Source organism: Vibrio sp. 10N.247.311.12, from assembly GCF_041467515.1.
GTDB classification, from domain to species: Bacteria; Pseudomonadota; Gammaproteobacteria; order Enterobacterales; family Vibrionaceae; genus Vibrio; species Vibrio crassostreae_C.
Genome location: NZ_JBFSUV010000007.1, coordinates 1 through 57,671 on the forward strand (window position 1 = coordinate 1; position 57,671 = coordinate 57,671).

A 57,671-nucleotide genomic window follows, 5' to 3' on the forward strand; every position below is an offset into this window, starting at 1 on the left:
CCAGAGCCAGAGCCAGAGCCAGAGCCAGAGCCAGAGCCAGAGCCAGAGCCAGAGCGCCAATTTTCGAGTCACCACTCAAGCTACTCAGAAATACGCGCGGCTGAGTTTGAGGTTCCTAACCTTGAGGATGTTCAGAAACTACTGAGTCGTTTAGAGGCGACCAATGTTGTTGATGAACTGAACCTTGATGAGTTGATGGATCAGAACACCCAGAAAATTGCCGAGCAAGCTGACATGCAAATGTTTGATGCCGCGGTTGAGTCTGTTCAAGTGTTCGAAGAGCCAGAGATTCAGGATTGGAATCTTCCAGAACCCGATTTATCAATTGTTGTAGAGCCACCTGTTGAATCGCAGCAAATTGAAGAGTTACAAGCTGAACCGTTAGCGACGGAACAAGCAGAAGTTAAGGCTGTTGAGCCTGAACTTGACGTTCCTGAGCCCGAGACAGTTATTGAACCAGAAACTCAAGCCGGAGGTGCTGACCAGTTTACCTCTTGGGAAAGTACGGTTCGCAAAGAAGACTTTCAAGTCTTGTATTTTGATGTAAACGGCGTGACCTTTGCGGTGCCACTTGATGAGCTTGGCGGCATCCATCGCCTTGAAGAGTTAAGTCATATCATTGGTAAGCCAGCTTGGTATTTGGGTTTACAAACCAACCGTGATAGTCAGCTAGATGTGGTCGACACCGCAAAATGGGTGATGTCTGAGAAACTATCAGGTGACGAATACAAAGAAAACTATCAATATATAGTGATGCTTGGAGAGAGCTTGTGGGGCCTTGCGGGCACCGAGCTCAAAGGCACCGAGCTACTTAATACAGACAAAGTACGTTGGCGAGAAATGGCAGGGAAACGCCCATGGCTCGCTGGTATGGTAAAAGAAAAAATGTGTGCTTTGATTCATGTTGAAGCATTAATCGCCATGCTAAACGCAGGGCTAGATGTAAAAGCATTAAGCTAGTAATAAGCATTGGGCTAACAATAAGCATCAAGTTAATAATAGTGGTCGGTAACGACGGCAAGAGGATTATCTATGTCTCATATGAGTGAAGTTGAAGTAAGAAAAGAGCAAACGAATGATGAAGTACTTCAATGGGTGACTTTCCAGCTAGAAGAAGAAACTTACGGCATCAACGTAATGCAAGTACGTGAAGTACTACGTTACAGCGAAATTGCTCCAGTACCGGGTGCTCCAGATTACGTTCTAGGTATTATTAACCTACGTGGTAACGTTGTTACTGTTATCGACACTCGTTCTCGCTTTGGTTTGATGCAAGGTGAAATCACAGACAACACTCGTATCATCGTTATTGAATCTGAGCGTCAAGTAATTGGCATTCTAGTAGATAGCGTTGCTGAAGTGGTTTACCTGCGTTCTTCTGAAATCGACACAACGCCAAGTGTTGGTACTGATGAAAGTGCTAAGTTCATCCAAGGTGTAAGTAACCGAGATGGCAAGCTACTTATCTTAGTAGATCTAAACAAACTACTAAGCGAAGACGAATGGGATGAGATGGCTCACCTGTAATGTTTGAAGCGCTTCCTTTAAGCCCTGTCGCTCTGATATCAGGCGTTGGGGTTTTTACGTTATTTATCCTGATTTTGATTAGCAAAGTAAAACGTGCGATTCAAAAGCAGCTCGATCAGTCACGCCTGCAAGTTCGTAACTTGGACAAAGAGCTTCAAAAATCGAGTAAGCAATTACTTGAGGTTCGCTCTGTTGTGGTTGGCCTTGGCCAGAAAGTGACTGAACAACAAGATCTTATCAAACATTTGAATGAACGTATTGTTGAGCTGGAACATGCGGATACCGATGGACGTTTGTACACACGTGCAACGAAAATGGTTCAGCTTGGCGCTGGGATTAACGAGTTAATTGAAGAATGTGAATTACCCAAAGCAGAAGCTGAGCTGATGATGTCTCTGCAGAACAAGCTTGCTGGTAAAGAGAAAATTCCTTCATTACGAAGCGACCCTTCATCGTACGATCAGCAACCCGATGCCTCTCGCGATCGCAGAGACCCGCCTCGACGTCGTTAAATTGAGCGCTTAATTCGTATTGAGCAATTGATGTTTATTACGTATTCCTCTTAAAAGAAGCTTCGGCTTCTTTTTTTATGCCTGTCCGATCTATATAGAACGATGTTTATAAGTGATTGTATCTACGACAATATCTTGTTTGTTGATGAAAATGTGTAAATTGTGATGAGGTGGTAACAGTTTCTTACCGACTTTGTTCTATCGAAAACGCCTAGTCCTGTTTTGTCACCATGTTGGTGTGCTACTATAGCGCTCTCATTACTCGACTAAATTTACCTATGCTAGAAGTCTCAAATTTAACTGCTATTCGTGACGACAGGATTCTGTTTGAATCGTTGTCTTTTCAATTGAAACCAGGTGAGCTGGTTCAAGTTGAAGGTCGTAACGGTACCGGGAAAACGACACTCCTTAGGATTATTACTGGCTTAGGCGATCGCGATGACGGCACTATCTCTTGGGACGGTGAGTCTATTGAATCGAGTCGAGATGTTTATCATCAAAATTTACTTTTTCTTGGTCACCAAACAGGCGTAAAGCGCGAGCTTAGTGCTTATGAGAATCTGAGCTTTTATCAGTCGATTCACAGTGGCGGTACCAGCAAAGAAGAGCTTTACCACGCGCTGGCTCAAGTCGGGCTTGCGGGCAGAGAAGACGTACCTGCGGGGCAACTTTCAGCAGGCCAACAACGCCGAGTTGCGTTGGCTCGCCTTTGGTTGAGCAAGCAAATGTTGTGGATTCTTGATGAGCCGCTGACTGCCATTGATAAGCAGGGCGTGAAAGTTCTCGAATCTCTTTTTTCTCAGCATGCAGACAACGGTGGCATTGTGTTGTTAACCACACACCAAGATATGTTTGCTGATAGCCCGAAACTAAGAAAAATAAAGTTGGGTGAGTAATATGATCTCTTCAATGACCACGATTATCCGACGCGAACTGCTTATCGCGTTTCGACGTCAAGCGGATATTTTTAACCCTTTGTGGTTCTTCATCATTGTTATCACGCTTTTCCCTTTGAGTATTGGCCCAGAGCCAAACCTACTTGCGCGTATTGCTGCGGGTATTGTTTGGGTGGCCGCTTTGCTCTCTGCATTGCTCTCTTTAGAGCGTCTTTTCCGTGATGATTTTCAAGATGGCGCCCTTGAACAGATGATGCTGATGCCAATCCCGTTGCAGTTGGTAGTATTGTCCAAAGTCATAGCACACTGGTTGTTGACCGGGTTACCATTGATTTTAATCAGCCCATTATTGGCTGTTTTGTTGTCTTTAGATTTTGATACATGGCTCTCAGTTGTGTTGACCTTGCTGGTAGGAACACCCGCATTGAGTTTTATTGGTGCGATTGGTGTTGCGTTAACCGTTGGGTTACAGAAGGGCGGAGTCCTGTTAAGCCTGTTAATCTTGCCGCTTTACATCCCCATTTTAATCTTCGCGACGTCAGCAATTGACGCTGCGGCTTTGGGCGTTGCATACAACGGTCAATTGGCGGTGCTTGGGGCAATGTTAATGGGTGCGATGACTATGACGCCTTTTGCGATCAGTGCCGCACTTAGAGTAAGTGTGAACTGATTGGGGTTCCGTTATCGTATAGCCAATGTGAACCAAATGTGTCGATTGGACTCATAGAGTCAATAAAACTGAAAGCAAGACAAATAAAATTATTATAATTATAGCTTTAATAGCTGTAAGCAATATGAAGTAAGAGTGAGATTACAACATGTGGAAATGGCTCCATCCCTATGCCAAAGCAGAAACCTCTTATCAGCTTGCTGGTAAACTTTTGCCATGGTTTTCGATCCTAGCGCTATTGTGTCTATCCGTCGGTACCGTGTGGGGGCTTGCATTTGCGCCTTCTGATTACCAACAAGGCGATAGCTTCCGTATCATCTACATCCATGTTCCGTCTGCAATCTGGTCGATGGGCGTTTACATGTCGATGGCGATTGCTGCCTTTATCGGTTTGGTATGGCAGGTAAGGCTATCAGACATGGCCGCACTGGCGATGGCACCGATTGGCGCTGTGTTTACCTTCATTGCGTTACTAACTGGCGCAGTTTGGGGTAAACCAATGTGGGGTGCTTGGTGGGTTTGGGATGCGCGTTTAACCTCAGAGCTGATTCTTCTATTCCTATACTTGGGTGTGATCGCACTACACCACGCTTTTGACGACCAAAAAACAGCAGCGAAAGCGGCAGGCATTTTGGCTATCGTTGGTGTCATCAACCTCCCTATCATTCACTTCTCTGTAGAGTGGTGGAATACACTTCATCAAGGCGCGACCATTACTAAGTTCGCAAAACCTTCGATCTCAAGTGACATGCTATGGCCGCTTCTTCTTAACATCTTCGGCTTCGCTTTCTTCTTTGGCGCTTTAACCATGATTCGTTTCCGTAACGAAATCATCAGTAAAGAAAGTCACCGTCCATGGGTTCGCAAGCTTGCGGCTGAAAAAGCGTAGTAGGGTAGGTAATTATGTATTTTGAATCTTTGAGTGATTTCTTAGCCATGGGAGGTTATGCCTCGTATGTCTGGAGTGCATTTGGAATCACATTCCTCGCGATGATCATTTTACTGGTCGTAAGCGTTCGTCGTGGTAAGCAATTACTAAATGAAGTACAAGCTAAGATTGATCGTCAAGCTCGTATCGATGCAGCAAAAAATATGGAGAACACTCTATGAACCCAAGACGTAAAAAGAGGCTGGGCATTGTCTTAGCGATCTTTTTTGGTATCAGTGCGACTGTTGGATTGATGGTTTACGCACTTAACCAGAACATGGATCTGTTCTACACACCAACTGAGCTGGTCAACGGCAAAGATGGTAAAAAGCCTGAAGTTGGTCAACGCCTACGTATTGGTGGCATGGTCGTAGTCGGCTCTGTAAGCCGTGACAATGAATCACTACGTGTAAGCTTCGATTTGGCGGATGTAGGCCCTAAAGTAACAATTCTATACGATGGTATCCTTCCTGATCTTTTCCGTGAAGGCCAAGGTATTGTTGCTCAGGGTGTCCTTAAAAATGCAACGACAATCGAAGCGTTTGAGGTGTTGGCAAAGCACGATGAAGAGTACATGCCTTCTGAAGTTGCGGAAGCAATGAAGAAAACCCATGAGCCTTTGCAATACACGACTGAACAAAAAGAAGGAAATGCTCAATGATAGCCGAGATCGGCCATTTTGCGATGATCCTGTCCTTGGGACTTGCATTGCTGCTAAGCGTGCTCCCATTGTATGGAGCCGCTCGAAATAACACATTATTGATGAACAGCGCACGACCGTTGTCGTGGGGTATGTTCGGATTCTTAGCGATTTCGTTCTTTATCTTGTGTTACGCGTTTTACACAAATGATTTTACGATTCAATACGTAGCAAGTAACTCAAACAGCCAACTACCTTGGTACTACCGAATTACGGCGGTTTGGGGTGCGCACGAAGGTTCATTACTGCTTTGGGTTCTCATCCAAGCGGGTTGGACTGTAGCAGTAGCGACATTCAGTCGTGGTATGCCTCAAGAGTCTGTGGCTCGCGTTTTGGCTATCATGGGTCTGATTACTGTCGGCTTCTTGCTGTTCATTATCGTGACGTCTAACCCGTTCTTACGTACATTGCCTTTCTTCCCTGTTGATGGCCGTGACCTGAACCCACTACTGCAAGATCCGGGTTTGATTATTCACCCGCCAATGCTTTACATGGGTTATGTAGGTTTCTCTGTTGCGTTCTCTTTCGCAATCGCTTCTCTAATGAGTGGTCGTCTTGATACGGCATGGGCTCGTTGGTCGCGTCCTTGGACAATCGCAGCTTGGTTATTCCTAACGGTAGGTATCGCACTAGGTTCATGGTGGGCTTACTACGAACTTGGCTGGGGTGGCTGGTGGTTCTGGGATCCAGTAGAAAACGCTTCATTCATGCCTTGGTTGGCTGGTACTGCTCTAATGCACTCACTAGCGGTAACTGAGAAGCGTGGCACATTTAAAGCTTGGACAGTACTGCTGGCTATCTCTGCATTCTCGCTAAGCTTACTAGGGACATTCTTAGTTCGTTCGGGCATCTTGGTATCGGTTCACGCATTCGCGTCGGATCCTGCTCGTGGTATGTTTATTCTAGGTTTCCTAGTCTTTGTTATCGGTGGTTCACTGCTGTTGTTTGCTGTTAAAGGCGCATCGGTTCGTGTTCGTGGTAACTTCGATCTGGTTTCTCGTGAAAACGCACTGCTTGGTAACAACATCTTATTGATTGCAGCGCTTGTCGTTGTATTAGTCGGTACGCTACTGCCATTAGTTCACAAACAGTTAGGCTTGGGCTCGGTATCTATCGGTGCACCATTCTTTGACATGTTGTTCTTTTGGTTAATGATCCCGTTCTCGTTCCTGCTTGGTATCGGTCCTCTGATCCGCTGGAAACGTGACAACCTATCTAAGCTTGTTAAACCAATGCTGATTTCAGGTGCATTCTCACTTGGCTTGAGTGCGCTAATGGTTGCTCTATTGGCCGACCGCTTCAGTGGTACTGCGTTTGCTGGTTGGGTAATGGCGTTCTGGATTATCTTCATGCACGGCTTTGAGTTGCATGAACGTGCGACTCACCGTCACACATTCCTGAAAGGTCTAACCAAGCTACCTCGAAGCCACTGGGCAATGATGTGTGGTCACATTGGTTTAGCCGTGACAGTGATTGGTATCGCGATGGTGCAAAACTACAGCATCGAACGTGATGTGCGTCTGGCGCCAGGTGAAAGCTACCAGCTTGAAGAATACAGCTTCCTGTTTACAGGGGTTCGTGACAAAGATGGTCCTAACTACGATGGTTACATTGCTGACTTTGAAATTACTAAAGAAGGCAAATACATCAACACGCTCCACGCTGAAAAACGTTTCTACACCACAGCTAAGTCTATGATGACAGAAGCAGCGATTGACCGTGGCGTAACGCGCGACCTTTACATTGCAATGGGTGAACGTTTAGACGACAACAAATCTTGGGCTGTACGTATCTACTACAAACCATTTGTACGTTGGATCTGGGCTGGTTCTTTGATCATGTCGATTGGTGGCGCTATTGCTATCAGTGACCGTCGTTACCGTTTCCGTAAGCCAACAAAAAAGTCGGCTGAAGAGCAGGAGGCTTAATTCGAATGAACAAGAAGATTTTATTCATTCCATTGATTGCGTTCATGGTTCTAGCTGGAATCTTTGCAACGCAATTAATGCGCAACCAGTCGGGTGATGACCCTACTAAGCTTGAATCAGTATTGATTGGTAAGCCTGTTCCTGAGTTCGGTCTAGAAGACTTAGAACAACCAGGTAAGTTTCATGATCAAGCGATCTTTAAAGGTGAGCCACTGCTTCTTAACGTGTGGGCGACTTGGTGTCCTACTTGTTATGCAGAGCACTCTTACCTGAACAAGCTTGCGGATCAAGGTGTTAAGATCATTGGTCTTAACTACAAAGATGATCGCAACAAAGCGGTTGGTTGGTTAAAAGAACTGGGTAACCCTTACTTAATCAGCCTGTTTGATGGCAATGGCATGCTAGGTCTTGACCTTGGCGTGTATGGCGCGCCTGAAACTTTCCTAATTGATGCTAACGGCGTGGTTCGCTACCGCCATGTTGGTGACGTGAACCCAACCAACTGGGCATCGACGCTTGAGCCGATGTATCAAGAGTTGCTGGAGGAATCGAAATGATTAGAAAGGCACTGATTGCTCTATTCGCTACGTTCGCAATTTCAGCGACAGTTTCTGCTGCGCCTATCGAGTTCCATGAATTTGAAACCGTGGATCAAGAACAGCAGTTTAAAGAGTTGAGTAATACGCTGCGTTGTCCTAAATGTCAGAACAACACGATTGGTGATTCGAATGCTGAGCTAGCGGTCGACTTACGCCAAAAAGTGTACGAGATGACAAAAGACGGCAAGTCGAAGCAAGATATCATTGATTACATGATTGCTCGCTACGGTAACTTTGTGACTTACAACCCGCCACTGACCTTGGCGACATCGATCCTATGGGTTGGTCCGTTTTCGGTTGTTGTATTAGGTTTTGGTTTGATTGTTTTACGAAGCAGAAAGTCAAAATCAAAAGCAGTAGAGTCCAATAAAGACTGGGATGCAGACAAAGAAGCACGTTTAAAAGCGTTACTCGACGAAGAGAACGACGGAGATAAACAGTAATGACTCTATTTTGGATTTCTACAATTGTCCTTTCGCTAGCAGCGATTTTAATGATTGTTCTGCCTTTTTTGAACAAGAAGGAAAACAACGATGAAGTGCTTCGTGATGAGTTGAATAAAGCCTTCTATAAAGATCGCTTAGTTGAATTAGAAGTAGAAGCTGAAGAAGGCCTTGTTGATAACCAGCAAGAACTGATCGCTGACTTAAAACAGTCGCTACTTGATGACGTTCCAACGCAAGAAAAAATCAAGAGAACACAGATATCTACGCTGGGTGTCGTTGTACCGTCAGTGATTCTTGTTTTGGTTGTTACCTACGGTATGTACTTTAAGTTCGGTGCATTGGACAAAGTTCAACACTGGCAAGAAGTGAGCTCGAACCTTCCTGAATTGTCTAAAAAGCTGATGTCATCGGAAGGTGGTGCACTAACGGATGATGAACTGGAAGATTTGACTCTGGCGCTTCGTACTCGTCTGCATTACCAACCAAAAGATTCAACAGGTTGGTTGCTACTCGGTCGTATTGCACTGGCTAACCGCGACGCTGAAACAGCAAAAGATTCTATGGAACGAGCTTACAAGCTTGAACCTAAGAATGAAGATGTTCAGTTAGGTTTCGCACAAGCACTGATGCTTTCACCTGATGAAGCGGATCAAAACCAAGCTCGTTTGATTTTGAGCCGTTTGATTCAAAACGATTACGTAGACCTTCGTGTGTTCTCACTGCTAGCGTTCGATGCATTTGAGCGTCAAGATTACCCGGGTGCTGTGAAGTACTGGAGCATCATGCAACAGATGATTGGTCCACAAGACAGTCGCTATGAAATGCTTTCTCGCAGTATTGAAAGTACTCAGAAGAAAATGGGTGACACTATGGGTGTCGACCAAGGCAAGACTGTTGCTGTAACGCTCGATCTATCTGCTGACGTTAACGCTGACCCTAACTCTGTGTTAATTGTGTCAGTACATAGAGCAGATGGTTCTCCAATGCCTATCGCAGCCGCTCGTTACCCACTAGGGACTTTCCCTCGTACTGTTGTGCTAGATGATGGCAACAGCATGCTGGAAGGACAAAAGCTGTCTAGCCTTGAAACTCTGATGGTTAGAGCTAGGCTTGATACAGACGGCAACGTTTCAACTCGCGAAGGTGATTGGTACGGTGAAAGTGAAGTGGTTGAACTGGGTGCTCCAGTTACCATTGATATCAATAAGCAATATTAATCATCACTTTGCATAGGTGTTAGCTATTCCGATTTGCAGATAAACGGTATAGACTTAGCCAAACAATTGAGGCCAGCGATTGCTGGCCTTTTTTATTATTTGAATTCCTTATGGAAAAGGTGATATGTCTGTCAGTGTTTTAAGACTCTCGAGTTTACTTTTTATCGCAAGCTTAACGGTTGGGTGTTCAAGTGCACCGGACGAAAGTGTTAACGATGATAACCTCGAAACCTCTGAATACGTCGAAGAGCCCCACCCGAATGATCCTTTTGAAGGCTTCAACCGAGCGATGTGGGATATCAACTACGAATATCTAGATCCTTACTTAGTTCGCCCTGTTTCCCTCGCTTATGTTGACTACACCCCTGTGCCAGTGCGTTCTGGTATCTCCAATTTCCTAGCCAACTTAGACGAACCATCAAGCATGGTGAATAACCTTATTATGGGCAATGGTGAAAAAGCACTCGACCATTTCAATCGTTTTTGGATTAACTCAACGATTGGTTTGTTAGGCTTAATCGATATTGCCAGCGAAGCTGGGATCACAAAATACGATGATAAGTCGTTCTCTGATGCGATTGGTCATTACGGGGTAGGGAATGGTCCGTACTTCATGGTACCGGGTTATGGCCCAGTAACAACGCGCGAAGTGACTGAAACCGTTGATGGTATGTATGTGCCTCTGTCTTTCTTGAACTTCTGGGCTAGCTTAGGAAAGTGGGCATTCGAAGGCATGGAAACACGTGCTCAGTTAGTGTCACAAGAGGCTCTGTTGGATAACTCTCCTGATCCATATGCATTAACGCGAGATGTTTATATTCAACGTCGTGATTTCAAAGCCGAGATTGAACCTGAAGAAGTCGATCTGGAAGAAGAAGATTTCATTGACGGATACCTAGAAGATTACTAGATATAAGATTTTGAATAACTGATAAAAGAAAGGCTTGATGTTGAAAATAACATCGAGCCTTTTTTATATTTGCTACTTTAGATTAAGTAACCAGATTAGAAACGGTAGTTAGCTTGGATACCTACTAGCCAAATGCTACCCGTTACTTCACCTTCAAAAGTGCCGCCAAACGGTGCTGATGCTGCGTCATCTTCTAGCATTTTCGCATCTTTCGCTAAAATGTAAGTGAAGCCTGCATCTAGAGTTAATTGCTCAGACCATTGATAGCCTGCACCAATACTTAACCAAGTGCGGTCTGTTTCTGGGATCGTTGCTGTACGGTGCTCTTCACTTACAGCTGAAGTATCGTATGCAATACCAGAACGTAAAGCTAACTTAGGCGTCATTTGGTAAGTCGTACCAACTGCAAAACGGTAGTTGTCTTCCCAGTTCTCTTGTTTGATTTCTACGCTGTTTTCACCCGGAAAATCAGCAACAAGCTCTTTAAAACTGCTCCAGTTTGTCCAGTTAATGCTTGCGTGAACCGCGACTTTATTTGTCAATTGGTGGAAACTTGCAAGTTCTGCTGTAGCAGGAAGCGCAAGATCCATAGAGCCTGCATCTTTCTTATTTGGTTGACCGAAGTTAAAACCGTGACCGTTAGCATGACCTGATAGAGTTAAATCAACTTCTGATTTGTAGGTAAAACCAAGGCGGTTGTTTTCGTTGATTTGCCAAGCCGTACCGACTTGCCAACCCCATGCGGTGTCATCGCCTTCCATGTATTTCAGAGCGTCGCCTTTTGATACTCCAATCTGTTGAATAGAAGTTGCTGATACCGCACCAAAACTGCCTTCAGCCATGATGTAACGAACACCACCACCAATAGATACATTCTCAAGTACTTGGTATGCCGCGTTTAAGTTTAGCTCCATTGTGGTAACACTGGCTTCGTTACCGTGGTTAGCACCACCGAAGTCTGTACCTAGGTCTGTTTCCATACCGTAGTTAGTACCAGCAGCAAAACCTAATGCAAACTTGTCGTTGTACTTATGAGAAACATAAAAGTTTGGAATCACTGCACTATGAGCGAAATCGCTAGAATTTGAAGGTGTAGAGTTGCCACCTGATGTTGAAGTACCGTCGATATCAATATTTGGATCAACATAGATAGCGCCAACAGAAACCTGTGTGCCTTCTAGATAAGTAAGAAGGGCAGGGTTACGCCATTGTGAACCAGCGTTGTCTGCGATTGCTGCTTCACCAGCATACGCGCGGCCAAGGCCTGTTGCTGAGTATTCTGCTAGTTGGAAACCTGCCGCGTGAGTGACGGTAGAAGTCGAAAGTAGTCCAACTGCCACTGCAGCAGATAGAAGAGTCTTATTCATTTTCATTATTATGTTCGCTGAATCATAAGTATTTAGTGTCGTGATTCTACGTTTAGAGTTATTGCTTTAAAAATGAAATTCGAATAAAACAGTGTTTTAGGGATTAAATGAGTAAATGTGTTTAATAATTAGAGAAATCATCTAAATGTTTCGGCTGTGTTGCGAAGTTTGAGCGTACACTTGTAGTCATATATTGGTCTTGCAGGCTACAGCTGTAAGCTTAAATTGATTTGAGTCAGTGACTTAGGCAATGAAAAAGGGTCGCGTAATGCGACCCTTTGATATTTATAATCTAGCTTATATTAGAAGCTATGGCTGTATTGTAGGCCCATTAGGATTGCATCTGCGTGGGTAGTAGCAGTAAGTGTACCGATTCCAGAATCTTCTTTCACGCTAACATCATCACCCATTAAGTAAGTGAAGCCGAAATCAACATTTGAATCTTCATTTATGTGATATGTAAAGCCTGCAGAGAACCATTGGCGATCCGAATCCGGTACTGATACGGACGTTAGCTCATCTTGTGCACTAGTATCGTACATGTAACCAGCACGGAGTGTCCAAGTGCTGTTTAGGTAGTATGTACCACCAATAGAGTAGTGCCAACCATCTTGCCATTCATAAGCTTTGTCATAACTACCATTTAAACCACCGATAGGTGATGTCGCAAAGTCCAAATTACGGAATTCAATTTGATCAAAGTCACCCCAACCAATCCACTGTACTGAGTAATGCACAGCAAATTTAGTGTCTTCAATTCTGTGGTAACCCGAAAATTCAGCAATATCCGGTAGAGGCAGAGTGATTTCTTGGCCTTTATCATCTTCGGCCGTCATTTCAGGGCTGTAGCGGTAGGACAAACCAAAACGGTTATTTTCGTTAAGCTCGTAAACTGTACCTAAGTTAAAGCCAACAGCCCAGCCATCAGCTTTGTCAACGTTTAGTAAGTATGCAGCTCCTTGAGTATTTGGAACTGAACGCTTCATGGTACCTTGACCGTAAATTAAATCTAAACCGGCACCTACACTCCATTGTTCATTTAAGCGATAGGAACCTGCAAGACCAAAGTTGATACTCATAACATCAGTTAACCCACCATAGACTTCAGCAGCATAGTCGTCAGCAAACTCTGTTTTGGTACCAAAATTTGAGTAAGCATTAACACCCCAAGCAAATTTATCGTTTACAGGCACGATAAGGTGGATATTGGGTGCAATAGAGGTATCACCAACATCATCAGTACTTGGAATTGAACCTCCAGCTAGATCATAGTTTGCGTCGCTGACTTCAATCATAGAAGTAATGCTTTCAAAACCAAGAGAAAGCTCAGTCTTGTCAAATAGTGCCATTGCTGCAGGGTTACGTGCCATTACTGACGCGTTATCTGCGATTACTGCATCACCAGCGAAAGCACGGCCGATGCCGGTAGCTGATTGTGCGTTAAGTTGGAAACCTGCTGCCATCGCTTGCGAAGACGCCAGTGTAATTGTTACTGCTAAAAGAGACTTTTTAAACAGACGCGTGTTGTTGGTAGTCATTCATTTATTCCTTTATATATCCGCCTCTACAGGGCGATTAATTTGAGCAATTGCTCAATGGTGGCTGATCCTATTCGCAAGTATACGATATACAAATCCGACCATTGGGAATTTTGAGTGGAAAATTATGGAAATGACGCCTATCTGGCACGAAAATGGTGCGAAATGCTGATTTTTAGAGTTTTAACTCTAGAGGTATTGGTGGTGTGAATGGTTTTCTGGTTTATTTATAAATAAAGCCCAGCAATATCAGTAATATAATTGCTGGGCCTTTTGTGACGGGGCTTTAAGAGCGAATTAGCTCATTGGTTTGATCATTTTTGTCAGCTTTTCGGCGATTTTGGAAACATCCTCACCATTTTCACCCACAAGGATTAAGCTACTGCCATCTACGGGTGTTACCGAGCCAGACATGCCTTTTTCATCAAAGTCGATAGGTTTGTCTGTTGGAATACCGGTTAAAAACAGTGTTATTTTGCCTTTTGCGCCTTGGAAGACCATATGTACTGCGTTGGATTTACCAAAGCCACAGTGGTTTAGGTAATAAACATGGTAAGGGAAAGCGTCATCAAACTGAAAAGCAAATGGGTTCATTTTTGCGTTGATCTGCTGCGATGTAACCTGTTCATCGATGTTACTAACAAAGCTCTTCTCATCAACAACATGCTTCATCGCTGTATCAACTAAACTAGCTTGCGCAGGTGAAACGAATGCATTTCCCCAATTCACTTGGCCAACTAATAAACCTGCAACGAATGCTACTGAGGCGGCCATTGCCATTGCTCGTCTCGCAAACGTTGGCCTTACTACTTTGCTTTCTTCGCTTGAGGTCTGATTGAACAGAATACGATCAGCAAGATCGTCTGGCACATCCACATTCATCGCAGAGTGGATCTGTTTATCAAGCGCTAGTACATCGTCTAAGAAGTTACTATTGGCTTCGCTATTCGCGGTCGCATCAACAATATCTTGTGTACGTTGTTTAGGTTCCGACAATACACGACGACGAAATTCCAAATCATCCATTATGTTGCCCCCTCTCTGCCTCTTCTGTATCCAACAGCTCTTTCAACTGATTTCGAGCTCTGAATAAACGTGTCATCACCGTGTTTTTGTTGAGATCGAGAATATCGGCAATCTCATCACCACTAAAACCACCAATCACTTGCAAGAAAAGAGGTTCACGATAATCAATTTCAAGTTTCATGATCTGAGCTTGCAACCATAGATGTTGATGGTGTGGGTCATCACTGACACTAGCATCATTACCATGATCGTCGATATCAACTAGATCAAACTGCTTGCGTTCAAAACGTCGAGCGTTCTCGCGTCTCAAGATGGTAATCAGCCAAGACTTAGCGGCTTTTTCATCTTGTAGGCTATCGAGTGACTTCCATGCTCGAAGGCAAGTCTCTTGTACTAAATCCTCGGCAATGCTTTTGTCTTTACATAACCAATAGGCGTAGCGAAAGAGGTCACGATGATAGGCACGCACGAGTGCTTCGTATTTTCTTTGTTTGTCCATATCAGAGTTGACCGGACGCTTGGCTGTTTTCTTTCCAAACATTTTTATTATTGACACACGAGCCTCCATAATTGCTCTGCGTATAGCTGTCCTCTATACGTTGTGCTTCGTTTTTATATTTTTAGAGCTAACGATCATCGGCAGGAAATCGTAAAATCACATTAAAATTGATCTACTTCAAAATCTAAGGCCTCGAACCCGTTATAGTACACCTTGTCGTCTAGTTAGTCATTCGTGGCTAGCATGTTGAGCAAGACGACACTTCCTTTTGAAGGCTGACTTTACTTTCTCCTAATCAGGAAACTGATTATTTCAATTGGCGTTAAGTTAATTGCTTTATATACATTCCGACCACACAGCTTTGTGTGGTTTTTTTTTGCCTTCAGAAAATACTCTGATACAAAACCATCGACTCTTTACCTACGCATAACAGTCTCTACTAGCAATAGTTTAGTCTCTTAGGACAACCTTTCCCCCAAAAAGGTTCGCCTGAATGTGCAGTTATATTTTCAAGCAGTGAGATACTCGTATCACGTTTATTTAAACGCTCGTTTGATTTAATTAACAACTTCTTTACAATGCTTCAGGTCAGACCTCTTAACTTTAAGGAGAAACCATGGGCAAACAGGAAGTCAAAACGCGTTCTGGAGAACGTGTTGCCGTTGTCGCTGGACTACGAACCCCATTCGCTCGTCAGAGCACAGAATTTAGCCAAGTGCCTGCGGTTGACCTAGGCAAAATGGTAGTGAGCGAAATGCTTGCAAGAACGGATGTCGATCCTGCGCTTATCGAACAAGTTGTGTTCGGCCAAGTAGTGCAAATGCCAGAAGCGCCGAACATTGCGCGTGAAATCGTGTTGGGCACAGGCATGAACATCAATACCGATGCCTACAGTGTCACACGAGCATGTGCGACCAGCTTCCAAGCGGCAGTTAACGTGACCGAAAGCATTATGGCTGGCACGATTGATATCGGTATTGCGGGCGGTGCGGACTCTTCTTCTGTATTGCCTATCGGTGTTTCGAAAAAGTTAGCGGCAAATCTATTAGCGCTGAGTAAAACGAAAACTATGGGTCAAAAGCTGAAAATTCTTAAAACACTTTCCGTAAAAGATTTGATGCCAGTACCACCTGCAGTTGCTGAATACTCGACCGGTTTATCCATGGGACAAACGGCTGAGCAAATGGCTAAGACGCATGGTATTACTCGCGAAGCTCAAGATGCACTTGCTCACCGTTCTCACTCTTTGGCTTCTCAGGCATGGAAAGAAGGCAAGATTAAAGACGAAGTGATGACGGCATTCCCGGCACCTTACAAAAAGTATCTAGCGGAAGACAACAACATTCGCCATGATTCAACGGTTGAAGGCTACGCGAAATTGCGCCCTGCATTCGATAGAAAGTACGGCAGTGTTACGGCAGCCAATGCCACGCCTCTTACCGATGGCGGTGCTGCGGTGATGTTGATGCGCGAAGGAAAAGCGAAAGAGCTAGGCTTAGAAGTGCTTGGTTACATTCGTGGCTACGCGTTCTCAGCGATTGGTGTTGAAACGGATATGTTGATGGGTCCGACTTACGCGACCTCTCAGGTTTTGAAGAACACGGGTCTAGAATTATCAGATCTAACACTTATCGAGATGCACGAAGCGTTTGCAGCTCAAGTTCTAGCTAACGTCAAAATGTTCGCAAGCGATGAGTTTGCTCAGAAGAATCTTGGCCGTGACAAAGCGATCGGTGAGATTGATATGGAGAAGTTCAACGTGCTGGGTAGCTCAATTGCTTACGGTCACCCGTTTGCAGCGACTGGCGCGCGTATGATGACTCAGACACTGCGTGAACTTAAACGTCGTGGTGGTGGCCTAGCATTGAATACTGCTTGTGCGGCTGGTGGCTTAGGTGCAGCAATGATCTTGGAGGTAGAATAATGTCTACGACTCTTGATGTGAAAAAAGAAAAGAAAGCAGTCAAAAAAGCGGATTCAAAGCCAGTGACTGCATCTAAAAGTGACAAGACGGTTTCAAACGATGAAGCCGTAAAACCGGCGACCGCGTTTTCTTTAACTATCGATGACCAAGATATTGCATGGCTTGCGATCGATGTGCCAAACGAAAAAATGAACACGCTTCAAGCGGCGTTTGCCGAAGAAATGAAAGCAATCTTCGAGCAGTTGAAGGAAAAGCAAAGCCGAGTTAAAGGCTTAATCGTTCATTCATTAAAGCCAGATAATTTTATTGCTGGCGCTGATGTTCGAATGCTTGATGCCTGCAAGACGGCTGATGAAGCACAATCTCTGGCGCGTCAGGGACAAGAGATGTTCCAAGCGCTTTCTGATTTGCCTTATCCTGTTGTCGCAGCGATTCACGGCCCATGTTTAGGTGGTGGCTTAGAGCTAGCACTATCTTGTGATTACCGCGTATGTACAGACTCAGACAAAACTCGCCTTGGCCTACCTGAAGTCCAACTTGGTCTGTTACCTGGCTCTGGTGGTACGCAACGTCTTCCTCGTCTTATCGGTTTACTGCCATCTCTTGACCTTATTCTTACGGGCAAGCAGCTACGCGCTAAAAAAGCGAAATCGCTAGGCGTTGTGGATGCTTGCGTGCCAGAAACTATCTTACTTGAAGTCGCTAAAAGCTTTGTTGAAAAGAATACGGGCAGTAAAAAAGGTAAGCGCCTTGCGTCGAAAAGCCAAGCGTCGACCAAAGAAAAGCTGATTTCACGTAACGGCCTTGGTCGTAAAGTGATTTTTGAACAAGCTTCTAAGAAGACCAATCAGAAAACACGCGGCAATTACCCAGCAGCGGATGCGATTTTAGACGTGATTCGTTATGGCCTTGAGAACGGCTTTGATAAAGGTCTTCAGTATGAAGCGAAGCGTTTCTCAGAACTGGTTATGACTTCAGAGTCTAAAGCCCTTCGTTCGATTTTCTTTGCAACCACGGAAATGAAAAAAGAACACGGCGCAGACGTAGAACCAAAAGCGGTTAAGCGTGTTGGTGTGCTAGGCGGCGGTCTTATGGGTGCAGGCATCAGCCATGTCAGCGTTGCTAAGGCGAAAGTGCCAGTTCGTATCAAAGATGTATCAAATGAAGGTGTGCTGAACGCGCTTAACTACAACTTCAAGTTGTTCGATAAGCAGCGTAAGCGTCGCATTCTGAACCGAGCGGGCCTTGAAAGTAAGATGCTTCAGCTTTCTGGTGGTATCGACTTTACGAGCTTTAATCACACCGATGTGGTGATTGAAGCGGTATTTGAAGACCTCGACCTTAAGCAGTCAATGGTTGCGGATATCGAAGCCAATGCCAAGCCTGAGACTATTTTCGCGACGAATACGTCTTCACTGCCGATCCATAAGATTGCAGAGAAGGCGCAGCGACCAGAAAATGTGGTCGGTCTTCACTACTTCAGCCCTGCAGAGAAAATGCCGCTAGTAGAAGTCATCCCACATGAAACAACCTCTGAAGAGACGATCTCGACGGTTGTTGCATTAGCGAAGAAGCAAGGTAAAACCCCGATTGTTGTCAAAGACACCGCTGGTTTTTATGTGAACCGTATTCTTGCTCCATACATGAATGAAGCAGCGCATTTACTGCTAGCGAACGAGCCGATTGAAAAGCTCGACAGTACGTTATTGGATTTCGGTTTCCCAGTTGGCCCTATCACCTTATTAGATGAGGTGGGTGTTGATATCGGAGCGAAGATCATTCCGATTTTAGTGAATGAGCTTGGCGATCGTTTCCAAGGTCCTGATGTGTTCGATATTCTTTTGAATGACAATCGTAAAGGCCGTAAGAGTGGTAAAGGTTTCTACACTTACAAAGGCAAGAAGAAGGAAGTGGATAAGTCAGTTTACAAGCTGCTTAAGCTGCAACCAGATCCTAAGTTGAGCGACAACGATATCGCGATGCGCTGTGTGTTACCTATGCTAAACGAAGCGGTTCGTTGTCTAGACGACGGCATTATCCGCAGCCCTCGTGATGGTGATATCGGTGCGATTTTCGGTATCGGTTTCCCGCCATTCCTAGGTGGTCCGTTCCGTTATATGGATCAAATCGGCATTAAGTCACTGGTTGAGATGATGAACGATTTCGCTAAGAAGTACGGTGATCGTTTCGCGCCATGTGATGGCCTACTGACACGTGCTGGATTGGGTGAGTCTTTCTACAAGTAACTCTCTAACTCATTGATTAAGAAGCCCGTATCAAGCAATTGATGCGGGCTTTTCTGTTTTATGAACGAGTGTGAAAGGAATGAGATTCCCGACTCAGTCGTTCCTCCTTCTCGGGAATGATGATTGAGAGATAAAAAGTAAGTTATTGCGTTGATTAGAAAGGTGGTCAAACACACGTCAATCAAAACTACCGTCATCTCCTAAAGCGACGAAGGAGCGTAATAGGAGATCTGCTTTTGGGCTGCATCCAATAAAAAAGGTTGATGCTTTCACATCAACCTTATGATTTTCATTCCAGCTTTATCAGCCTAGCTCAGTATCTTTCGGGCGTAACTGAAACTCATCAATAGAGCCAATTTCAACACCTGCTGACAGCTTCTCTTCCTCATTATGAGCATTACCGTGAGCATGCATAATCAGGCGATTTGCCGTGCGTGGTTTTAGCTGGCTAACCACAAAACGCATCATGTCTGAGCGAGTTAACCCCTTAAGGTCTTCCAATACGCGCTCTCTCTGGTTGAACTCAACATCCTTATTGCCTATCGCAACCCATAAGCGCTGAGCTCGCCCTCGCAAAGTCGTATCTGGTGTCGAAATCTGATTCCAGAGACCGCGCTTACTGCTGTGCCATTGATAGTCGTTAAGCTCCAACAGCACCATGTAAAAGGCATTGAGGAACTCATCTATTGAAGCTAACAAGTCAGCAGGGGCGGCATTCGGTGATTGCACATACAACACAATACCAGGGTGTCGGTTGAGCGGCATATTGCCAGTACCGACCATGTAACCTAGCTGCTGCTTGGTTCGTATCTCATGGAAGAAAGTGGCCGACATCAAATGGTTTGCCAATGAATACAGCGCGATATTTTTAGGTGAAATATCAGGGCATTGGTAATAAACCACAATTGCTGAATCATCTTGGTTACACACCACTTCACGTTGGAAGCTGCCGTTTTCACCGAGCATGATGAGCGGACGCAGTGATTCTTCGTAAGCCTGATCTTGAACACGCAGTGCATCTTTTAGCGTTTCAGCCATCTTGTGTGCATCGGCTTTTTTCCAGTCGCCATACACAAACATCTCAACATGAAGTTCCGCCAAGATTGCTTGAACAAAAGAGGAGAGCTCATCGACCTCTATCGTTTCTAGGGCTTCAATTAACACGGAATAAGGCGGGTTATTTGGTTGAAGTATCCCAGTCATTGCATTAAACAACTGCGAAATAGGGCGATCTTGCGACGCGTTGTTCCAGTTTCTGAGCAATTGATGCTTGATGGTTTCGAAGCGTGTTGGACTAAAGTCGCGTGCTTGGAAACGTTCAAGAATCATATTGAGCAGTTGTGGCTGTTTCTCGCTAAACCCGGACAGAGTGAGCGTTACACCGCCCTGATGGGTGTACATGTTGTAGCCCATTCCGGCGATTTCAGCCTGATACGTATCTTTTTCGAGTGAGTCTAAGAACATCTCTACGCACAAGCGTGTTTTAACGATATTTCTTGGGCTAGCAACTGAGTGCGGGCTATCGATAGCGACATACACCACACCTTTAGGAACTCGAAATTGATGGTCTTGCAGGTGCCACAGCTTAAAGCCGTCGAGCTCTTCTAACAGTTGTGGGAACTTAGCGTCACCTTCCAGTTCAGTCGGGTCTAGATCGTAGCAAATAAACGGGTTTTTGCTTGGGAGTTCAAACTGCCAACCGGGGTTAATGCACGTAAAGCATTGAACTTGTTCAGCGCTAAAAGGTGTGACCGAGTAGGGCGTAAAGTACCACTTCGCTTCCCTGTCATACTCGAATCCCTGAGCAACAATGGTCGCTCGCATGTTGTCTACGGTTAAGTAAGGCAGCAAAGAACGCTGTAATTCGTCATCGAAATGCGACATTTTGTAATCGCCATACACCACATCTTGCTCTTGGTAGTGCTGCATGTTGATGACGAGGTGGCTGACGACATCAAGCGGTCTTGCTGGCTCTTGAAAGCGGAAAGCAGACTCTAAAACGGCGCGTTTTTCTAGGTAGCGCCACTCTTCTATGCCTTGTTGTTCGACTAACTTGATGTACTGAAATATCGCTTGGATGATGTTATCGGTTTTGGTTAAACCTTCTATGGTCAATGAGCAACTGACTGTGAAATCACGGTAGTTACTGCCACTCGCGCCACCACCTGCAGAGAGAGATGTTATCCAGCCTTTCTCTTTGAGTTGCATCATCAAACTGCCTTCACCTTCGTAACCTAAAAGGTGGGCAAAGAACGACAAAGGCTTAACGCCGTAGTGTTCGTCCATACTGGGCATAGGGAAGGTTAAGATCAGTTTGCGCACTTCTTTAATTGGCTCAACACGCACTTGTACGCCTGTGCTCAACTCGCCAACAATCGGTACTTCAACCTTTTTGCCTTGTAGGTTGTGATTGGTGATCGAGCTAAAGCGATCCTCAACCCAGCTTTGCATCTCATCTAATGACTGATTGCCAGACAGTGTCAGGGTCATTAAGTCAGCAGAGTATTGTTGCTGGTGGAAAGCTAAAATCTCTTGTCGAATCGTCTCGCCGTTTCTGTCGCCCAACGTATCGATATTACCGACAGAAAACTTCGAGAATGGGTGATTGTGATTCACCAGTTCTTTGGTAACTTGGTACAAGCGTCGTGAGTCGTCGTTGAGTTTCATCTTGTATTCGGAGTCAACGGCTTGGCGTTCTTTGTCTAACGCTTCTTCGTTGAAAAGGGGAGCGGTAAAAAATTGGCTGAAGCGATCGAGTGCGGTTTCAAAGGCATTCAATTCAACATCAAAAAAGAAGCAGGTGTGCTCTGTTCCTGTCCAAGCGTTGTTGCTACCGCCATGCTGGCTGATAAAACTTTGGAACTCTCCGACCTTTGGATACTTTTCAGTTCCCAAAAATAGCATATGCTCTAAGTAGTGAGCTAAACCCTCTCGGTCTGTAGGGTCATCAAAATGCCCCACATTGACGGCTAATGCGGCTGCTGCTTTTTGAGCATTTTGATCCTGAACTAACAGTACACGTAACCCGTTATTTAAGGTTATGTAGCGGTATTGATGTTCATCATTTGGGCTTAAGTGCACAGGAGCATCTCCAGAGAAGGTGGTTTTTAAATTATGTACCCGATGATTCGGCGTGCAAACCTTGTGATCATATTTTGGGATATGAAGTGCTTTTTGGCGATTTCTAAATCACTTTTATCGATTTTTATCAGTAATTTATTTTCTTTTAACAAGATTGTTAAGAAAGTCGAACTCTTTGGCAAGTGACTTGATATAATTATTTATATTGACTGCGGTTTCTCTGGATTGAGAGCCAAACCTAAGTAGCGTTTCGCTGATATATGGGATATATCGACTTTCGACATGTTACGAAGACAGGATTGAACATGAAAATATTCATTATGCGCCACGGTGAAGCAGAACATTTTGCCAACTCGGATGCAGAAAGAGCGTTGACCAAGCGCGGGAAAATGGCTTCTCTTGCCGTGGCACAAGCTGCAAATGAGCAGGGGATTAGTCAATTCGATAAAGTGCTGGTGAGCCCATATTTAAGGGCACAAGAAACGTGGTTAGAGATCTCTCAGGCGTTTTCTGGAAAGAAAGTAGAAACCTGTGATGATATTACGCCTTATGGAATGTCCGACGATGTGTTTGATTTGACCTTAGCAATGGCTGAAGTAGAAAAACTAGAGACCATTTTATTTGTTTCTCATTTACCTCTAGTTGGCTACCTAACTGCAGAGTTTGCAACAGGCATGGCGCCGCCTATGTTTCCCACTTCGGGCCTAGCGTGTATCGACTTCAACCTTGAGACACAAAAAGGTGAGTTGCTTTGGAACATCAATCCATAAGCTCGTTGAGCTCTGTTTGATGACAAAGTTGCAGACAATTAGAAAGGGCATCTCAATATGATTGGGATGCCCTTTGTTGTTTTTTGGTGAGAGAGAGTTTGTTAACCAGAATTACTTCTCAGGAACCGAAAGCAAGACTAACAGCGCGCCATTGCCGCCAAACTCTAACGGTGCTTGGTGGAAAGCCATCACGTCTGGGTGCTGTGCTAACCACAAAGGCACCTTCTGTTTAAGGATGTGTTTACCGATACCGTGTTGAACACAGGCACACGCCACGCTCTCTTTCACGCAGTGCGCAATCATCGCGCCAAGCTCACGTTTGGCTTCTTGTTGAGTCATACCATGCATATCGAGATACACGTCAGGCACGTAGACACCACGACGGAGGCGCTTGACCTCATATTTAGAGACATCATCACGCGCATAACGCGTCGGACCGTCTTCGCTAAGATGCGGAATGAACTCATCCGAGAAATAAAACTCGCTATCACTGGCTTGTCTTGCCGTTCGAGTAATTTCTTTTTGCTTGGCATTTCTTTTTGGCTGCTGGACTATGGTATCCTGTTGCAACTTTTTAACGCCCTTTACTGCATCGTTGAACAGGGCGAAATCGTCATCGAAGTCGGTGTCTTTTTTGCTCATCAGGTTATGAATTCTAATTAGAAACGTAATTAGCAGTATTGTAGCGCTTTTCGGAGACAATTTTGGATAAGATTTTTGTAGAAGAAGCGGTATCAGAACTACACACGCTTCAAGATGTGATTCGTTGGACTGTTAGCCGCTTTAACGCAGCGGGCCTATTTTATGGTCACGGCACTGATAACGCGTGGGATGAGGCAGTACAACTTATCTTACCTACTCTTTATCTGCCGATTGATGTTCCTTCGCATGTGATGAACTCTCGTCTAACGAGCAGCGAACGTCTACGTATTGTTGAGCGCGTAATCAAGCGTATTAATGATCGTACACCAACGGCTTACCTAACCAACAAAGCTTGGTTCTGTGGTCTTGAGTTCTTCGTTGATGAGCGCGTTCTTGTGCCTCGTTCTCCAATTGGTGAGCTGATCGAAGCTCAATTCCAACCTTGGTTAACTGAAGAGCCAACTCGCATCATGGATATGTGTACGGGTAGTGGTTGTATCGCTATTGCTTGTGCTCACGCATTCCCAGACGCTGAAGTAGATGCGATTGATATCTCTACTGACGCATTGCAAGTTGCAGAGCAGAACGTTCAAGATCACGGCATGGAGCAGCAAGTGTTCCCAATCCGTTCAGATCTTTTCCGTGATTTGCCAAAAGAGAAATACAACCTGATCGTATCTAACCCACCTTACGTGGACGAAGAAGATATGAACAGCCTGCCAGATGAGTTTACTCACGAGCCAGAACTTGGCCTAGCAGCGGGTACAGACGGTCTGAAATTGGTTCGTCGCATCTTAGCTAATGCACCAGACTACCTAACTGACGACGGTATTCTTATCTGTGAAGTTGGTAACTCAATGGTTCATATGATGGATCAGTACCCAGAGATTCCATTCACTTGGATTGAATTCTCTAACGGTGGTCATGGCGTATTCATGATCACTCGTGAGCAGCTTGTTGCTTGCGCTGATGAGTTCTCTATCTACAAAGACTAGGTTTCAATTATTAGGTTAGTGCCCCTATCTTAGGGCTGTAAGCTTAGAACCTGACATCTAGTAAGACGTTCGATTTGAAACGTTTTTATTTAAACGCCATGCAGCAATGCATGGCGTTTTTTATTGCCTAGATTAAAGATGTTTGCATTTATATCGAAGACGTTAAGCGCAATATTTAGTTGATTAATATGAGGGCTTATTACATATTGGTGTTTAATATTTAGTCGTTTTAGTGAGTTAAGGAGGATTCACGATGAGCTTTGATACATGGATTTATTATTTATTAGCGGTGCTAATTTTAACGGCATCACCAGGCCCAAGTTCTTTATTGTGCATGACCAAAGGTGTGCAATCTGGCTTTAAATTATCGATATTTACTGCCTTGGGGAGCTTAACTGCGATTACTGGTATTTTAACTTTATCGTTTACCGGGCTAGGGGTAATTATTGCTTCGTCTGAAGTGGTATTTAATGTCATAAAATGGACTGGTGCAGCTTATCTGATCTTCCTCGGTTGGAAGTCTCTGCGCTCTAGCCAACAAGATTATGACAAGTTATCGGATCAACAAGGCGGTGCTCAATCTGTCAAAGAAAGCGCTGCGCAGCATTACTTAAGTGGCTTTATTGTTGGCGCGAGTAACCCCAAAGCTATCTTGTTTTTTACTGCACTTTTCCCACAGTTTATTGATCCCTCAATTGCGCTATTACCACAGTTTACCGTGTTTGCTTTTACCTTCGCAGTGATGGAATTGTCTTGGTTATTGGTGTATGCCTACTTGGGGGCGAAGTCGTCAAATTGGTTGTTTGCGAAAGGTCGAGCCAAGGTCTTTAATCGTGTCACTGGAGGTGTCTTTATTGGGGCTGGCGCACTGCTTTCGACGACCAGTCGAGCATAACTTTCTGTTTTATCAGAGAGGTGAATGGTTACAGAATATTCTTGATGCTGTCATAAAAGGTTAATATTAATGTGCTTGCTGCTTTTGGCGAAAAGCCGATATATTGTAGTTACACCATCACGTTCTCAAGGAGAGACATATGCAGCATCAAGAAATGATTCAACACAGTAACTTTGGCGTAATCAGTCGTACTTGGATTTTCTCTACCCTTTCTCTAGTGGGTATTCTTGCTCTAATGTAGTCAGCTTCATGGCTCTATAGTTTTAGTTTTTATTATGAAATCACTTGTTAAAAAGTCTTCAAAGTCAGAACTCTTTCTCTTATAAATGTGGCTTTTCTCATCAGGCTAGCCACTTAACTTTTTCTTAGTCATCTTCTTCTAGCAAGCATCCCCTAGTCATTTACTCCTAGTTGCCACTTTCTCGTTGTCACTCCTTGCCTTAAGTCACCACCTTCTTTCAGTGGACTGATTTGTCACCTTATCTCTATAAACAAGCGTCATCGCACTTCTGAAGTTGTTACGAAACTGTGATAATCTTAAGTTATCTTTTATCTACAGTGTATCTCTCATGTCTGTCTGGGATTCTATTTCATTTAACAATCGATTTACTGCATTACCTCGACTGTTCTATACCCCAATTCAACCTACACCGCTCAGCAATGTCCAATGGCTCGCATGGAATCATAAGCTTGCGGATGAACTCGGTTTTTTGTCATTTGATGATGCTTCCGAGGAATTGCTTGAAACGTTATCTGGCAATGTTGAACCTGAGCAGTTTTCGCCTGTAGCAATGAAATACGCAGGCCACCAGTTTGGTTCTTATAACCCGGATTTAGGTGATGGAAGAGGGCTGTTATTAGCTCAAATTGTCGCGAAAAGTGGCGAAACGTTCGATTTACACCTTAAAGGTGCCGGTAAAACGCCCTATTCACGTATGGGCGATGGACGCGCTGTTATTCGATCAACCGTTCGTGAGTACTTATGTAGCGAAGCGATGGCAGGGCTCAATATCCCAACCACTCGCGCGTTGGCTATGATGACCAGCGACACACCGGTATATCGAGAGAAGCAAGAGTGGGGCGCATTGTTGGTGCGTGCTGCCGAATCACACATCCGTTTCGGTCACTTTGAACATCTGTTTTATACCAATCAGTTGGCTGAGCATAAGTTGCTGGCCGATAAAGTCATTGAATGGCACTTCCCTGAGTGTCTCGATGAAGAGAAACCCTACGCTGCTATGTTTAATCAGATTGTTGACCGTACCGCGGAGATGATTGCGTTGTGGCAAGCGAATGGTTTTGCTCATGGCGTGATGAACACCGATAACATGTCGATCATCGGGCAAACTTTCGATTATGGTCCGTTCGCGTTTCTTGATGAATATGACCCAAGATTGATCTGTAATCACTCGGATTACCAAGGTCGTTATGCTTTTAACCAGCAGCCAAGAATAGGGCTTTGGAACCTGTCGGCACTGGCTCACTCACTTTCTCCGCTGGTGGATAAGGCCGACTTAGAGGCGGCTTTAGAGCAGTACGAACCGCAAATGAACGGTTACTTTAGTCAGATGATGCGTCGTAAGTTGGGGCTACTTTCGAAACAAGAAGGCGACAGTCGTTTGTTTGAATCTATGTTCGAGCTGATGTCGCAAAACAAAGTCGACTACCCAAGGTTCTTTAGAACGCTATCGAACCTAGACACCTTGTCGCCACAAGAAGTGATTGATCTGATAATTGATCGAGAGGCAGCAAAACTGTGGGTAGATAACTACTTACAACGCTGCGAATTGGAAGATAGCTCAGTGGTCGAGCGCTGCGAAAATATGAGACAGGTAAACCCGAAATACATCCTCAGAAACTACCTAGCTCAGCTAGCGATAGACAAAGCAGAGCGCGGTGATAGCAGCGATATTGACGCTTTGATGGTGGTACTGGCAGACCCTTATGCGGAACACCCGGATTATGAATACCTTGCGGCTCTACCTCCTGAGTGGGGTAAAGCCATGGAGATCAGCTGCTCTTCATAACCAACCAATAGCGGATTAAGCCCTAAAGATTCAGATAGAGGTCACTAAGTTGTGATCTTTATCTGTTTGTTCTTCTAACTTTACAAACATGTCAATAATCAAACAATCGGCCAGCCTATACACTATGTGAATAAGTTGTAAATTTAATAGGTTTGGGCGATGCCAACAAATACTCGAATTCTCGTGGTGGATGATGATCAAGAAATCCGCGAGCTGCTGGAAGAGTACCTCACAAAATCTGGTTTCGATGTTTCTTCTGTGGGAGATGGTGTTGAACTAGAAGCTCATCTGCAAAACCAAGGTTATCCAGATCTGATTCTGCTTGATGTGATGCTACCCGGTGACGATGGTTTTACCTTGTGTCAACGCGTCCGTAAGCAATCGAATGTGCCTATCATCATGCTGACTGCCGTATCGGATGAAACCGACCAAATTATCGGCTTAGAAATTGGTGCTGATGATTACATTGCCAAGCCGTTTAGCCCTCGTCAGTTAATGGCGCGTATCAAAGCGTTGTTGCGCCGCGTTCAAGTGGTGGATGACAAGACAAGTGATGCATTGCCAAAACAGATTGTTTTTGGTGATTGGACGCTTGATACGTTAGCGCATCGAATTTCCCACAATGAAAACTCGGAAGAGATGGATTTGTCGGGCAGTGATTTTTCTCTGTTGATGTTGTTCTTAACTCGCCCTAACGAAGTTCTCGACCGTGACACTATCTCATTCGCGACCAGAGGCCGTGAAGCGTTGCCTTTTGAGCGAGGCATTGATGTGCAGCTTAGTCGTCTGAGAAGCCGATTGGGCGACAGTGGCAAGTATCCTCACTACATCAAAACCATGCGCGGTAATGGCTATATCCTCGCTGTGCCTGTTCAGTATGAACACTAAGCATGACTTACTGTTAATGAACTAATGCTAATAGAGTCATTTCCAATGAAGTATTCCGGATAAAGTATCTCGCATGAAGTGGTTGAGTAGATTAAAACCAAACTCCTTGGTCGCAAGAACATTGTTGCTGACCTTGTTAGCTGTGGTGATAGCTCAAGGTATCGCAACGTCTATTTGGTATAGCGAATCCAAACACAAAGAACTGGAGGGGATTCGTTCTGCCTCTTCAAGCATGGCCAATATGTTTGCCTCGACGGTGACTTTCTTCCAGTCTCTGCCCGTTAAATATCGCCATATCGTGTTGGATCAAATCCGCAATATGGGCGGTACGCGCTTCTTCGTTTCTTTCAATAAAGAGGCGTTGATTGTCGAACCGATCCCTGATACCCGTTTAAAAACCGCCTCGATTGAAGCGATAGAAAGTGTTTTGAGTAGCAAGCTCAATAAAGTCGAATCAGTGCGGGTTGATTTCTCTCGCCCTGAACATCTTCGTTTGCTTAAAAATGACATCTACTTGAGCGATCTCCCACGATCGTGGGCACATCATACTTTAACCTTAGAACCTCTTAACCCTCCTATTCTGGTTGTTCAGATAGAATTAGCCAGTCATGAATGGGTGTATATCGCCGCGTTGTTGCCTGCGCCTTACGTCAAACTCGACGATACGATTCTCGGCAGAGAACAGGTGATCTTCTTAGTTTCCTCGACCCTCATTCTTTTGGTTTTGACTTACTTGATGATTCGTCGGCAAGTACGCCCTCTTAAAAAATTAGCAAGAGCGGCCAATGAGATGAGTATGGATATTCAGCAGCCGCCACTTAACGAAGAGGGGGCTACTGAGCTGGTGACGGCGACCCGAGCGTTTAATCGAATGCAGCAACGGATTCGTCGCTATGTTGCCGACCGTGAGCACCTTTTCTCTGCAATCTCACATGATTTAAAGACACCAATAACACGGCTTAGACTACGAGCCGAGCTATTGGAAAGCGAAGTAAAGAAAGACAAGTTCAATAAGGATTTGGATGAGCTTGAGATGATGGTTAAGGGCGCTTTACAAGCGGTAAGAGACACCGATCTACACGAGAATAATGCCATTATTGACCTCAACGAAATGGTACTTGCAGTGATTGAATCTCATAACCAGTATCAGACAAAGGTTGAGTTCGAGCCGGTCGTCATTGAGCCATTGGTCGCTAAACCACTGGCGATAAAGCGTGTACTCACCAACTTAATCGACAACGCGGTTAAGTATGGTTCCTCAGCAGTTGTTGAAATCAGCGGTGATGATCTTTGGGTGGTCGTGACCATTCAAGACCGTGGTCTCGGTATTCCAGAAGACAAGCTAGAGTTAGTTTTTGAACCTTACTTTAGGTTAGCAACGGACGACCAAGGACACGGACTTGGCCTCGGGATCTGCCGAAATATCCTGCACGGACACGGCGGAGATCTCATTATTCGCAACTCCTCTCAAGGCGGCTTAGAAGCCAAAGTCTATATCCCCACAGGCTTAGAAGTGTAATGTAACAATTGTGTTACATAGGGCTTACCTTTTGTTTCAATCTTATCAATCAGAATAAGTAGACTCTTTATTGAACCGGACGTCGAGTCCGCTAAAACATGGAAGATAATAATGAAAATCAATAAAACCCTACTTACTCTATCTCTTCTTGCTGCCTCAACATTTTCTCAAGCTGGTGAAGTGGAAGTGCTTCACTGGTGGACTGCCGGTGGCGAAGCAAAATCTGCCGCGGTACTGAAAGAGATGATTGAAGAACAAGGCCATACATGGAAAGACTTTGCAGTGGCTGGTGGCGGCGGTGAAAGTGCGATGACCGTTTTGAAAACGCGAGCAGTGTCAGGCAACCCACCGTCTGCAGCGCAGATCAAAGGTCATGATATTCAAGAGTGGGGTGGTTTAGGTTTTCTAACGTCTCTCGATGCAACGGCGAAACAAGAACAGTGGGATGAACTACTGCCAGAAGTTGTCACTAATGTGATGAAGTGGGACGGCGAATATGTAGCGGTTCCTGTTAACGTTCACCGTGTTAACTGGCTTTGGGCTAACCCTGTTGTATTAGAAAAATCAGGTGTGACGGTTCCAACCACATTAGACGAATTCTTCGTGGCGGCAGACAAGATCAAAGCGGCTGGCTTCATTCCTCTGGCTCACGGTGGTCAACCTTGGCAAGACGCGACAGTCTTCGAAGCGGTAGCACTTGATGTACTAGGCAGTGCAGACTACAACAAAGCGTTCGTTGATCTTGATATGGACGTTTTATCTGGCGACAAAATGGTGGAAGTGTTCACCAAGTTCAAAAAGATGCGTGATTACATCGACAGCAACTCGCCAGGTCGTGATTGGAACGTCGCAACCTCAATGGTTATCAATGGCGAAGCTGCAATGCAAATCATGGGTGACTGGGCGAAAGGTGAGTTTACCGCAGCAGGCAAAGTGCCGGGTAAAGACTACATCTGTGCACCAGCTCCGGGTACTGACGGCCAATTTACTTTCAACATCGATAGCTTTGCGTTCTTTGAGTTAAGTGACAAAGAGAACCAAAAAGCGCAGCAAGATCTCGCGAAAACCATTCTTACCAAAGATTTCCAAGAAGTCTTCAACTTGAACAAAGGCTCAATCCCAGTACGTCTCGATATGGACATGTCTAAGTTCGACCAATGTGCGTTGGATTCAATGGCAACCTTTAAAGCAAGTGCGGAATCTGGCGATCTAGTTCCGAGTATGGCTCACGGCCTAGCGACCACAAGCTACGCTCAAGGCGCGATTTACGACGTGGTAACCAACTTCTTCAACGAAAAAGATGCCGATCCAAAAGAAGCGGCAGCTAAGTTAGCGAAAGCAGTGAAAGCGGCTATCTAATCTCACTTGGTTTAACACCAAACCCCCAGGGTGGATAGGCTCGTAGGGAGCCTATCTGCTCTTCATTCCCAATTCTAATATGCGTGATGCTGATGTGGTGCCGAGAGGTAAGCCATCGGCTCGATTGTGCAACAAGGATAAGTTATGGAGCATGTTTTGACTGAGTCGACTCCAAAACCCACAAGGAGCCAGCCTGCGCCCAAGCCTAGCTTTGCTGACAGGTTGCAACATTGGTTACCCAAGATTGTACTGGCGCCTACCGCGTTAGTGACCGTGGTGTGTATCTACGGCTATATATTCTGGACGGCGGCGCTGTCGTTTACGAATTCTCGATTTTTACCGAGCTTCAACTTTGTTGGTTTAGCTCAATATGAAAAGCTGATGGACAACGATCGCTGGATAACCTCAATCACCAATCTCGGTGTGTTTGGTTTTCTATTCATGGCGATTGCTATCTTGTTAGGTGTGGGTTTGGCGGTATTGCTTGACCAGAACATCCGTCAAGAAGGTGCGATTCGTACCATCTATTTATACCCAATGGCCTTGTCATTCATCGTGACGGGTACCGCTTGGAAGTGGATCCTCAATCCGGGTCTTGGTATTGAAAAACTGATGCAAGATTGGGGCTTCACCGACTTCAAATTCGATTGGTTAGTCGACTCTGAAATGTCGGTATATACCTTGGTTATCGCAGCGCTTTGGCAGTCTTCAGGCTTTGTCATGGCAATGTTCTTGGCCGGCCTTCGTGGTATTGATTCTTCAATCATCAAAGCCGCTCAAATTGATGGGGCAAGCTTACCCACGATTTATCTCAAAATCATTCTGCCTTGCTTGCGCCCTGTGGTTTTCAGCGCTGTGATTATCACCTCACACATTGCGATTAAGAGTTTCGACCTTGTGACGGCAATGACAGCGGGCGGCCCAGGTTATTCATCGGATCTTCCTGCGCTATTCATGTACGCACATTCATTTACACGTGGACAAATCGGCCTTGGTGCTGCCAGTGCCATGATGATGCTTGCGGGTATTTTAGCGATTCTCGTGCCTTATCTTTACTCTGAACTTAGGGAGAAAAAGTCATGATGAATAACATCAACTTTGCTCGAATGTTTATCTATTCAGCACTGCTTTTCTTCTGCTTAGTTTATTTAATGCCACTGTTCGTCATGGTACTGACCTCATTCAAAACTTTGCCAGACATTAAGGCGGGTAACTTGATGAGCTTACCGAAAGAGTGGGTGTTTGATGCTTGGTATAAAGCGTGGGACACCGCGTGTACTGGCGTTAAATGTGAAGGCATCAAAGGCTACTTTTGGAACTCATTCCAAATGGTGATACCTGCGGTTGCGATCTCAACATTGCTCGGAGCATTCAACGGCTATGTGGTCACTAAGTGGCAGTTCCGAGGCTCAAACCTGTTCTTTAGTTTGTTGTTGTTTGGCTGCTTTATTCCGTTCCAAGTCGTACTTCTGCCAATGGCGACCATGCTTGGCAAGATGGGCTTGGCTAACACAACCATTGGTTTGGTGATTGTGCATGTTATCTACGGCATGGCGTTTACGACTCTGTTTTTCCGTAACTTCTATATCTCGATTCCGGATGAATTGATCAAAGCGGCAAAACTGGATGGTGCAGGCTTCTTTACTATTTTCTTCAAGATCTTATTACCGATCTCTACACCCATCATCATGGTGACGGTGATCTGGCAGTTCACAGCAATCTGGAACGATTTCTTGTTCGGGGTGGTGTACTCAGGCTCAGAGACTCAACCAATCACCGTGGCATTAAACAACTTAGTTAACACCAGCACGGGCGTTAAAGAATACAACGTCGATATGGCTGCCGCGATCATCGCTGCACTGCCAACGTTGTTGGTGTATGTCTTCGCAGGAAAATATTTTGTTCGTGGCCTAACGGCAGGATCAGTAAAAGGATAATTACCCATGGCAACATTAGATTTAAAACAGATCCGTAAAACCTATCGCAACGCGGACAACGAAACGTTAAAGGGCATCGACATCAGTATCGATTCGGGGGAATTTTTGATACTTGTCGGCCCTTCGGGGTGTGGAAAATCCACCTTAATGAACACCATTGCTGGGCTAGAGAATATTAGCTCGGGTGAAATCGTGATTGATGGTGTTGACGTGGCTCAGGTTGAACCCAAAGATCGCGACATCGCGATGGTATTCCAATCATATGCGCTATACCCAAATATGACGGTACGCGGCAATATCGCCTTCGGTTTGAAGATTCGTAAGATGCCACAAGAGGAAATCGATGCAGAAGTGAATCGAGTCGCTGAAATGCTGCAAATCGAACAGTTGCTGGATCGTAAACCGTCACAACTTTCTGGTGGCCAGCGTCAACGTGTCGCTATGGGGCGTGCTTTGGCGCGTCGTCCTAAGCTGTACCTATTCGATGAGCCGCTTTCTAACTTGGATGCCAAGCTGCGTGTGGAAATGCGTCATCAGATTAAACGTCTGCACCAAAAGCTGAACACCACCATTGTCTACGTGACTCATGATCAGATCGAGGCAATGACATTGGCTGACCGTATTGCGGTGATGAAAGATGGTGAATTGCAGCAACTCGGTACGCCGCAAGAGATCTACACCAAACCAAACAATATGTTCGTGGCGGGCTTTATGGGGTCACCATCCATGAACTTCATTAAGACCATGGTGGATTTGGATGAGGAACAGAATCCGATCATCAAAGTAACGGGTACGGCTGAGCAAGAGCACCACATTCGATTACCACAAAGCATGCGTGAACAAGATGGCAAAGAAGTGGTGATTGGCCTGCGCCCTGAACACATCACTGAGCAGGAAAGTGAAGATGTGTCGGCAACGACCAAGCTAGATTTACAGCTGGAAGTCTTGGAACCTACAGGGCCAGATACGATTGCGATGGTGAAAGTGAACAACCAAGAAGTAGCGTGTCGCTTGTCGCCAGAATTTGAAGTGTCAGTTGGGCAAATGGCGCCGCTGCATTTTGACTTATCAAAGGCGGTATTCTTTGATGCTCAGACTGAAGCGAGAATTGATTTTTAGTTTTTGAGACAGTAGCTCAATGAGAGTCTAAGCTTAAACAAAGGCAGTATCACTAACTTATAATAAGTAACGTGATGCTGTCTTTTTTGTGTTTTAGCCTGTTTTATTTCCTCACGAAAACAGAGGGATAAACGAGATAAATGGATTAACTGCAATAATATCGTTAATTAGCCTCCGTTAGCTCTATAAAGCTGACCGAGAACAGCGTAGGATCGCGCTACTTTAGACCAAATACTAGGTTGCACATTAGTGCATAAACAGAAGAATACATGAAACTAACAGCAAAACCCTCAGCTAGTAACGCTTTACTTATTTCTATTACGACACCGGACTTCAAAGGTGACGAAGCAAAAGAGTCTCTTGCCGAACTTGCTCGCTTAGTAACAACCCTAGGGTTTAAAGTGGTCGGTACACAATCACAGCACCACAGTTCAACACAACGACAAAACGTGTTGGGCGCAGGTAAGCTTGCAGAAATTGCACACTTAACCGGTTACCAAGGTTCGATTGAAGAAGCCGAAGATGAAGATTTTATCGATGAGTCTTTTGATTTTCGTGCTGGTATCGATGAGTTAGATTTTGATGATCTTCCATCTGAAGACGTGGAGTTTGGTACTGCTGACGTAGTGGTATTCGACTGTGATTTGAGCCCATCTCAACTGCGTAATGTAGAAGCTCACTTGGGTGTAGAGGTGTTTGACCGTACTGGTATCATCATTGAGATCTTCAGCCGTCATGCTCGTACTCGTACCGCACGTCTGCAAGTTGAAATCGCTCGACTAAACTACCTAGTGCCTCGACTGCGTGAGACGGCCGACGGTGATAAAGAGCGTCAAATGGGTCAGGGTGCTGGTGAAACCTCACTAGAGCTTGACCGTCGTAAAGTACGTGACCAAATTGCTGCGCTTAAGCGTGAGCTGGTTAGCGTACAAGATGAAATGAAGAACCGACGCACACAGCGTTCGGAACTTTTCACTGTTGCTCTGGTTGGTTACACCAACGCGGGTAAATCTTCGATGATGCGTGCAATGACCGCAACCGAAGTGAGTGGTGAAGACAAGCTGTTCGCAACCCTAGATACCACGGTTCGTGCACTTCAGCCGATCACTCAGCCGCGTATCTTAGTGTCAGATACGGTTGGTTTTATCAAGAAGCTGCCACATGATCTGGTTGCTTCATTCCACTCAACACTAGCAGAAGCGCATGATGCTTCATTACTGCTTTATGTGGTTGATGCTTCTGACGTTTCATTCCGCGCACAACTTGATGTAGTGCACGACGTATTAGCTCAAGTGGGCGTTGAAGGCAGCGAAAAACTATTAGTGCTGAATAAGTGCGATAGATTGACTGAAGAGCAGCAATTAGAGCTGATCGAAGAATTCCCAGATGCGATGCTAACGTCAACTCGTGATCCTCTGGATATCACCAAACTGCACAAGTACATCGTTGGTGTTGCTGAAGAAGGCATGATCGAAGAAGAGATCACGATTCCTTATTCTGGCCAAGGCATCATTGGTGAGATTCGCTCAAACATGAGTGTGGTAAAAGAAGAGTACGACTACGAGTGTATTAAGTTGACCGTTCGCTCTAGTGAAATTGACTTAGCTCGACTGAAAAAGCGTATGCAGAAATCTTGATCGTCTATCTAGTTTAGATAAGAACGCCTAAAGAAAAAGCGACCTTAGTGGTCGCTTTTTTTATTCGTTGAGCTTAATTAACGCTACATTGAAATGCCTATGCCATTCTTTGCGTTGGCTTCCAACGTGCTAGCTCTGGATCAAGTTTGATACCTTGTGAAGTCAACAAGTTAACACGAGCCAAGTACGCCGCACCGTGCATCAAATGCTTAGCAAGGTCGACCGCATTACGCTGTTGGTAATCGTCTAGGTAGCTGTCTTTCGCCCATGCGTTGAATGCGCCAAGTGCCGGGCCTGCCCATACTTGGTAATCCATCTCACGACCTTGTTCGCCCGTGTTTGACCAACGGCTCGAAAGCCCCAAGTACCAACGGAAGATCAACGCCATTTTGCGTTTTGGATTGCCTTCAGCACGTTCGATCTGTTTAGGGTCGCGCTCGTTAAAGTGCGCCACAGTACCAGCCCAAATATCATCCAGAGTTGAACGGAATACCTGCTTCTCTAGCTTTTGACGCTCTTCAACTGGAATCGCTTCAATCGAGTCGTAACGTGTGTAGATCTCGTACAGCTTGTTTGCACGCATTGGGAACAAGGTGCCACGTTTAACCACTTGCAGCTTCACGCCCATTTCGAACATGTCTGCTGCCGGAGCCATAGTCACGTCAGCCATTTCGGTTGTCGAAAGTAGCTTACGTGTGTGCTCGCTCGCGCCAGCCTCAACACACGCTTGGTTGATAGAACCGGTAACAATGTATGCCGCACCCATGTTAAACGTTGCTAGAGCAGCGTCAGGCGTACCTACGCCACCACCACAACCGACACGTAGCGGTGTTTTGAATTGGTACTGAGCTTGGATTTGCTCTTTCAGGGCAAGAATCGTTGGTAGTAGAGTTACTAGCGGACGATTATCGGTGTGACCACCAGAATCGGCTTCTGCAGTAATGTCATCCGCCATAGGAACCAGCTGTGCTAGCTCCATCTGTTCTGCTGTGATTCGGCCTTCATCAACCAAAGCTTGCAGCATTTTCACAGGAGCAGGCTGCATGAACTTACTAGCGACTTCAGTACGGCTTACCTTAGCAATAACCTTGTTGCCAATCTGAATCTCACCTTGTGCATCGCGGCTAAGGCCAGCGGCACGGTAGTGAACGATTTGCGGTGTTAAACCTAAGAATGCTGAAGCCTCAACCGTTTTCACTTTGTGCTTCAAAAACAGCTCAACACTACCGCGCTCTAGCGCGGGTTCACTTGGGCTGTGAATCAAGTTAAACGCGTAAGGACCGTTTGGCAGTGCAGCTTGAATGCGGTTGATAGCTTGCTCAACGCGAGACGGGATTAAGCCCGCCGCGCCAAATGAACAAAGAATGCCTGCCTGGCCAAGCGCAATCACCAACTCTTCAGATGAAATGCCGTTAGCCATTGCGCCCGCGTAGTAAGCGTATTTCACGCCGTGGCAGCGACGAAAATCTTCGTCGCCTAGGCTTTGTGTACCAAGAGCGGGAGCAAAGGCGCTAACAGGTTGGCTGTTCGAAGAGCTTGCTGAATCGCTTGATGCAATCTCAGCTTGTTGGCTTACGCCTAAGCCTTTTTCTGGGTGGTTCACCACGTAACAAGCAAGGCTTAAATCTTTCAAGATTGTCGACATTGCTGCGTTATCGAAACGCGTTGTGTTCTCTTCGATCTGCCAAGGCCACGGAGATAGCTTTTCGTTATTGATTGTAGTTTGAGTTGTCATACTAAATTCTTTCCTAATTCTCTGTCTCTAAATGGCGGCTTAAGCTTTATTGATACCAGAAGCTTTATCGGTAGCAGGGGCTTCTTCGATACAAATTGCGATGTCTTTCACTTCGTAAATACGCAGACCATCTTTGCTCAGGTTTGCGTCACCAACGATGATGCGTTTGCCGTCTTCGTCTTTAACCGCTGTGATATGTACATCGAGAGACATCTGTTTGTTCAGAGGGTTAATCTGACCACGGTATTTCCATTTCACTTCAGATTGGATTTGACCGAACTTTGGATTGCGGAAGTCAGCGCCAAGATCTTTGTTTAGCGCATAGGTTTGCATCAGCTCGATGATCGCTTCGACACCTAGAGAACCTGGCATTACAGGATCTTGATGGAAGTGGAATTGGAAGAACCAATCACTTGGGTCAATCGTACGCTCAGCGTATAGGTAACCAAGACCGTCTTTACCACCATCGCTAGTGATCTGCACGGTATCGATAAAGTTCAAACGACCGCCGGCCAATTTGTAGTGCTCTTGTACTTCACCAGTAGACGAGACAGGTGCATTGAAGTAACGCGTCGTTTTGTCTAGCAGGTTGATGTTTACATCCGGCGTGCGGTTGTTATCAACGTGCCAAGGATGAGTCACCTTACCGTTGTCCAAACCCAGTTGGTCTTTCAGTGCTGCGCCTTTGAAGTAACCAAATACCGCTGTACCTTCGTAGAATGGCACGCCGTCAGTGCTCAGTTCGAAGCTAAAGCTCTGTACGATGTTTGTACCCATCATTACGGTTGAAAGCAGGCGAGAATCGTTGGTGATCGTTTTGCCACGCAAGTCGACGTTACGCAGCATTTTGCCGCTGCCGTCTAGGTTACGGAAAAACAGTTCTTCACCTGGGAAGCCTAGTGTGGTGCCCATGTAGCCAGAGATAAAGCCGTTTGGCTGCAGTGAAATCTCCATCAATACCGAATAAGGCATCAAGGTGTGGTGGCTGTTTTCATCAAAGTACCATGCATTTTCTGGCACTTCGTATTCTGCGATACACGATGAAGGCTTCTTGAAGTCGCCACGCTTGCCATCAATCTCTACGACACGAGTAGTTAGCTGCAGATCGCCACACGGAGTACGTGGTGGAATCATCCCACGGTAGATTGAGAAGTCAGGGCCGAAACATTTTTCGATGTCGCCAGTCGCGAATTCGAACATGTGGTATGGCGTGAATGGAACCGTATCGGGTGTGCGGTTCGGGTAATCAGGCGTTACCGGAGCTTCAACATGTTGAAGAGGAATCACGCCTTTATTTGGCGCTGTTTCTAGGTCTTCAATTTGCGCCATCAACGGCGCATTTGCTGAAGCCTGCTGATTAATGGCGGGTGTATGGCCCAAGTTTTCGATAACAGGGGGCGCGACAGCTGTTTCTAAAGAAGGCAGGTAACGAGTACATTCGTCATCTTCTTTGATCATCACACCCAAGTTTTGGAAATCAACAATCACTTTGCCATTCAGCAAAATATCGATGTTAGCTTTCGCGTATGGGCGAGGGCTTAGACCAATCTCGGTCACTTCCATGCGGTAAGTCAGTTCTGCTGATTGTGGTAGAACTTGACCACGACAACGCACTTGTTGAGGGGCATTTTCAAGCGGTTGGAAACGACCATTTTGAACAAGCGTATGCATGCCAAGGTGCATCATGAAGAATTGAAGCAGCTGACCACAACCTTCTGCCATCAAAGATCCAGCCATTACTGAGTCATCTTTGAAGTGACAAGGGAAGTACCAGTGCTCAGGCTCTAGCTGCTTGTGACCTTCAATCAGACCAAGTCCCCATGTGCCGCCTTGCGGTTCAACACGGCTAACCTTTTCGATCATCATGAACTTCTCTGAGCTGAAGCACAAAGAAGGCTGGTGGCGATCAGATTGGTGAGTTGGGCCAAAACACTCTGCAATGTTTGCAGTCAGCAGGTGGCGCAGTTCTTGGTGGTTAAACTGCGTTTTAGGGCAGTGCAACATAGGGTCGAAGCGTTGCTTAGTGGCAAGTTTACGAGCCTTGATTTCATCTTCAGTGTGAATCACACCTTTGCCGTCTGCTAGCTCTTCGTCAGTGAAGAAGCCTGCACAACCGTTATCCATTTTCAGGATCATCTTGTCGCCAACGAAACATTCGTACGAGAAGAAGAACAGCAGCGTGTCGCCATTGCGAGCAAAGCTGTTGATTGAGATGTCGTAACGCAGCGTATCGCCACCACGAGGCAAGTCGCCAAGGAAGGTCAGCGTACAATCAAGCAGGCGATAAACACGCTCGCCTTTGTTTTCGAAGTCAATGCCTAAGTAGCTGATCAGCATTAGGTCACACTGACCTGATTCAACTGCAACAGCCCAAGGGATTTGACCATCAACAAGATACGGCGCATCAACTGGGATGTCGTATTCGGTGGTCATGGTGCTTGGCTTGTACTCGTTCACTGTCGCGTTGAGCTTGGTTACACGAGATACCAATAGGTAGTCTGTGGTTGGTAGTCGAACGCGGCGCGAGTAGCTATCGATGATCGCGTAGTCAGGGCCAAATACATTGGCGATGTCGCCTTCCGCGTATTCAACCAGATCATCGTAATCCCAGATACATGGCTTACGAACAGGTTTTACTGGTGCCGGTGTCGCAAGTACGTTTACCGGTGCTGACTGAACCTGAGCTGGTTGAGCTTGAACAGGCTGAGTTGATGTTTCGGCTGAGCTATCTAAACCAGACGTCACTGCGTTTAGCTGCGCCTTTAATAGTGCATCAGCCATCTGCATGCCTTGGGCTCGTGTGTGCAGGAATGCTTTGTGTACCTGTTGAGCCGCTTGCTGGTTTTGAGCAAACGCTTGGTTTTGGCTTAGATTTTGCGGCTGCTGTGAAGCTGCGTCGATTTGAGACACGCCATTTTTAGCGGATAGGACATGAGTCATATTGCTGTGGTTACCTGTTAGCTGACTGTGGCGAGTTGGCGCCAGAGTAGGGGATACTGATGTAGGAGTTTCGATGGCTGGTTCTACCGCGTTCTGCGCTAATACCTTCTTCTCTAACTCTTTTTGCACAAGGGCTGCTTGAATGCTTGCTGTCGTTGGAGCCGACGCCACTCTTGCTGCTTGTTTACCAGAAGCTTTCTGTTGAATGTGCGCTAGGTTAGCGATTGGTGTCTCTGCGATGTGTTGATAAATATCGCGACCACCAAGAGTCACTTGCTTAACCAACTGACGCTTAGCATCACTTACCAGTTCACTACTTAAACGAACAGAAAGTGATTGAGATTCAACACTCGATTGGCTTAGTAGCAGCTGTGAACATTGTCCTTCGCTGATGCTGGCAACAATCGCGTTTTTAGAACTGATGCTTGGATTCAGAGGGGCAAGGTTCAGGTTGAGGAGGCCGTGTAGTAGGCTTGCCATGCCAGAAGCTGCCGAGCAATGACCAACACGCTGACTCGCTTGAGTCGTTTTTGTGTTCGCGAAACTTAGAGACGTAGACTGATGTAATGAAGATTCGGGTGCATGGTTAAGCTCAAGCAGAGAAACATCGTTTGAGCTCATACCGACTTGAGTCAGTAACTCATCAGCAACGGCATTGTTACGCTCGCTTGAACCAAAGGCCAATGCGTTGATGCTGCCGTAAGCCATATCTTGGTTAGTCGTTACTCGACTCTCGTCAACAAGAACAATTGCACCTGCGCCTTCGCCGACATTCCAACTGCCGTCTTGCGGTTGTCCGAATTTAGGAGCAAGTGATACTGGGCTCACGCTGTTCTTCAGAATGACATGTTCTGCACTGCTACTAAGGTCAACGGCTGCAATTACAACGGCATCCATTGATTCTTGCGACATCAGGTTTTGCGCGACATCGATACAACGAGCAACCGACTGTTCAGCGGCAGAAATCGTAAAGGCAGGGCCGTTAAAGTCCCACAATGAAGAGATGCGCGAAGCCATGATATTGCCGATGAAACTGGTGTATTGGTTCAGCTTGGCTGCGTCCATCACACTGTCCATCGCGATGGTTTCTAGCGATTGGTATTCGTCTTGTGTTAGCTCAATACCCATGTTGGCAAAGCTGTCAGCCAATTGGCTATGCAGGTTTACGCGTCCACGGAATTGGTGCATCTCAAGCTCAGTTTCCATCGCTACCAGTACTGCAACCTTTTGGCCTGCCACAAGCTTGGCATCTTTGATCGCTTCGTCTGCAACTTTCATCAGTAGCAACTGCTGAGAGATCAAACGGTCATCTTCATTCGGCGGTACTTTGAAGCGTAGGAAATCGAGGTCGAATTGATCGATGTAAGCCCCGTTTGGAATGCCGTGTAAACCAAACTGATTCAGCAGTTCTGGATGTTGGTCTAAACCTTTCCAGCGCTTCTTAGGCAAAGCAATGAAAGCATCGTTGTTGGTTTCAATCGCAGTGCTTAGCGCATTGATGCTTTGCAGAGAGCCGAAGTGAGACGCGAGACCAGTAATGCTTAAATTAGACGGTTGTAGGCTTGGAGATACTGATTCTGGAATCTGGTTTACATGACTCGTGTCTGAATACGCTTCAAGCAGTAAGTGAGCGTTACAACCACCGAAACCAAATACAGAAACACCCGCGCAGCGCTCTGAGTTACCCGCTTTACTTGGCCAAGGTTGAACCTGCGTTGGCAGAGTCTGTGGGCCAAATAAACCTTCAGGCGACGATAGTGGCTTGTCCAAATTAATACTTGGCGGAAGAACACCTTCTTTCATCGCAAAAATCATCTTCATGATCCCCGGCATACCCGCCGCAGTCAGTAAGTGACCGAGGTTGGACTTCGCAGAGCCAATCAATGGCGGGTTAGAACCATTCAGTTTGTCAGCAAAGAAACGTTCCATTGAGGTTAGCTCAACCTTGTCACCTAACGGTGTGCCGGTTGCGTGACACTCAATTACTTCGATGCTGTCTGGTGTTAGGTTAGAAGCTTCGTAAGCGCGTTCAAAGGCTTGTACTTGTCCTTTGCTATTTGGGCTTAATACGAACTGGCCACGGCCATCGTTCGACAAGCCAATACCGCTGACGACTGCGTAAATGTTATCGCCATCACGCTCTGCATCGGCTAAGCGTTTTAGGACTAAAACCCCCGCACCTTCGCCAGCAAATAGACCTTTACTGTTGCTATCAAACGGAACCGACACACCGTGGTCTGGGTAAGCGTGGAAGATGGAGAAACCCATGTTGATAAAGAATGGGTCAGCACCGGATACCGCACCTGCCAACATCATGTCGGCTTTGCCCGTGTTCAAGTAATCACACGCTAACTTCAATGAATACACTGAGCTTGCGCATGCCGCATCTAGGCTAAGTTGCACGTTGCCTAAACCTAGCGCATCAGCCACTAACTTAGAGGCGTTATGTGCTGCAGCACCATTGATAGGGTTGAGGTCTTGCGCGGTTTCATTGGTTGGCAGCAGTGAAAACTGGTCATTAGCCAATTTATCTTTAAGTGCTTTCTCGACCACTGAGTGATACATCGGCAGAAACAAGTCGTTTGAGCGTGTTGTTGGGAACGAAAGGGCACCCATAATCACGCCTGTGCGCTCTAAAATATTGGCATTCAGATCAATACCAGCGTCGACTAACGCCTTGCGGCTGGTATCCAAAGCCCATAGGAAACTCTGGTCAACACCGTTGAATGATTCTGCTGTTAAGCGGTAGCCATTGCTATCGAAATTGAAGTTTTCGATGTAGCCGCCTTTATCGCAGTAAAAGCGGTCTGACTCACCTTGCACGCCCTGATAGCTTTCAGGTTTAGCACCTAACTTTTCAGCGCTTAATGTGGTTCGAGAATCTTTTTTATCTAGCAAGTTTTGCCAAAAGTCTTTTGGCGTATCCGCTTCTGGGTATTGGTTAGCAATACCGACAATCGCGATCTTATTGCACTTTACTTGCTGTTTGTTCTGAGCTTGAGCTTGATATTGAGATGGCTTCGATTGAGAACTCATACTAGCTCTCCTTGATGATTCACTGCGCTGCATTGAGACACACCACTTAATTGCTTAGCGGTGGTGATCTGTTGTTCTAGCCCTTGAATAAGTGGCTCGACAGACAGTGGAATTTGATGAGTAATGAGCTGACCAATGCATTTGATGAGCGTGACAACATCATCACCGCCTTTGGCATTGGAAGCGATTGAGCAGTACTGGTCTGCTACGTTGTCGCTACGATTGATCTTGTCGATCAATGTGCTGGTTTGACGATCGGCACCCACTTCAACAAACAGGCGAGCACCTTGTTGACGCGCACTCTGGATCAACGCGGTGAAATCCAGCGTCGAACAGAAAGTGTCGGCAATCGAAAGGGCGATGCTGTCGCTGTCTATATTGATTGGTTCGCCAGTCGGTAGACCTGCTGCGCTGATAAAGCGGATATGCTTTGGCAATTCGTCGAACAGTGGTTGTGTGTAAAACTCACGCACTTGGCTATGTTGGCTCAATGCCGGTGTGGTGTGCATTGCGGTAACACGATTCGCGGCAATGCCACGTTTACCCAGTTTCTTGAGCAGAGCACGACAGGTGCTTTCACAGCCTGCCAGTACGCAAGTGTCACCTTGGATAATGGCAAGGTAAGCACGTGGAAACTCTGGTAACAGAGCCTCAATCGCTTGCGCATCACTGCGAACCACAAAGCTATTCCATTGGATGCTTTCGTCGCCGTTCAGCTGCCAATCTTGACGTACTGCGGTGAGTTCGCCAGAAATAGCCGTGGTGAAGATAGGACTGGTTTGAGTCATCTCAATCAGCGCATGCGGATTTTTCCAAACATTTAAGCTGGCCCACATGGAGGCTTCACCCTTGGAGTAACCCAAAGCGAAATCTGGCTGCACTTTGAATTCATCACACAAGAGCTGCGTTAGTAAATAACTACTGCCGACACCTGCAATTGCCAATTCACTGAGCGACATTTCTTGCGAGTTTTCTGCGTAGGTTTTGTCAGCCTGCAGCATCTCTTTCAAGTTACCTTCGCGTTCTAAGCGAGCAAATAACTGTGGGAAATGGTGGTGAAATTCGCGCAACATGCCGGGATAAACCGTGCCAACACCAGGGTAAACAAATGCAACGCCACCTTTGCTTTGAGACATCGGTGAGAAACAACTGCCTGCTGGCGTTTTGTAGTGGCTATTGTCACCCACTACTTTTGGCAACGCATTTTCTATCGCGGTGATCTCTTGTAGTGCAGCCTCAATTGAAGCGGCTTGAATCACGATGTTCGCACCACGGCCAGCATGGTGTTGAACGCTTTGAAAGTGGCTTAGGTTTGAATGCATCACGCTGGCGATAGCAAGTTCATGGTCTGCCGATTCGTTAACGCATTTAAGCTCTTCTCTTAACGAGGTTAACTGAGAAACCAGTTCGGCTTGGTCATTGCCAGAAACTACAAACATCAAACGCTCGCTGGATAGCAAGGGCTTTGGCTCGTGCAAACCGGTCGCTTGAGTCAATATCAGGCTGGTGGCTTTTGGGCTATCGTCACTGAAAGTTAACGCAGCAACACGTGCTTTGTTTGGCTCAGTGAACCAGTAATGGTTAGGTAATGAATGGCTCGGTAATGAACGGCTCGATATCGCATTAACTATATTCAACAATTCATCAAACTGCTGCGAAGCCGATAAGTCAGAGTGTTGCTGTTGATGACTTAAATCTGAAGCGGGGCGGCGTGCAATATCCAGAGCTAGCTGAATGCTATTTCCGGTAGCTGTATCTACAAAGCTCGCCAAATTCGCGTGTGGGTGAATCTTATTCTGAGCAGCATTCAGCGCACTTAACATCAACAATGATGGTGAGTGATGATCCAAACAGAGCTTAACGACATTACCTTGATTGACTGTCTCGATGGCGTGAGCAAGTGCTTGATTAAAATTGCCATCAACCACAACAGTTATCATCTCTGGGAACGAGGGAAATAAGTCGGCAGAAAGCTCAGCCGCGTTTGCTGGCTGAGCTAAAAGAGCGATGCGCAATGGCATCGCTTTATTAGTAGGAACAGTCACTATGACAATTGCTCCTTTTCTGGGTTCTTAGTCGCTTCTTTCTTCGGCACTGCTGAGCTAGATTTTGGCAAAAATGCGTCATTTAAGCTCTTGCTGATGGTGACTTTGGCACCTTTCATTACTGCGCTTAAACGACCATCTTGGTGGTAAAGCGAGATATCAGCTTGCAGTGAACGAGTCGTGCTTTTTATCACGCTCAGTTCTAGCCAACCTTGGTCACCATTGTGCATCGGTGCGTAACACACAAACTCACCGATTGCAGACGGTAGGCTTGCCGCGCCGTATTTCAATCGAGCCCATACCAACATGGCTTGCAACAGATAATCTTCAGCAAATGGTTGGCTATCGCCAAAGCCTTGCTTAGGAATAAATGATCCGCAGTCGCTGTTTTCAATCTGAGGCAACTGGCACTGAGCCAATAAGCCTAAGTCGTCAAAGCGCTCAACTGAGGTAATACCTTGCAATCTTGGTCCATGAAACAGAGTGCCGTCACTGTATAGAGCTTGTGCCGTTGTTACAGGTGCTGAAGTGCTGGCTTCAAAGCGTTTTGTCGACGCTTGTTGAACATCTTCAGACATTTGCACAGAGGCAACTTGCAACTGAGCTTGATACTGTGGTCGTCCTTGGCAGCTGATTACTGCTTTTAGCTGATCTTTTGATTTAGCATCAGAGGAAAGAACCAGTTTCAGCTCTTTCACTTCATCAGTATCAAAAATCACACCTTTCAGCAGTTTGTAGTTGTGAACGCTAACGTTCACCCCTAACAGTTGCTCTGCGACTTCACGCATCCATTGGATGGCACACACTGTCGGTAACACTGGGTTACCGGCAATGCAGTGATCTTGAATGAAAGGCAATGCCTTTGGATCAAGATGACGTGTCACAGTAATGCTTGTATTCAGCGGACTCTCTGCAAGGTGCACAGACTCCGCATTAAGCTTTTTTACAGCAGCTTCCTTGTTGTCAGAACCTTGCATGCTCGTACCAACCAGCAGTTGAATGCCAGTTTCGTTCAGTAGTTGAGAACTAAATAGCTCTGCACCCGCCTGAAGAGGAATTACGTACACACCGCGCTCTGTAAACATACGTTTCAGTGCTGCGTTGACCATGCCACCGTCCCACGGTCCCCAGTTGAAGCTCATCACTTTCGCTTGAGGGTTACGAGCAGACAGCTGTAGAGCCGCTTTGTTCAGGATCTCGTTGGACATTGAGTAATCGCTTTGGCCTGTGTTTCCGTAGAAACCCGCCGCCGAAGAGAACATCGCAATCAGTTTTAGCTTGCTGCTATCAAGACCGCCAAGAACTGCTTCTAGTCCGCCCACTTTTGTGCCGTAAACCATGTTCAGTTCATCAAGCGTTTTATCTTGAATGTGTTTGTCAGCCAGTACACCTGCACCGTGGATAAGACCCGTGATGCCTTCGAAATTCGCCAGCGTTTTCGCTACTGACTCATGGTTCGATACATCTAGGCTTAGGTATTCAGCGCTCGCGCCAATCTCGTTGAAAGCGGCAAGTGCTGCGTTGATTTCAAGGCTACTCAATACAGGTTTTAGCAAGGCATCAACTTTCTTCGGCGTTGGTTTGTCACCTGTTGCTTGTAGGTGAGCGATAGCCGCTGGTTTTAACTCTTTCTCTTGCTTGCCTTGTGCCCACTGAGGTAGCTCAGCTGAAGTAATATGCTTACTACGACCTGCAAGAATGAAGTGAGACTTACATTGCTTAGCAAGAGTCAGTGCACATTCAAACGTCACGCCTTTAGCGCCACCCGTCACCAGAACTTTGTCGCTCTTGGTGAGTTGAGCGCCTGTGTTTTTGGTTTGCGCAGCACCTGGTGTTGTCGCAATCAATGTTGCACGACCAGATTCCCCGTTTTCCGCATGGCTAAGGCCGATTTCAACCGTGTTGGTATCGATATCGAACAGTTCGCCTGTGATAGCTTCAGCTAGGTGACGAGCATCAATCGAAGCGTCAGCATCCAATGCGCGGCAGAACACGTTTGACCATTCATGGCTCAGTGTCTTAGTTAGACCAGATAGAGCCGCTTGGTTAAGTTCTGCATTCGCTAATTGCTTAGTATCTAGGTAACCAAAGCCACCATCGATACGGCTTAGCGTGAAGAACACGCTACGACCAGAAACGGCATTCAGCTGACCATTTAGGTACTTGGCGAATAAGAACGCTGTTGTCAGTGAAGTTCTTGAGTCTGCATTCAAGTTAACCGCTTGCTCGTTGCTTTGTTTCGTATCAACGATAGCTTGTAAATGAATGAAGCCAGCAATCACTTTGTTCGACGTTTTAAGGTCTGCTTCGATGTCGTTAATAACCGCAGTCACACCAGCATCATCGATACTGTTGAGGGTGTAGCTTGCGATTTCACTGTTTAAAGGTGACGCGGCAGAAAGAGCACTACGCACTACAGCAACTTGAATGCCGTTAGCGGTCAACTTTTCTGCTAGAACACCGGCGTTGTGACCATCATCTGTGATCACGACACAAGCGTCTTTTGAGAAACAATCGACGAGTTTATCTGCCGCTGGTAGCTTTTTTAGCGCCACCTCATTGTGTGGAGGAAGTTCCGCTGTCGCTGTTTCTGCGATAGGCGTTACTGATTCAGCTTTTGAAGTTGCTACGGGTGCAGCAGCGGATAGCTTACTTTGCATGTAGGTAACGATTTCACCAAGCGTACGACACTCAGCTAAGTCTTCAGGGTTCAGTTCTGGCAGCGTTGGTAGCTGGTCTTGAACTGTACCTAGGATCTCAACGCGTTTGATTGAGTCGATACCAAGGTCTGCTTCCATGTCCATCGCTAGGTCGAGCATTTCTGCGGGGTAGCCTGTTTTGTCGGCAACCACTTCCATCATTGTTGATTGAACGTGAGCAGGATTTAGGTCATTGCTCGTGCTTTCTACAGTTGCTGCAGCGACTTCTGTACTCGTAGTAGCAGTAGCGCCTAGCTTACTATTCATGTAGTCAACGATTTCACCCAGAGTACGACACTCAGCTAGATCTTCAGGGTTCAGCTCTGGCAATGTTGGTAGTTGATCTTGAACCGTACCAAGGATCTCAACACGTTTGATTGAGTCAATGCCAAGGTCTGCTTCCATGTCCATTGCTAGGTCGAGCATTTCTGTTGGGTAGCCAGTTTTATCAGCTACTACGCTCAGCATTGTGCTTTGAACTTGCTCAGCGTTTAAACCGTTTGAGACTGCTTGCGCTGGTACAGATGCTTGAGCTGCTACTGGAGCAGAAGCTGGAAGCTTGCTGTTCATATAGTCTACGATTTCGCCAAGAGTACGACACTCAGCGAGATCTTCAGGGTTTAGCTCTGGAAGAGTCGGTAATTCGTCTTGAACCGTACCTAGGATTTCAACACGTTTGATTGAATCGATACCAAGGTCAGCTTCCATGTCCATTGCTAGGTCTAGCATTTCAGTCGGGTAGCCCGTCTTCTCTGCCACTACTTCTAACATGGTTTTTTGAACGACAGCCGCATCTAGACCATTGCTAGCTGCTGCCGGAGCAACTACTGCTGCTTGTGAAGCCACGGGAGCAGAAGCTGGAAGCTTGCTGTTCATGTAAGCAACGATTTCGCCAAGTGTACGACACTCAGCTAAGTCTTCAGGGGTTAGCTCTGGAAGAGTAGGCAGTTCATCTTGAACCGTACCAAGAATCTCAACACGCTTGATTGAATCGATACCAAGGTCTGCTTCCATATCCATTTCTAGATCAAGCATTTCCGTTGGGTAACCTGTCTTCTCAGCAACCACTTCTAGCATGGTTTGTTGAACGATTTTTGCATCAAGACCATTAACTACAGCAGCTGCTTGAACTGGTGCAGCTTCATTAGTTGAAACTCCAGAAGGCATCTTGCTGTTCATGTAGGTAACGATTTCACCAAGAGTACGACACTCAGCTAAATCTTCAGGGTTCAGCTCAGGTAGGTTTGGCATTTCGTCTTGAACGGTACCAAGGATCTCTACGCGCTTGATTGAGTCGATACCAAGATCTGCTTCCATGTCCATTTCTAGATCAAGCATTTCCGTTGGGTAACCCGTTTTCTCGGCAACGACTTCTAGCATCACTTTTTCAGCGTCGGCTGTTTGTACTGCTACTGGTGCAGCTACAGGAGCTGGTTGTGCTTTAACTGGTACAGGTTGGGCTGCAACAGGCGCTGCTGCTTGAGCTGCAGGAACGGCTTTCTGTACTGGAGCTTTCTGAACTGTTGTATTTTGAACCGGCGCAGCTTGTACAGGAGTCGCTTGTACTTGAGCTACAGGCTGTTGGACGATAGCTGCTGGAGTAGTTTGAGTAGTTGGAGCTTGAATCGCTGGCTGAGCATTTACAGAAGCAACGAAGGTTGGTTGTACCGTTTGTACTGAACCTTGTGTCAGCATGTTAAGTGCTGAGTTGTTGCTGTGCGCTTGCATCTCTAGGTAATGAGCGTGAGCTTTTAGCGTTTCAGCTTGGTGCTGGTGGAACATTTCCATAGAACGCTGTAGGTTCTCAGGAATTGCTACGCCTGCCGTTGCCATTTTCGCTTGCTCAGACATTAGGGTGTTGAACGTGTCACCGTATTGCTGAGGAATCGCAAGGAACTGCTGATGTACTTCTGCTGCTTGTTGTTGAGCATTGAAGAATGATTGCAGTGAAGACTCATCAACCGTTACTGAAGCTGTTGGTTGAATAGTCGCTGGTGCAGGTTGTGCTACTTGAGGCTGCTGAGTTGCTGTTGCTACTTGTACTCTTGGTGCTGCAACTGATTGTTGTACATTTGAAGCTTGAGGAGCAGCGACAGGTACTTCAACGATTTCTGTTTTAATCACTTCTTTTTCCACGATTTTCTCGACTTCAACTTTCACTTCAACAATCTCAGTCTTTTCGGTGACGTTGCCCGAAGCCAATGATTGATCCATTTTCTTACGAGTAGCAGGGCTGATGTAGTTGGTTGCATTCAGCTTGATGTTCATTGGTGATGCCTTTGCAGGTTCAGCAATGTCAGCTTGGTAAGGGTCAATGTTGTCTAATGAAACACCAGCCACGCACAGTTGAACGGCAGCTAAACGAAGCTGTTGGTCACTGTCGCCTTTAGGGTTTGGGTTGATGCTGATTGCATAAAGTTCTTCGTTCTTATCAGCCAGTGTTTTTTCAACCAGCTTTTGAAGAATGTTCTTGGGACCGAACTCAACGAATACACGCGCACCGGCTTCGTACATCGCTTCAATTTGCTCGCTAAAACGAACCGATTGCAGCATGTGTTGCTTGAACGCTTTCTTGATCGCTTTAGCGTCTTTGCTGTGCAGCTTGCCCGTTGCATTTGAGTAAAGCGGCAGTGTTGGAGCGCTGAATGAAGCTTTATCAATTGCAGAAGCAAATGGTTTTTGAGCGTGAGCAACAAGCGGTGTGTGGAAAGCGCCAGACACTGGCAGAGCAATCGCTTTGAAGCCTTGTTCAGTTAGCGCTTGTGCTGCTTGTTGAACCGTCGCAGTTGGACCTGCAATAACCAGTTGAGTCGGAGCGTTGTAGTTGGCAATGCTCACGCCTTCAAATTGGCTGATGCAGCTTTCAACGGCTGGAAGTTTGTCTGCGTCTAGAATGACCGCAAACATAGTACCGCTGTCGCCTTGTTCAGGTGTCGCCGCCATCGCATCGCCACGAGCGAAAGCTAGTTGGTAGTAATCGTCTTGCGAGATAACACCCGAAGCACATAGTGCGCTTAGTTCACCAAAGCTGTGGCCTGCAACCATGTCTGCTTTGAAGCCAGCTTGAGTCATGATGTCGAACTGACCCATAGACACAGTACCAATTGCACTTTGCGCATTGGCCGTGTTGGTTAACACCGCTTCTTGAGCTTTGGTTGCTTCTGGTGTGAAGGTTGGAATGGGGAATAGAATTTGGGACAGAGCCGTCTTCTTGTGCTGACCAAATACTTGGTCCGCTTGAGCAAGCTGTTGGCGCATCTCTGGGTAATGACAAGCAAGCTCGCGACCCATGTTGAGATATTGCGAACCTTGACCTGCAAATAGCGCTGCTACTTTACTAGTGCCGTTTTCAGCAATCAGTGCTGACTCACGGTAGCTAGTACCGTTTGGTATCTGCCAATGTGCTTTGGTTTGGCTCTCAAGCATAGGAATCGCTTGAGTCAGTTGCGCTTGAAGGTCTGCTTGGTCAGTTACAACTAAACCAAGACGAGCATGCTTAGCGTCAACTTCGCGTAGAGCGTGTTGCTCAGCAAGCGCTTCCAGTTTGAACGCTGCATCTGCAGTTTGAGTTGAAACCTTTTTAAGTTCATTGATCAGTGCTTGACGAGATTCTGCGCTGAATAACAGAGTTTGCGGCACTTGGCGTTGACGGTATTTGTCACCGCGAGTGTGCTCTGGTGTGTACTCTTCCAATACCACGTGGAAGTTAGTGCCACCAAAACCGAATGAGCTGATACCTGCACGGCGTGGTGTGCCGTCGACACGTTTCATCCAAGGGCGCGTTTGTGTGTTTAGGTAGAACGGCGAGTTTTCGATATCCAGTTTAGGATTCGGAGCCGATACGTTAATCGTTGGCGGCAGTACTTTGTGGTGCAGTGCTAAGGCAGCTTTGATTAAACCTGCAGTACCCGCGGTTGATTTAGTGTGACCAATTTGAGATTTCACAGAGCCTAACGCAATGTGTTGCTTCTCTTCATTGTTCTCACTGAATACCGAGTTTAAGCCACCAAATTCAGCAACATCGCCTGCTGCAGTACCTGTGCCGTGCGCTTCTAGTAGGCCAAGCGTGTGCGGTGCGAAACCTGCATCATCATAAGCACGTTTGAGTGCTTTTGCTTGTCCTTCAGGGCGAGGCGCGTAAATACTCTTGAACTTACCATCCGAAGAAGAACCGACACCTTTAATCACTGAGTAGATTCTGTCGCCGTCACGTTCAGCATCTTCAAGGCGCTTAAGAGCAACCATGCCGATGCCTTCACCAATCATCATGCCTTTTGAATCGATGTCGAAAGGTTGAATGGTTTCGTTTGTAGTGAATGCTGGGGTTTTAGAGAAGCTCATGTACATGGTTGGTGAGTTATCAGTACACACACCACCAGTGATCATCATTTCACTGCGGCCTTCAACCAGCTCGCTCAGTGCCATGCGCATTGCGGCTAGAGAACCTGCACACGCAGCATCTACTACACAGTTGATGCCACCAAGGTCAAAGCGGTTAGCAATACGACCTGAAATTACGTTACCTAATGAACCAGGGAATGAGTTCTCTTCCCAGTGGATGTATTGGTCTTGGAATTTTTTGATCAGCATTTCGCTGTCTTCGTCGTTGATGCCACTGCTCTTGAAGACTTTTTTCAAAACAGGGTATTGCAGACGAGCATTCAGGCTTTGAGCGATCTTCTGACCACCACCAACACCGAGCGTGATACCGATCTTATCGCGATCGTAGCCTTCAGGCAGCTTGGCATCTTCAAGTACTTCTTTTGCCACGATCAGAGAAAGCAGCTGCGACGTATCAGTCAGTTCTAGGATATTTGGCGGAAGGCCGAATTCCATAGGGTTGAAGTCAACTTCTGGGATGAAGCCACCGCGCTTACAGTAAGATTTGTCTGGCGTAGTACGATCTGAATCGTAGTAATCTTCTGGGCGCCAGTGTGTATCAGGCACTTCGGTAATTGCATCGATCTTTTCGCTGATCAAATCCCAGAATTTGTTTAGGTAGCGAGAGTTCGCAAACATGCTTGCCATACCAACGATAGCAATAGGCATGTCTTTAAGACGTTTATTAAGTCGAGTGTCGTCGACTGATTCCGGTGTATTTTTTTCGGGTTGGCTCATTATGAGTCTCCACTTGAAATCACTGAGGGCGATGTCGTGTTTTGAGGCTGCGCTTTTAATTGAATCGAAAATAAATCTGAAACAGATTTGGGCAAACGCAGCTGAAGAGTAAGGCTGCCGAAAGTTGGCCACCTGACTGAAATAGGGGGTGCGAAGTTCATTGACTTGCAGACGTTGAGAACGTGTTTCATGCGTGAAGGGGGTATTCGAATGTGAGGTTAATGTCCATTTAAATCCTGTCCAAAGTACTGCTTTATGCAAAGCAGGTATCCGCAATAAAAACGTGTGAATTTGTTTAATGGTTGAGCAGGCTACCCGAGGTGAGTGGCCGATACAATGCTCCCAGAGGCCACTATGATCTGTTCAGACCAGATGATTTTACTGAACTTTTATTTTTTGTATTTTTAATGCAATTAACTTATTGATAATTAATGGATATGAGTGGTTTTTTAGTGTTTATGCTCTATTTTTTGACTTGGTGAGATCTATGTCAGATTTTTGTAAGTAACATTTAATAGATGTCTGTTCTGTAAGGCTAAGTGTGATCTGTGTTTTAATTTGTTATTATTTGAAAAATTAGTTTTAAGTCCGCATATGAAGGGTGTTTCCTGCGCAGATTCTCTATGTTTATCTCAAATCATAGGTGACTTAAATTTGTTCGTTTTGATGGTTTTTTGATAAGTGGTTTGAAGAAGTGAGCGTGAGTAAATTGGAAAATCCAATCGTTGATTTGTGGCTATGTTCTTTGAGTAATTTGCGTGATGATGTAGGCAGTAAGTCACACCTCAAACAGACACTCACAGCTGATGAAATAGCGAAGGTCGAGCGGTATCGAATGCCCTCATCTCAAGTTCAAGCCCTATATGTTCGCAACTACCTAAGAAAGGTGTTGTCTAGCTATTCTGATTTAATGCCCGAAGCGTGGTGCTTTGAATATGGCGAGAAAGGAAAGCCCAGTTTAGTCGCCGAACAGCAACTCATGACGGGGTTAAACTTCAATATCAGTCATAGCAAAGAACATTTGTTGATTGCAGTTTGCCAACGAGAAGGGAAGCCAGTCCAACTGGGTGTCGATATCGAACATGCAAGAAGCTCGACCAATATCGACTCGATCATGAAGCACTATTTTTCAGATAAAGAATTGGCGGATTTACTTGAACTTAGTAAAGAGCTGCAGAGAGAGCGTTTTTTCGATCTTTGGGCGCTGAAGGAGTCGTATATCAAAGCGACAGGTAAGGGGTTGGCCACATCATTGAAAAGTTTTTCGTTCGATTTTTCCAATCTAACTCAACAAACGCTGCCAGTTCATTCGTCGGGTTTACGACCAGAGTTACATGGAGGAATCATTGTCCATAACGGTGTAGGGTTGGATGCTGCTGAAAATGACAATACTTCAACAGATTGGCAATGCAGTTTAGGAAGGCTGGATAACCAGTTTCGATTTGCCGTGACGCTTGGTGGTGCAACGCTTCCTATGCAATTAGAGATTAAGTGCTTCCCCAAATCGAAGCTACTTGGCTGAGTTTACGTTCGTTACACTAGAACCTTTAGCTTCTAATCTTGAACACGGCTCGCTCTCAGCCATTCGTAATATTGGCTAACTCGTTTCGCCAAGCATCGCTTTTAATACTTCTGCGGGTACAGGCTGAAGTTGTTTGTCTTTATCTAGGCAAACCATCTCGATATCACCAATCACGGCAGGTTTGGTTGCATCTTTACGCCATACCTCTTGTCGCCATAAGGTTTTGTATTTGCCATCGAGCTCAAAAGAGGTTCGGATATCGCAGATCTCTGCGAACTCAACGCCGTCTTGAAAGGTCATATTGGCTTTATACACCGCAAACCCCAGTCCATGTTCATTCCACAACTCTGCCAGTTTATCGCTGCCCAACACATGCTCGCGCGCACGCTCAAAGTATTTAAGAAAGTTAGGGTGATAAACCACACCTGAGTGATCGGTATCTTCGTAGTAAATCTGTACTGGGTGATGGTAGATCTGACTCATGGGTAGCAACTCTTGGTAAGTAGTGGATCAGTAAATCTGACTAAGTTGTGCAGCACTCTACAGGATAGGTTGAAATTACTTCAAGGTATCATCGGCAATGTGGCTCTTGGTCAGACCTCATTCGGCCGTATCCATTAGTGATGCGTTGGTCAACTCCCACCCATTTACAAATATTCTATGTGTCATTTTCCACCCATTAATTTTTGTAGCGAGTTAGCGACAACTGCAGGCAGATCTGATGAAGCCTTGCGGTTAAAGGCTTGTTAATGAATTGTGTCAATATGGCGCGCTAATTGCCTTAGTGAAAGCACGCAGTTCCCATTGAAGGGCTGCTTTGTTTACTAAGGAGAATAATAATGTTTAAGCCTCTTACCCTGCTGTCTGTATCTGTTCTGGCGCTCACAAGTTTTAATGCTGCTGCAAACTGTGACCCTGGTGAAATCGTGATTAAATTCAGTCATGTAACCAATACCGATAAGCACCCGAAAGGCATCGCCGCTTCTTTACTGGAAGAGCGAGTAAACACAGAAATGAATGGAAAAGCTTGTATGCAAGTTTTCCCTAACTCAACACTTTACGATGATAATAAGGTACTGGAAGCCCTGTTAAATGGTGATGTTCAAATGGCGGCGCCATCGCTGTCAAAATTTGAGAAGTTCACTAAGAAATACCGCATTTTTGACCTTCCTTTCCTATTTGAAGACGTAGAAGCCGTTGACCGTTTCCAAAACTCAGAATCTGGTGAAAAGCTGAAGAACGCGATGAAGCGTCGTGGCCTGCAAGGTCTTGCGTTTTGGCACAATGGCATGAAACAGATGTCGGCGAACAAACCTCTTATCAGCCCTGAAGATGCAAAAGGTTTGAAATTCCGTGTTCAAGCATCGGATGTATTGGTGGCTCAGTTTGAACAACTAGGCGCTAACCCACAGAAGATGTCTTTCAAAGAAGTGTACGGTGGCTTGCAAACTAAAGTTATCGATGGTCAAGAGAACACATGGTCAAACATCTACGGTAAGAAGTTCTTTGAAGTACAAGACGGCGTGACCGAAACTAATCACGGTATCTTGGATTACCTAGTTGTAACGTCAAACGACTTCTGGAAAGACCTACCTGAAGATGTACGCACACAGCTTGGCACTATCGTTCAAGAAGTGTCTGAGACGCGTAACGCAGAATCTTCAAAAGTTAACCTAGCGAACAAAAACAACATCATCGAAGCGGGTGGTGAGGTTCGTACACTTACGCCTGAACAGCGTGAAGCATGGGTAGCTGCACTTCAACCAGTATGGAAGAAGTTTGAAAAAGACATCGGTTCAGACCTTATCGATGCAGCGTTAGCTTCAAACCAATAACACCGCTAAGGGAGTGGCGAGTATTCGTCACTCCTTATTAAAACAATTATAAGCGGAGTCAATTATGGAAAAGCCTCAAATGGAACAACCAAATTCTAGCGAATCAGCACTGGAAACCTCTCTTTTTTCCAAAGTCGGAAGAGTTACGGATGTGATTGAAGAGTCACTAATCGCATTTTTCCTTGGCGCAATGACGCTACTTACTTTTGCCAACGTGGTATTTCGATACGCATTCAATGACAACATCTTATGGGCACTGGAACTGACCGTGTTCATGTTTGCTTGGATGGTGTTAGTGGGCGCATCTTATGGCGTTAAAAAACACTTCCACATTGGTGTTGATGTGATCATCAACCTTGCCCCAGAAAAGCTACGCAAAGTGTATGCGTTCATCGCCGTGACAAGCTGCCTAGCATTTTCAATCTTACTTCTTATCGGTTCTTGGAATTATTGGTACCCATTCGCGACCGATCGCGCATGGTACGAGACCGACGATATTCCAATGCCAGAGATGCTTCAGTTTCTTGCTGACTGGCTGAATGAAGGCGAGCGATACGAGAAACTGCCACGTTTTATTCCTTATATGGCGCTGCCGATTGGTATGGCAATGCTAACGTTCCGTTTTGCTCAAGTTGCTTACCAAGTCGTCACAGGCAAGCTTGACCGCATGATTGCAGGACACGAAGCCGAAGAAGAGCTGGATGCGTTGAAAGCAGACGTGCTAGCGGGCCCTGACGAAGATGCAACAGCGGTATTGAATTCGACTCCGCAGAACAAAGCGAATGAGTCGAGTACAAAATCTAACGGTAAGGAAGACTAATCATGGCAATGTTATTTCTATTTTTAATGGTAATTGCTTTCATGTTGGTCGGTGTACCAATTGCAATTTCCCTCGGTTTATCGAGCGTAATATTCTTATTGATGCACTCAGATGCGTCA

41 protein-coding genes (1 of these 41 running past the window's edge) are annotated in these 57,671 nt (G+C 45.8%); 30 read left to right on the forward strand and 11 right to left on the reverse strand.

What is annotated here, in order from left to right; genetic code table 11:
- From AB6E30_RS04895 to AB6E30_RS04955, 13 genes are all read left to right on the forward strand, one after another.
- Positions 1-960 (forward strand): chemotaxis protein CheW (locus tag AB6E30_RS04895; RefSeq protein ID WP_372102793.1); only part of this gene is annotated, 960 nt, incomplete at its 5' end.
- Between the two features lie 72 nt (positions 961-1,032).
- Positions 1,033-1,527, forward strand: coding sequence for a chemotaxis protein CheW (locus tag AB6E30_RS04900; protein WP_017064109.1), 495 nt, complete (start codon positions 1,033-1,035; stop codon positions 1,525-1,527).
- A complete protein-coding gene (locus AB6E30_RS04905) occupies positions 1,527-2,039 on the forward strand; it encodes a DUF2802 domain-containing protein (protein ID WP_017060660.1) in 513 nt (170 codons plus the stop codon). The genes AB6E30_RS04900 and AB6E30_RS04905 overlap by 1 nt, the downstream gene beginning before the upstream one ends.
- A 278-nt stretch (positions 2,040-2,317) precedes the next feature.
- Positions 2,318-2,935: a cytochrome c biogenesis heme-transporting ATPase CcmA gene (ccmA, locus tag AB6E30_RS04910; protein ID WP_017060659.1), complete on the forward strand. Its 618-nt coding sequence runs from the start codon at positions 2,318-2,320 to the stop codon at positions 2,933-2,935.
- A 1-nt stretch (position 2,936) separates the two neighbouring features.
- Positions 2,937-3,605 carry a heme exporter protein CcmB gene (gene ccmB, locus AB6E30_RS04915; protein WP_017060658.1) on the forward strand — a complete coding sequence of 223 codons (669 nt, stop codon included), beginning with the start codon at positions 2,937-2,939 and terminating at the stop codon, positions 3,603-3,605.
- Positions 3,606-3,753: 148 nt separating this feature from the next.
- Positions 3,754-4,494 (forward strand): heme ABC transporter permease, encoded by a 741-nt coding sequence (locus tag AB6E30_RS04920; RefSeq protein ID WP_017068974.1) that lies wholly within the window; start codon positions 3,754-3,756, stop codon positions 4,492-4,494.
- A 14-nt stretch (positions 4,495-4,508) separates the two neighbouring features.
- Positions 4,509-4,715 (forward strand): heme exporter protein CcmD, encoded by a 207-nt coding sequence (gene ccmD / locus AB6E30_RS04925; protein ID WP_017060656.1) that lies wholly within the window; start codon positions 4,509-4,511, stop codon positions 4,713-4,715.
- A complete protein-coding gene (ccmE, locus tag AB6E30_RS04930; protein WP_017060655.1) occupies positions 4,712-5,194 on the forward strand; it encodes a cytochrome c maturation protein CcmE in 483 nt (160 codons plus the stop codon). Before ccmD ends, ccmE begins: the two co-directional genes overlap by 4 nt.
- Positions 5,191-7,161, forward strand: a complete 1,971-nt coding sequence (locus AB6E30_RS04935) for a heme lyase CcmF/NrfE family subunit (RefSeq protein WP_017060654.1) — start codon at positions 5,191-5,193, stop codon at positions 7,159-7,161. The genes ccmE and AB6E30_RS04935 overlap by 4 nt, the downstream gene beginning before the upstream one ends.
- 5 nt (positions 7,162-7,166) lie before the next feature.
- Positions 7,167-7,718, forward strand: coding sequence for a DsbE family thiol:disulfide interchange protein (locus tag AB6E30_RS04940; protein WP_017060653.1), 552 nt, complete (start codon positions 7,167-7,169; stop codon positions 7,716-7,718).
- The gene (locus tag AB6E30_RS04945; RefSeq protein ID WP_372102795.1) at positions 7,715-8,203 is read left to right on the forward strand and encodes a cytochrome c-type biogenesis protein; all 489 of its coding nucleotides are present in this window, start codon (positions 7,715-7,717) and stop codon (positions 8,201-8,203) included. Before AB6E30_RS04940 ends, AB6E30_RS04945 begins: the two co-directional genes overlap by 4 nt.
- Positions 8,203-9,423, forward strand: coding sequence for a c-type cytochrome biogenesis protein CcmI (gene ccmI / locus AB6E30_RS04950; protein WP_372102797.1), 1,221 nt, complete (start codon positions 8,203-8,205; stop codon positions 9,421-9,423). Before AB6E30_RS04945 ends, ccmI begins: the two co-directional genes overlap by 1 nt.
- Before the next feature lie 124 nt (positions 9,424-9,547).
- The gene (locus tag AB6E30_RS04955; protein ID WP_372102799.1) at positions 9,548-10,333 is read left to right on the forward strand and encodes a VacJ family lipoprotein; all 786 of its coding nucleotides are present in this window, start codon (positions 9,548-9,550) and stop codon (positions 10,331-10,333) included.
- Between the two features lie 95 nt (positions 10,334-10,428).
- On the opposite strand, the gene AB6E30_RS04960 is transcribed toward AB6E30_RS04955, so the two are convergent.
- From AB6E30_RS04960 to AB6E30_RS04975, 4 genes are all read right to left on the reverse strand, one after another.
- Positions 10,429-11,706, reverse strand: coding sequence for an outer membrane protein transport protein (locus AB6E30_RS04960; protein ID WP_372102801.1), 1,278 nt, complete (start codon positions 11,704-11,706; stop codon positions 10,429-10,431).
- 296 nt (positions 11,707-12,002) lie between these two features.
- Entirely contained in the window at positions 12,003-13,238 is a 1,236-nt protein-coding gene (locus tag AB6E30_RS04965; protein WP_372102803.1) for an outer membrane protein transport protein, read from the reverse strand.
- 297 nt (positions 13,239-13,535) lie between these two features.
- Positions 13,536-14,264: a DUF3379 domain-containing protein gene (locus AB6E30_RS04970; protein WP_372102805.1), complete on the reverse strand. Its 729-nt coding sequence runs from the start codon at positions 14,262-14,264 to the stop codon at positions 13,536-13,538.
- Positions 14,257-14,805, reverse strand: a complete 549-nt coding sequence (locus AB6E30_RS04975; RefSeq protein ID WP_372102856.1) for a sigma-70 family RNA polymerase sigma factor — start codon at positions 14,803-14,805, stop codon at positions 14,257-14,259. The genes AB6E30_RS04970 and AB6E30_RS04975 overlap by 8 nt, the downstream gene beginning before the upstream one ends.
- Before the next feature lie 574 nt (positions 14,806-15,379).
- Here AB6E30_RS04975 and fadI point away from each other — a divergent pair.
- Complete coding sequence (fadI, locus tag AB6E30_RS04980; RefSeq protein WP_017060645.1) at positions 15,380-16,687, forward strand: acetyl-CoA C-acyltransferase FadI; 1,308 nt, start codon at positions 15,380-15,382, stop codon at positions 16,685-16,687.
- Positions 16,687-18,933: a fatty acid oxidation complex subunit alpha FadJ gene (fadJ, locus tag AB6E30_RS04985; RefSeq protein ID WP_372102807.1), complete on the forward strand. Its 2,247-nt coding sequence runs from the start codon at positions 16,687-16,689 to the stop codon at positions 18,931-18,933. The genes fadI and fadJ overlap by 1 nt, the downstream gene beginning before the upstream one ends.
- Before the next feature lie 303 nt (positions 18,934-19,236).
- Here fadJ and AB6E30_RS04990 read toward each other — a convergent pair whose 3' ends face one another.
- Positions 19,237-22,014, reverse strand: a complete 2,778-nt coding sequence (locus tag AB6E30_RS04990) for an insulinase family protein (RefSeq protein WP_017064099.1) — start codon at positions 22,012-22,014, stop codon at positions 19,237-19,239.
- 305 nt (positions 22,015-22,319) lie between these two features.
- On the opposite strand from AB6E30_RS04990, the gene sixA reads away from it, so the two are divergent.
- Entirely contained in the window at positions 22,320-22,784 is a 465-nt protein-coding gene (sixA, locus tag AB6E30_RS04995; protein ID WP_017064097.1) for a phosphohistidine phosphatase SixA, read from the forward strand.
- Between the two features lie 111 nt (positions 22,785-22,895).
- On the opposite strand, the gene smrB is transcribed toward sixA, so the two are convergent.
- Positions 22,896-23,426, reverse strand: coding sequence for an endonuclease SmrB (gene smrB / locus AB6E30_RS05000; RefSeq protein ID WP_017064096.1), 531 nt, complete (start codon positions 23,424-23,426; stop codon positions 22,896-22,898).
- Positions 23,427-23,488: 62 nt separating this feature from the next.
- On the opposite strand from smrB, the gene prmB reads away from it, so the two are divergent.
- The 10 genes from prmB (at position 23,489) to hflX (ending at position 35,802) form a co-directional block, all read left to right on the forward strand.
- Entirely contained in the window at positions 23,489-24,421 is a 933-nt protein-coding gene (gene prmB, locus AB6E30_RS05005; protein WP_017060640.1) for a 50S ribosomal protein L3 N(5)-glutamine methyltransferase, read from the forward strand.
- Between the two features lie 253 nt (positions 24,422-24,674).
- Positions 24,675-25,316 (forward strand): LysE family translocator, encoded by a 642-nt coding sequence (locus AB6E30_RS05010; protein WP_017060639.1) that lies wholly within the window; start codon positions 24,675-24,677, stop codon positions 25,314-25,316.
- Between the two features lie 569 nt (positions 25,317-25,885).
- A complete protein-coding gene (locus AB6E30_RS05015) occupies positions 25,886-27,343 on the forward strand; it encodes a protein adenylyltransferase SelO (RefSeq protein ID WP_065583674.1) in 1,458 nt (485 codons plus the stop codon).
- A 159-nt stretch (positions 27,344-27,502) separates the two neighbouring features.
- Complete coding sequence (locus AB6E30_RS05020) at positions 27,503-28,231, forward strand: response regulator (protein WP_017060637.1); 729 nt, start codon at positions 27,503-27,505, stop codon at positions 28,229-28,231.
- Between the two features lie 73 nt (positions 28,232-28,304).
- Positions 28,305-29,750 carry an ATP-binding protein gene (locus tag AB6E30_RS05025; RefSeq protein WP_372102809.1) on the forward strand — a complete coding sequence of 482 codons (1,446 nt, stop codon included), beginning with the start codon at positions 28,305-28,307 and terminating at the stop codon, positions 29,748-29,750.
- A 111-nt stretch (positions 29,751-29,861) separates the two neighbouring features.
- Positions 29,862-31,109, forward strand: coding sequence for an ABC transporter substrate-binding protein (locus AB6E30_RS05030; protein WP_372102811.1), 1,248 nt, complete (start codon positions 29,862-29,864; stop codon positions 31,107-31,109).
- Between the two features lie 144 nt (positions 31,110-31,253).
- A complete protein-coding gene (locus AB6E30_RS05035) occupies positions 31,254-32,192 on the forward strand; it encodes a carbohydrate ABC transporter permease (RefSeq protein ID WP_017060634.1) in 939 nt (312 codons plus the stop codon).
- Entirely contained in the window at positions 32,189-33,046 is an 858-nt protein-coding gene (locus AB6E30_RS05040; RefSeq protein ID WP_048661487.1) for a carbohydrate ABC transporter permease, read from the forward strand. The genes AB6E30_RS05035 and AB6E30_RS05040 overlap by 4 nt, the downstream gene beginning before the upstream one ends.
- Positions 33,047-33,052: 6 nt before the next feature.
- On the forward strand, positions 33,053-34,165 hold the full coding sequence (locus AB6E30_RS05045; protein ID WP_102393532.1) for an ABC transporter ATP-binding protein: 1,113 nt from the start codon (positions 33,053-33,055) through the stop codon (positions 34,163-34,165).
- A gap of 269 nt (positions 34,166-34,434) precedes the next feature.
- Positions 34,435-35,802, forward strand: a complete 1,368-nt coding sequence (hflX, locus tag AB6E30_RS05050) for a GTPase HflX (protein ID WP_372102813.1) — start codon at positions 34,435-34,437, stop codon at positions 35,800-35,802.
- A gap of 97 nt (positions 35,803-35,899) precedes the next feature.
- Here hflX and pfaD read toward each other — a convergent pair whose 3' ends face one another.
- From pfaD to AB6E30_RS05070, 4 genes are read right to left on the reverse strand one after another with little or no spacing between them, the layout of a single operon-like run.
- A complete protein-coding gene (pfaD, locus tag AB6E30_RS05055) occupies positions 35,900-37,537 on the reverse strand; it encodes an eicosapentaenoate synthase subunit PfaD (RefSeq protein WP_372073013.1) in 1,638 nt (545 codons plus the stop codon).
- A 39-nt stretch (positions 37,538-37,576) separates the two neighbouring features.
- The gene (locus tag AB6E30_RS05060; RefSeq protein WP_372102815.1) at positions 37,577-43,513 is read right to left on the reverse strand and encodes a beta-ketoacyl synthase N-terminal-like domain-containing protein; all 5,937 of its coding nucleotides are present in this window, start codon (positions 43,511-43,513) and stop codon (positions 37,577-37,579) included.
- The gene (locus tag AB6E30_RS05065) at positions 43,510-45,558 is read right to left on the reverse strand and encodes a PfaB family protein (RefSeq protein ID WP_372102817.1); all 2,049 of its coding nucleotides are present in this window, start codon (positions 45,556-45,558) and stop codon (positions 43,510-43,512) included. Before AB6E30_RS05065 ends, AB6E30_RS05060 begins: the two co-directional genes overlap by 4 nt.
- The gene (locus AB6E30_RS05070) at positions 45,558-53,375 is read right to left on the reverse strand and encodes a phosphopantetheine-binding protein (protein ID WP_372102819.1); all 7,818 of its coding nucleotides are present in this window, start codon (positions 53,373-53,375) and stop codon (positions 45,558-45,560) included. The genes AB6E30_RS05065 and AB6E30_RS05070 overlap by 1 nt, the downstream gene beginning before the upstream one ends.
- Positions 53,376-54,084: 709 nt before the next feature.
- Between AB6E30_RS05070 and AB6E30_RS05075 the strand changes: the two genes are divergently transcribed.
- A complete protein-coding gene (locus AB6E30_RS05075) occupies positions 54,085-54,897 on the forward strand; it encodes a 4'-phosphopantetheinyl transferase superfamily protein (RefSeq protein ID WP_372102858.1) in 813 nt (270 codons plus the stop codon).
- A 75-nt stretch (positions 54,898-54,972) separates the two neighbouring features.
- Here the strand turns inward: AB6E30_RS05075 and AB6E30_RS05080 are convergent, their stop codons facing one another.
- Entirely contained in the window at positions 54,973-55,380 is a 408-nt protein-coding gene (locus AB6E30_RS05080; protein WP_004736070.1) for a thioesterase family protein, read from the reverse strand.
- 356 nt (positions 55,381-55,736) lie between these two features.
- Between AB6E30_RS05080 and AB6E30_RS05085 the strand changes: the two genes are divergently transcribed.
- The 3 genes from AB6E30_RS05085 to AB6E30_RS05095 form a co-directional block, all read left to right on the forward strand.
- Positions 55,737-56,732 (forward strand): TRAP transporter substrate-binding protein, encoded by a 996-nt coding sequence (locus tag AB6E30_RS05085; RefSeq protein ID WP_050621081.1) that lies wholly within the window; start codon positions 55,737-55,739, stop codon positions 56,730-56,732.
- Between the two features lie 64 nt (positions 56,733-56,796).
- Entirely contained in the window at positions 56,797-57,552 is a 756-nt protein-coding gene (locus AB6E30_RS05090; protein ID WP_372102821.1) for a TRAP transporter small permease, read from the forward strand.
- Positions 57,553-57,554: 2 nt separating this feature from the next.
- Positions 57,555-57,671, forward strand: partial view of a TRAP transporter large permease gene (locus AB6E30_RS05095; protein ID WP_372102822.1) — the beginning only. 1,245 nt of this gene lie beyond the right edge of the window; 117 of the gene's 1,362 nt are visible here — the first part of the coding sequence; the start codon lies at positions 57,555-57,557; the stop codon falls past the right edge of the window.

Coding starts and splice junctions, on each gene's coding strand:
- AB6E30_RS04900 (WP_017064109.1), top strand. CDS start 1,033: ATGTCTCATATGAGTGAAGTTGAAGTAAGAAAAGAGCAAACGAATGAT.
- AB6E30_RS04905 (WP_017060660.1), top strand. CDS start 1,527: ATGTTTGAAGCGCTTCCTTTAAGCCCTGTCGCTCTGATATCAGGCGTT.
- ccmA (WP_017060659.1), top strand. CDS start 2,318: ATGCTAGAAGTCTCAAATTTAACTGCTATTCGTGACGACAGGATTCTG.
- ccmB (WP_017060658.1), top strand. CDS start 2,937: ATGATCTCTTCAATGACCACGATTATCCGACGCGAACTGCTTATCGCG.
- AB6E30_RS04920 (WP_017068974.1), top strand. CDS start 3,754: ATGTGGAAATGGCTCCATCCCTATGCCAAAGCAGAAACCTCTTATCAG.
- ccmD (WP_017060656.1), top strand. CDS start 4,509: ATGTATTTTGAATCTTTGAGTGATTTCTTAGCCATGGGAGGTTATGCC.
- ccmE (WP_017060655.1), top strand. CDS start 4,712: ATGAACCCAAGACGTAAAAAGAGGCTGGGCATTGTCTTAGCGATCTTT.
- AB6E30_RS04935 (WP_017060654.1), top strand. CDS start 5,191: ATGATAGCCGAGATCGGCCATTTTGCGATGATCCTGTCCTTGGGACTT.
- AB6E30_RS04940 (WP_017060653.1), top strand. CDS start 7,167: ATGAACAAGAAGATTTTATTCATTCCATTGATTGCGTTCATGGTTCTA.
- AB6E30_RS04945 (WP_372102795.1), top strand. CDS start 7,715: ATGATTAGAAAGGCACTGATTGCTCTATTCGCTACGTTCGCAATTTCA.
- ccmI (WP_372102797.1), top strand. CDS start 8,203: ATGACTCTATTTTGGATTTCTACAATTGTCCTTTCGCTAGCAGCGATT.
- AB6E30_RS04955 (WP_372102799.1), top strand. CDS start 9,548: ATGTCTGTCAGTGTTTTAAGACTCTCGAGTTTACTTTTTATCGCAAGC.
- AB6E30_RS04960 (WP_372102801.1), bottom strand. CDS start 11,706: ATGAAAATGAATAAGACTCTTCTATCTGCTGCAGTGGCAGTTGGACTA.
- AB6E30_RS04965 (WP_372102803.1), bottom strand. CDS start 13,238: ATGACTACCAACAACACGCGTCTGTTTAAAAAGTCTCTTTTAGCAGTA.
- AB6E30_RS04970 (WP_372102805.1), bottom strand. CDS start 14,264: ATGGATGATTTGGAATTTCGTCGTCGTGTATTGTCGGAACCTAAACAA.
- AB6E30_RS04975 (WP_372102856.1), bottom strand. CDS start 14,805: ATGTTTGGAAAGAAAACAGCCAAGCGTCCGGTCAACTCTGATATGGAC.
- fadI (WP_017060645.1), top strand. CDS start 15,380: ATGGGCAAACAGGAAGTCAAAACGCGTTCTGGAGAACGTGTTGCCGTT.
- fadJ (WP_372102807.1), top strand. CDS start 16,687: ATGTCTACGACTCTTGATGTGAAAAAAGAAAAGAAAGCAGTCAAAAAA.
- sixA (WP_017064097.1), top strand. CDS start 22,320: ATGAAAATATTCATTATGCGCCACGGTGAAGCAGAACATTTTGCCAAC.
- smrB (WP_017064096.1), bottom strand. CDS start 23,426: ATGAGCAAAAAAGACACCGACTTCGATGACGATTTCGCCCTGTTCAAC.
- AB6E30_RS05010 (WP_017060639.1), top strand. CDS start 24,675: ATGAGCTTTGATACATGGATTTATTATTTATTAGCGGTGCTAATTTTA.
- AB6E30_RS05015 (WP_065583674.1), top strand. CDS start 25,886: ATGTCTGTCTGGGATTCTATTTCATTTAACAATCGATTTACTGCATTA.
- AB6E30_RS05020 (WP_017060637.1), top strand. CDS start 27,503: ATGCCAACAAATACTCGAATTCTCGTGGTGGATGATGATCAAGAAATC.
- AB6E30_RS05025 (WP_372102809.1), top strand. CDS start 28,305: ATGAAGTGGTTGAGTAGATTAAAACCAAACTCCTTGGTCGCAAGAACA.
- AB6E30_RS05030 (WP_372102811.1), top strand. CDS start 29,862: ATGAAAATCAATAAAACCCTACTTACTCTATCTCTTCTTGCTGCCTCA.
- AB6E30_RS05035 (WP_017060634.1), top strand. CDS start 31,254: ATGGAGCATGTTTTGACTGAGTCGACTCCAAAACCCACAAGGAGCCAG.
- AB6E30_RS05040 (WP_048661487.1), top strand. CDS start 32,189: ATGATGAATAACATCAACTTTGCTCGAATGTTTATCTATTCAGCACTG.
- AB6E30_RS05045 (WP_102393532.1), top strand. CDS start 33,053: ATGGCAACATTAGATTTAAAACAGATCCGTAAAACCTATCGCAACGCG.
- hflX (WP_372102813.1), top strand. CDS start 34,435: ATGAAACTAACAGCAAAACCCTCAGCTAGTAACGCTTTACTTATTTCT.
- pfaD (WP_372073013.1), bottom strand. CDS start 37,537: ATGACAACTCAAACTACAATCAATAACGAAAAGCTATCTCCGTGGCCT.
- AB6E30_RS05060 (WP_372102815.1), bottom strand. CDS start 43,513: ATGAGTTCTCAATCGAAGCCATCTCAATATCAAGCTCAAGCTCAGAAC.
- AB6E30_RS05070 (WP_372102819.1), bottom strand. CDS start 53,375: ATGAGCCAACCCGAAAAAAATACACCGGAATCAGTCGACGACACTCGA.
- AB6E30_RS05080 (WP_004736070.1), bottom strand. CDS start 55,380: ATGAGTCAGATCTACCATCACCCAGTACAGATTTACTACGAAGATACC.
- AB6E30_RS05085 (WP_050621081.1), top strand. CDS start 55,737: ATGTTTAAGCCTCTTACCCTGCTGTCTGTATCTGTTCTGGCGCTCACA.
- AB6E30_RS05090 (WP_372102821.1), top strand. CDS start 56,797: ATGGAAAAGCCTCAAATGGAACAACCAAATTCTAGCGAATCAGCACTG.